At 38.7% G+C, this 54,541-nt stretch carries 71 protein-coding genes and 2 tRNA genes (1 of these 73 running past the window's edge); 36 read left to right on the top strand and 37 right to left on the bottom strand.

What is annotated here, in order from left to right:
• The first annotated feature begins 84 nt into the window (after window positions 1-84).
• From NSIN_RS04225 to NSIN_RS04210, 4 genes are all read left to right on the top strand, one after another.
• On the top strand, window positions 85-2,160 hold the full coding sequence (locus NSIN_RS04225; protein WP_101009533.1) for an AAA family ATPase: 2,076 nt from the start codon (window positions 85-87) through the stop codon (window positions 2,158-2,160).
• A gap of 112 nt (window positions 2,161-2,272) precedes the next feature.
• On the top strand, window positions 2,273-4,483 hold the full coding sequence (locus tag NSIN_RS04220; RefSeq protein WP_133124051.1) for an MG2 domain-containing protein: 2,211 nt from the start codon (window positions 2,273-2,275) through the stop codon (window positions 4,481-4,483).
• A 41-nt stretch (window positions 4,484-4,524) separates the two neighbouring features.
• Entirely contained in the window at window positions 4,525-5,037 is a 513-nt protein-coding gene (locus tag NSIN_RS04215) for an adenine phosphoribosyltransferase (protein WP_101009530.1), read from the top strand.
• Entirely contained in the window at window positions 5,034-5,828 is a 795-nt protein-coding gene (locus NSIN_RS04210; RefSeq protein ID WP_101009529.1) for an S-methyl-5'-thioadenosine phosphorylase, read from the top strand. Before NSIN_RS04215 ends, NSIN_RS04210 begins: the two co-directional genes overlap by 4 nt.
• Here NSIN_RS04210 and NSIN_RS04205 read toward each other — a convergent pair.
• The 3 genes from NSIN_RS04205 to NSIN_RS04195 are packed head-to-tail and all read right to left on the bottom strand — an operon-like array spanning window position 5,825 to window position 6,900.
• Window positions 5,825-6,109, bottom strand: coding sequence for a hypothetical protein (locus tag NSIN_RS04205; RefSeq protein WP_101009528.1), 285 nt, complete (start codon window positions 6,107-6,109; stop codon window positions 5,825-5,827). The two genes, NSIN_RS04210 and NSIN_RS04205, sit on opposite strands and share 4 nt — an antisense overlap.
• A gap of 7 nt (window positions 6,110-6,116) precedes the next feature.
• Window positions 6,117-6,518, bottom strand: coding sequence for a hypothetical protein (locus NSIN_RS04200; protein ID WP_101010052.1), 402 nt, complete (start codon window positions 6,516-6,518; stop codon window positions 6,117-6,119).
• Window positions 6,519-6,531: 13 nt separating this feature from the next.
• Window positions 6,532-6,900 carry a helix-turn-helix domain-containing protein gene (locus tag NSIN_RS04195; protein ID WP_245871899.1) on the bottom strand — a complete coding sequence of 123 codons (369 nt, stop codon included), beginning with the start codon at window positions 6,898-6,900 and terminating at the stop codon, window positions 6,532-6,534.
• 83 nt (window positions 6,901-6,983) lie between these two features.
• Between NSIN_RS04195 and NSIN_RS04190 the strand changes: the two genes are divergently transcribed.
• Both NSIN_RS04190 and NSIN_RS04185 read left to right on the top strand, forming a co-directional pair.
• A complete protein-coding gene (locus NSIN_RS04190; protein ID WP_101009527.1) occupies window positions 6,984-7,541 on the top strand; it encodes a UbiX family flavin prenyltransferase in 558 nt (185 codons plus the stop codon).
• Between the two features lie 92 nt (window positions 7,542-7,633).
• Window positions 7,634-8,107 carry an Hsp20/alpha crystallin family protein gene (locus NSIN_RS04185; RefSeq protein ID WP_101009526.1) on the top strand — a complete coding sequence of 158 codons (474 nt, stop codon included), beginning with the start codon at window positions 7,634-7,636 and terminating at the stop codon, window positions 8,105-8,107.
• Here the strand turns inward: NSIN_RS04185 and NSIN_RS04180 are convergent.
• The 8 genes from NSIN_RS04180 to NSIN_RS04145 form a co-directional block, all read right to left on the bottom strand.
• Window positions 8,093-9,142 carry a DNA topoisomerase IV subunit A gene (locus tag NSIN_RS04180; RefSeq protein ID WP_394340810.1) on the bottom strand — a complete coding sequence of 350 codons (1,050 nt, stop codon included), beginning with the start codon at window positions 9,140-9,142 and terminating at the stop codon, window positions 8,093-8,095. The two genes, NSIN_RS04185 and NSIN_RS04180, sit on opposite strands and share 15 nt — an antisense overlap.
• A 31-nt stretch (window positions 9,143-9,173) precedes the next feature.
• Window positions 9,174-11,006 (bottom strand): DNA topoisomerase VI subunit B, encoded by a 1,833-nt coding sequence (locus tag NSIN_RS04175; protein ID WP_101009524.1) that lies wholly within the window; start codon window positions 11,004-11,006, stop codon window positions 9,174-9,176.
• The gene (locus NSIN_RS04170) at window positions 10,999-11,571 is read right to left on the bottom strand and encodes a KH domain-containing protein (RefSeq protein ID WP_101009523.1); all 573 of its coding nucleotides are present in this window, start codon (window positions 11,569-11,571) and stop codon (window positions 10,999-11,001) included. The genes NSIN_RS04175 and NSIN_RS04170 overlap by 8 nt, the downstream gene beginning before the upstream one ends.
• Complete coding sequence (locus NSIN_RS04165; RefSeq protein WP_245871898.1) at window positions 11,568-12,446, bottom strand: serine protein kinase RIO; 879 nt, start codon at window positions 12,444-12,446, stop codon at window positions 11,568-11,570. Before NSIN_RS04165 ends, NSIN_RS04170 begins: the two co-directional genes overlap by 4 nt.
• Before the next feature lie 59 nt (window positions 12,447-12,505).
• On the bottom strand, window positions 12,506-12,817 hold the full coding sequence (gene eif1A, locus NSIN_RS04160) for a translation initiation factor eIF-1A (RefSeq protein ID WP_101009522.1): 312 nt from the start codon (window positions 12,815-12,817) through the stop codon (window positions 12,506-12,508).
• Between the two features lie 48 nt (window positions 12,818-12,865).
• Complete coding sequence (locus NSIN_RS04155) at window positions 12,866-13,162, bottom strand: DUF424 domain-containing protein (RefSeq protein ID WP_101009521.1); 297 nt, start codon at window positions 13,160-13,162, stop codon at window positions 12,866-12,868.
• Entirely contained in the window at window positions 13,163-13,585 is a 423-nt protein-coding gene (locus tag NSIN_RS04150; RefSeq protein WP_101009520.1) for a translation initiation factor IF-2 subunit beta, read from the bottom strand.
• A 120-nt stretch (window positions 13,586-13,705) separates the two neighbouring features.
• A complete protein-coding gene (locus tag NSIN_RS04145; protein ID WP_133124050.1) occupies window positions 13,706-14,014 on the bottom strand; it encodes a hypothetical protein in 309 nt (102 codons plus the stop codon).
• Window positions 14,015-14,143: 129 nt separating this feature from the next.
• Here NSIN_RS04145 and NSIN_RS09430 point away from each other — a divergent pair, with 129 nt between their 5' ends.
• Both NSIN_RS09430 and NSIN_RS04140 read left to right on the top strand, forming a co-directional pair.
• The gene (locus NSIN_RS09430; protein WP_165775237.1) at window positions 14,144-14,308 is read left to right on the top strand and encodes a hypothetical protein; all 165 of its coding nucleotides are present in this window, start codon (window positions 14,144-14,146) and stop codon (window positions 14,306-14,308) included.
• 48 nt (window positions 14,309-14,356) lie between these two features.
• Window positions 14,357-14,587, top strand: a complete 231-nt coding sequence (locus tag NSIN_RS04140) for a hypothetical protein (protein ID WP_101009518.1) — start codon at window positions 14,357-14,359, stop codon at window positions 14,585-14,587.
• Between the two features lie 232 nt (window positions 14,588-14,819).
• Here the strand turns inward: NSIN_RS04140 and NSIN_RS09610 are convergent, their stop codons facing one another.
• Window positions 14,820-14,963 carry a DUF5679 domain-containing protein gene (locus tag NSIN_RS09610; protein WP_245871897.1) on the bottom strand — a complete coding sequence of 48 codons (144 nt, stop codon included), beginning with the start codon at window positions 14,961-14,963 and terminating at the stop codon, window positions 14,820-14,822.
• 252 nt (window positions 14,964-15,215) lie between these two features.
• Between NSIN_RS09610 and NSIN_RS04135 the strand changes: the two genes are divergently transcribed.
• From NSIN_RS04135 to NSIN_RS04120, 4 genes are all read left to right on the top strand, one after another.
• Window positions 15,216-15,713 carry a hypothetical protein gene (locus NSIN_RS04135; RefSeq protein WP_101009517.1) on the top strand — a complete coding sequence of 166 codons (498 nt, stop codon included), beginning with the start codon at window positions 15,216-15,218 and terminating at the stop codon, window positions 15,711-15,713.
• A gap of 91 nt (window positions 15,714-15,804) precedes the next feature.
• Complete coding sequence (locus tag NSIN_RS04130; protein ID WP_101009516.1) at window positions 15,805-16,950, top strand: DUF373 family protein; 1,146 nt, start codon at window positions 15,805-15,807, stop codon at window positions 16,948-16,950.
• 77 nt (window positions 16,951-17,027) lie between these two features.
• Window positions 17,028-17,729, top strand: coding sequence for a polyprenyl diphosphate synthase (gene uppS / locus NSIN_RS04125; protein ID WP_101009515.1), 702 nt, complete (start codon window positions 17,028-17,030; stop codon window positions 17,727-17,729).
• 38 nt (window positions 17,730-17,767) lie between these two features.
• Window positions 17,768-18,172, top strand: a complete 405-nt coding sequence (locus NSIN_RS04120; protein ID WP_101009514.1) for a bis(5'-nucleosyl)-tetraphosphatase — start codon at window positions 17,768-17,770, stop codon at window positions 18,170-18,172.
• Here NSIN_RS04120 and pyrF read toward each other — a convergent pair.
• From pyrF to NSIN_RS04100, 5 genes are all read right to left on the bottom strand, one after another.
• A complete protein-coding gene (gene pyrF, locus NSIN_RS04115) occupies window positions 18,167-18,913 on the bottom strand; it encodes an orotidine-5'-phosphate decarboxylase (protein ID WP_101009513.1) in 747 nt (248 codons plus the stop codon). The genes NSIN_RS04120 and pyrF overlap by 6 nt on opposite strands.
• The gene (locus NSIN_RS04110; protein ID WP_101009512.1) at window positions 18,910-19,563 is read right to left on the bottom strand and encodes a hypothetical protein; all 654 of its coding nucleotides are present in this window, start codon (window positions 19,561-19,563) and stop codon (window positions 18,910-18,912) included. Before NSIN_RS04110 ends, pyrF begins: the two co-directional genes overlap by 4 nt.
• A 55-nt stretch (window positions 19,564-19,618) precedes the next feature.
• Window positions 19,619-20,620 (bottom strand): adenylosuccinate synthetase, encoded by a 1,002-nt coding sequence (locus tag NSIN_RS04105; protein ID WP_101009511.1) that lies wholly within the window; start codon window positions 20,618-20,620, stop codon window positions 19,619-19,621.
• 103 nt (window positions 20,621-20,723) lie between these two features.
• Window positions 20,724-20,885 (bottom strand): hypothetical protein, encoded by a 162-nt coding sequence (locus NSIN_RS09425; RefSeq protein WP_165775236.1) that lies wholly within the window; start codon window positions 20,883-20,885, stop codon window positions 20,724-20,726.
• 63 nt (window positions 20,886-20,948) lie between these two features.
• On the bottom strand, window positions 20,949-21,473 hold the full coding sequence (locus tag NSIN_RS04100; RefSeq protein ID WP_133124049.1) for a hypothetical protein: 525 nt from the start codon (window positions 21,471-21,473) through the stop codon (window positions 20,949-20,951).
• Window positions 21,474-21,668: 195 nt separating this feature from the next.
• Here NSIN_RS04100 and NSIN_RS04095 point away from each other — a divergent pair, with 195 nt between their 5' ends.
• Entirely contained in the window at window positions 21,669-22,127 is a 459-nt protein-coding gene (locus NSIN_RS04095) for a hypothetical protein (protein ID WP_101009509.1), read from the top strand.
• Here the strand turns inward: NSIN_RS04095 and NSIN_RS04090 are convergent.
• Both NSIN_RS04090 and NSIN_RS04085 read right to left on the bottom strand, forming a co-directional pair.
• Window positions 22,124-22,402, bottom strand: a complete 279-nt coding sequence (locus NSIN_RS04090; RefSeq protein WP_101009508.1) for a Fe(2+)-trafficking protein — start codon at window positions 22,400-22,402, stop codon at window positions 22,124-22,126. The genes NSIN_RS04095 and NSIN_RS04090 overlap by 4 nt on opposite strands.
• 71 nt (window positions 22,403-22,473) lie before the next feature.
• A complete protein-coding gene (locus tag NSIN_RS04085) occupies window positions 22,474-23,958 on the bottom strand; it encodes a porin PorA family protein (protein ID WP_101009507.1) in 1,485 nt (494 codons plus the stop codon).
• A gap of 91 nt (window positions 23,959-24,049) precedes the next feature.
• Between NSIN_RS04085 and NSIN_RS04080 the strand changes: the two genes are divergently transcribed.
• From NSIN_RS04080 to NSIN_RS04055, 5 genes are all read left to right on the top strand, one after another.
• The gene (locus NSIN_RS04080; protein WP_245871896.1) at window positions 24,050-24,274 is read left to right on the top strand and encodes a hypothetical protein; all 225 of its coding nucleotides are present in this window, start codon (window positions 24,050-24,052) and stop codon (window positions 24,272-24,274) included.
• 51 nt (window positions 24,275-24,325) lie between these two features.
• Window positions 24,326-24,964: a hypothetical protein gene (locus NSIN_RS04075; RefSeq protein ID WP_101009506.1), complete on the top strand. Its 639-nt coding sequence runs from the start codon at window positions 24,326-24,328 to the stop codon at window positions 24,962-24,964.
• Window positions 24,948-25,238, top strand: a complete 291-nt coding sequence (locus NSIN_RS04070) for a winged helix-turn-helix domain-containing protein (RefSeq protein WP_449289575.1) — start codon at window positions 24,948-24,950, stop codon at window positions 25,236-25,238. The genes NSIN_RS04075 and NSIN_RS04070 overlap by 17 nt, the downstream gene beginning before the upstream one ends.
• A 359-nt stretch (window positions 25,239-25,597) precedes the next feature.
• Window positions 25,598-26,188, top strand: a complete 591-nt coding sequence (locus NSIN_RS04060) for an L-threonylcarbamoyladenylate synthase (protein ID WP_101009504.1) — start codon at window positions 25,598-25,600, stop codon at window positions 26,186-26,188.
• The gene (locus NSIN_RS04055) at window positions 26,185-26,706 is read left to right on the top strand and encodes a THUMP domain-containing protein (RefSeq protein ID WP_101009503.1); all 522 of its coding nucleotides are present in this window, start codon (window positions 26,185-26,187) and stop codon (window positions 26,704-26,706) included. The genes NSIN_RS04060 and NSIN_RS04055 overlap by 4 nt, the downstream gene beginning before the upstream one ends.
• Here the strand turns inward: NSIN_RS04055 and cgi121 are convergent.
• The 3 genes from cgi121 to NSIN_RS04040 are packed head-to-tail and all read right to left on the bottom strand — an operon-like array spanning window position 26,695 to window position 28,543.
• A complete protein-coding gene (gene cgi121 / locus NSIN_RS04050; protein WP_101009502.1) occupies window positions 26,695-27,471 on the bottom strand; it encodes a KEOPS complex subunit Cgi121 in 777 nt (258 codons plus the stop codon). The genes NSIN_RS04055 and cgi121 overlap by 12 nt on opposite strands.
• 27 nt (window positions 27,472-27,498) lie before the next feature.
• Entirely contained in the window at window positions 27,499-27,756 is a 258-nt protein-coding gene (locus NSIN_RS04045) for a 30S ribosomal protein S17e (protein ID WP_101009501.1), read from the bottom strand.
• 31 nt (window positions 27,757-27,787) lie between these two features.
• A complete protein-coding gene (locus tag NSIN_RS04040; RefSeq protein ID WP_101010044.1) occupies window positions 27,788-28,543 on the bottom strand; it encodes a TatD family hydrolase in 756 nt (251 codons plus the stop codon).
• Between the two features lie 99 nt (window positions 28,544-28,642).
• Here NSIN_RS04040 and NSIN_RS04035 point away from each other — a divergent pair, with 99 nt between their 5' ends.
• A complete protein-coding gene (locus NSIN_RS04035; protein WP_101009500.1) occupies window positions 28,643-28,864 on the top strand; it encodes a histone family protein in 222 nt (73 codons plus the stop codon).
• Window positions 28,865-28,907: 43 nt separating this feature from the next.
• Window positions 28,908-28,979 (top strand) — tRNA-Cys (locus NSIN_RS04030).
• Window positions 28,980-28,991: 12 nt separating this feature from the next.
• Here NSIN_RS04030 and NSIN_RS04025 read toward each other — a convergent pair.
• Entirely contained in the window at window positions 28,992-29,348 is a 357-nt protein-coding gene (locus NSIN_RS04025) for a hypothetical protein (RefSeq protein WP_101009499.1), read from the bottom strand.
• Between the two features lie 72 nt (window positions 29,349-29,420).
• Here NSIN_RS04025 and NSIN_RS04020 point away from each other — a divergent pair, with 72 nt between their 5' ends.
• Both NSIN_RS04020 and NSIN_RS09420 read left to right on the top strand, forming a co-directional pair.
• Window positions 29,421-31,175: an AIPR family protein gene (locus NSIN_RS04020; protein ID WP_101009498.1), complete on the top strand. Its 1,755-nt coding sequence runs from the start codon at window positions 29,421-29,423 to the stop codon at window positions 31,173-31,175.
• Between the two features lie 169 nt (window positions 31,176-31,344).
• On the top strand, window positions 31,345-31,509 hold the full coding sequence (locus tag NSIN_RS09420; RefSeq protein WP_165775235.1) for a hypothetical protein: 165 nt from the start codon (window positions 31,345-31,347) through the stop codon (window positions 31,507-31,509).
• On the opposite strand, the gene NSIN_RS04015 is transcribed toward NSIN_RS09420, so the two are convergent.
• Window positions 31,501-32,058 carry a YkgJ family cysteine cluster protein gene (locus NSIN_RS04015; protein ID WP_101009497.1) on the bottom strand — a complete coding sequence of 186 codons (558 nt, stop codon included), beginning with the start codon at window positions 32,056-32,058 and terminating at the stop codon, window positions 31,501-31,503. The genes NSIN_RS09420 and NSIN_RS04015 overlap by 9 nt on opposite strands.
• Window positions 32,059-32,206: 148 nt before the next feature.
• Between NSIN_RS04015 and NSIN_RS04010 the strand changes: the two genes are divergently transcribed.
• Complete coding sequence (locus NSIN_RS04010; protein ID WP_101010042.1) at window positions 32,207-32,467, top strand: winged helix-turn-helix domain-containing protein; 261 nt, start codon at window positions 32,207-32,209, stop codon at window positions 32,465-32,467.
• Between the two features lie 383 nt (window positions 32,468-32,850).
• Here NSIN_RS04010 and NSIN_RS04005 read toward each other — a convergent pair whose 3' ends face one another.
• Window positions 32,851-33,282: a universal stress protein gene (locus tag NSIN_RS04005; protein ID WP_101009496.1), complete on the bottom strand. Its 432-nt coding sequence runs from the start codon at window positions 33,280-33,282 to the stop codon at window positions 32,851-32,853.
• Between the two features lie 120 nt (window positions 33,283-33,402).
• Between NSIN_RS04005 and NSIN_RS09710 the strand changes: the two genes are divergently transcribed.
• The 3 genes from NSIN_RS09710 to NSIN_RS03995 are packed head-to-tail and all read left to right on the top strand — an operon-like array spanning window position 33,403 to window position 35,121.
• Complete coding sequence (locus NSIN_RS09710; RefSeq protein WP_320410669.1) at window positions 33,403-33,960, top strand: ATP-binding cassette domain-containing protein; 558 nt, start codon at window positions 33,403-33,405, stop codon at window positions 33,958-33,960.
• Complete coding sequence (locus tag NSIN_RS09705) at window positions 33,951-34,361, top strand: ATP-binding protein DrrA1-3 family domain-containing protein (RefSeq protein WP_320410668.1); 411 nt, start codon at window positions 33,951-33,953, stop codon at window positions 34,359-34,361. The genes NSIN_RS09710 and NSIN_RS09705 overlap by 10 nt, the downstream gene beginning before the upstream one ends.
• Window positions 34,339-35,121 (top strand): ABC transporter permease, encoded by a 783-nt coding sequence (locus NSIN_RS03995; protein WP_101009495.1) that lies wholly within the window; start codon window positions 34,339-34,341, stop codon window positions 35,119-35,121. The genes NSIN_RS09705 and NSIN_RS03995 overlap by 23 nt, the downstream gene beginning before the upstream one ends.
• Before the next feature lie 38 nt (window positions 35,122-35,159).
• Here the strand turns inward: NSIN_RS03995 and NSIN_RS03990 are convergent, their stop codons facing one another.
• On the bottom strand, window positions 35,160-35,462 hold the full coding sequence (locus NSIN_RS03990) for a hypothetical protein (RefSeq protein ID WP_101009494.1): 303 nt from the start codon (window positions 35,460-35,462) through the stop codon (window positions 35,160-35,162).
• Window positions 35,463-35,530: 68 nt separating this feature from the next.
• Window positions 35,531-36,061 (bottom strand): hypothetical protein, encoded by a 531-nt coding sequence (locus tag NSIN_RS03985; RefSeq protein ID WP_101009493.1) that lies wholly within the window; start codon window positions 36,059-36,061, stop codon window positions 35,531-35,533.
• Window positions 36,062-36,165: 104 nt separating this feature from the next.
• Here NSIN_RS03985 and NSIN_RS03980 point away from each other — a divergent pair, with 104 nt between their 5' ends.
• Window positions 36,166-36,636 (top strand): SRPBCC family protein, encoded by a 471-nt coding sequence (locus NSIN_RS03980; protein WP_101009492.1) that lies wholly within the window; start codon window positions 36,166-36,168, stop codon window positions 36,634-36,636.
• 104 nt (window positions 36,637-36,740) lie between these two features.
• Here the strand turns inward: NSIN_RS03980 and NSIN_RS03975 are convergent.
• A tRNA-Thr gene (locus NSIN_RS03975) sits at window positions 36,741-36,814 on the bottom strand.
• 53 nt (window positions 36,815-36,867) lie between these two features.
• Between NSIN_RS03975 and NSIN_RS03970 the strand changes: the two genes are divergently transcribed.
• Together NSIN_RS03970 and thiL are read left to right on the top strand one after the other, a co-directional pair.
• Window positions 36,868-38,163 carry a phosphomannomutase gene (locus tag NSIN_RS03970; protein WP_101009491.1) on the top strand — a complete coding sequence of 432 codons (1,296 nt, stop codon included), beginning with the start codon at window positions 36,868-36,870 and terminating at the stop codon, window positions 38,161-38,163.
• Entirely contained in the window at window positions 38,147-39,106 is a 960-nt protein-coding gene (gene thiL / locus NSIN_RS03965; protein ID WP_101009490.1) for a thiamine-phosphate kinase, read from the top strand. The genes NSIN_RS03970 and thiL overlap by 17 nt, the downstream gene beginning before the upstream one ends.
• Window positions 39,107-39,155: 49 nt before the next feature.
• Here the strand turns inward: thiL and NSIN_RS03960 are convergent, their stop codons facing one another.
• Complete coding sequence (locus tag NSIN_RS03960) at window positions 39,156-40,109, bottom strand: hypothetical protein (RefSeq protein WP_101009489.1); 954 nt, start codon at window positions 40,107-40,109, stop codon at window positions 39,156-39,158.
• Between the two features lie 486 nt (window positions 40,110-40,595).
• Between NSIN_RS03960 and NSIN_RS03955 the strand changes: the two genes are divergently transcribed.
• Window positions 40,596-41,000, top strand: coding sequence for a 30S ribosomal protein S11 (locus NSIN_RS03955; RefSeq protein ID WP_101009487.1), 405 nt, complete (start codon window positions 40,596-40,598; stop codon window positions 40,998-41,000).
• Here NSIN_RS03955 and NSIN_RS03950 read toward each other — a convergent pair.
• From NSIN_RS03950 to NSIN_RS03940, 3 genes are read right to left on the bottom strand one after another with little or no spacing between them, the layout of a single operon-like run.
• Window positions 40,997-41,320: a hypothetical protein gene (locus NSIN_RS03950; protein ID WP_101009486.1), complete on the bottom strand. Its 324-nt coding sequence runs from the start codon at window positions 41,318-41,320 to the stop codon at window positions 40,997-40,999. The genes NSIN_RS03955 and NSIN_RS03950 overlap by 4 nt on opposite strands.
• A gap of 60 nt (window positions 41,321-41,380) precedes the next feature.
• Entirely contained in the window at window positions 41,381-41,818 is a 438-nt protein-coding gene (locus NSIN_RS03945) for a DNA-binding protein (protein WP_101009485.1), read from the bottom strand.
• Entirely contained in the window at window positions 41,815-43,266 is a 1,452-nt protein-coding gene (locus NSIN_RS03940) for an RtcB family protein (protein WP_101009484.1), read from the bottom strand. Before NSIN_RS03940 ends, NSIN_RS03945 begins: the two co-directional genes overlap by 4 nt.
• 271 nt (window positions 43,267-43,537) lie before the next feature.
• Here NSIN_RS03940 and purB point away from each other — a divergent pair, with 271 nt between their 5' ends.
• Complete coding sequence (gene purB, locus NSIN_RS03935; RefSeq protein ID WP_101009483.1) at window positions 43,538-44,899, top strand: adenylosuccinate lyase; 1,362 nt, start codon at window positions 43,538-43,540, stop codon at window positions 44,897-44,899.
• On the opposite strand, the gene NSIN_RS03930 is transcribed toward purB, so the two are convergent.
• On the bottom strand, window positions 44,871-45,656 hold the full coding sequence (locus NSIN_RS03930) for an asparagine synthase C-terminal domain-containing protein (RefSeq protein WP_320410667.1): 786 nt from the start codon (window positions 45,654-45,656) through the stop codon (window positions 44,871-44,873). The genes purB and NSIN_RS03930 overlap by 29 nt on opposite strands.
• A gap of 54 nt (window positions 45,657-45,710) precedes the next feature.
• Between NSIN_RS03930 and NSIN_RS03925 the strand changes: the two genes are divergently transcribed.
• The 4 genes from NSIN_RS03925 to NSIN_RS03910 are packed head-to-tail and all read left to right on the top strand — an operon-like array spanning window position 45,711 to window position 49,593.
• On the top strand, window positions 45,711-45,992 hold the full coding sequence (locus NSIN_RS03925) for a 4a-hydroxytetrahydrobiopterin dehydratase (protein ID WP_101010038.1): 282 nt from the start codon (window positions 45,711-45,713) through the stop codon (window positions 45,990-45,992).
• A gap of 58 nt (window positions 45,993-46,050) precedes the next feature.
• On the top strand, window positions 46,051-46,872 hold the full coding sequence (locus tag NSIN_RS03920) for a 6-pyruvoyl trahydropterin synthase family protein (protein WP_101009482.1): 822 nt from the start codon (window positions 46,051-46,053) through the stop codon (window positions 46,870-46,872).
• A 2-nt stretch (window positions 46,873-46,874) separates the two neighbouring features.
• Window positions 46,875-49,190: a valine--tRNA ligase gene (locus tag NSIN_RS03915; protein ID WP_101009481.1), complete on the top strand. Its 2,316-nt coding sequence runs from the start codon at window positions 46,875-46,877 to the stop codon at window positions 49,188-49,190.
• A gap of 34 nt (window positions 49,191-49,224) precedes the next feature.
• A complete protein-coding gene (locus NSIN_RS03910) occupies window positions 49,225-49,593 on the top strand; it encodes a VOC family protein (protein ID WP_101009480.1) in 369 nt (122 codons plus the stop codon).
• A gap of 4 nt (window positions 49,594-49,597) precedes the next feature.
• Here NSIN_RS03910 and NSIN_RS03905 read toward each other — a convergent pair whose 3' ends face one another.
• A complete protein-coding gene (locus tag NSIN_RS03905; protein ID WP_101009479.1) occupies window positions 49,598-50,176 on the bottom strand; it encodes an NADPH-dependent FMN reductase in 579 nt (192 codons plus the stop codon).
• A gap of 89 nt (window positions 50,177-50,265) precedes the next feature.
• Between NSIN_RS03905 and NSIN_RS03900 the strand changes: the two genes are divergently transcribed.
• Window positions 50,266-51,264 (top strand): zinc-binding dehydrogenase, encoded by a 999-nt coding sequence (locus NSIN_RS03900; protein ID WP_101009478.1) that lies wholly within the window; start codon window positions 50,266-50,268, stop codon window positions 51,262-51,264.
• A gap of 262 nt (window positions 51,265-51,526) precedes the next feature.
• Here NSIN_RS03900 and NSIN_RS03890 read toward each other — a convergent pair whose 3' ends face one another.
• The 3 genes from NSIN_RS03890 to pdxS all read right to left on the bottom strand — a co-directional run.
• Window positions 51,527-53,809 (bottom strand): aconitate hydratase, encoded by a 2,283-nt coding sequence (locus tag NSIN_RS03890; RefSeq protein ID WP_101009477.1) that lies wholly within the window; start codon window positions 53,807-53,809, stop codon window positions 51,527-51,529.
• A 71-nt stretch (window positions 53,810-53,880) separates the two neighbouring features.
• Window positions 53,881-54,498, bottom strand: coding sequence for a pyridoxal 5'-phosphate synthase glutaminase subunit PdxT (gene pdxT / locus NSIN_RS03885; RefSeq protein ID WP_101009476.1), 618 nt, complete (start codon window positions 54,496-54,498; stop codon window positions 53,881-53,883).
• Window positions 54,495-54,541, bottom strand: partial view of a pyridoxal 5'-phosphate synthase lyase subunit PdxS gene (pdxS, locus tag NSIN_RS03880; protein ID WP_101009475.1) — the end only. 922 nt of this gene lie beyond the right edge of the window; 47 of the gene's 969 nt are visible here — the last part of the coding sequence; its start codon lies beyond the right edge, outside the window — the gene reads right to left on this strand; it ends in the stop codon at window positions 54,495-54,497. Before pdxS ends, pdxT begins: the two co-directional genes overlap by 4 nt.

Below are 54,541 nucleotides of genomic sequence, written 5' to 3'. Positions count from 1 at the left end.
TCCCATATATCTATTTGGTCGAAAAAGATCTAATTAACAAATTTGACGAATAAGTTAAATCATAGCCAAGGCAATAGCCGCTAGATGCGACTTAGAAAGTTTAGAGTTCAAGGTTATCGTTGCATTCATGATTCAGGAGAGATCAAGGTTGGTGATCTTGCAGCATTTGTTGGACGAAATGAGAGTGGTAAGACAACAATCCTAGAGGCGCTCACATTACTTAACAAGGATGCAAAACTTTCCGAATTGGACCTCTGTGATGAAATGACAGAGGAGTTAAAGTCAGAAGTAAGACTTGCGGAGGGAGAGTTTGTACTAAACGAGAAAGAGACTACACTCATTCGAGAAAAGTTTCCAAATCTACAAGACATACGAAAAATGACAATCTACAGGACAAACAAGAATCCCCGAGTCCAGTATGATTTTGGTGAAGTCAAGATAAGTGGAGATGCAAGTAAAAGGCTCAACTCCTGGGAAAATTTTGTTGATAGAATCAGATCTTTTGTCTTGGCCATGCCAAACCCAATAAGAATTAGAATTGATACCAAGTTCCTAGATGCCCCAGCACCAAGAACAAGAGAAGTCTTCATGGACATGATGGCAGAATTTAACAACAATGTATACCTGATTGCTTCTCAAGAGCCCCAAGTAATTGCAGAATGGAGAGAGATTTACAGAGACTTGGAGAGCATATTTGACAACATGTTGATTGGAACAAACGAGCGCTCCGCACTTGACAATTTCATAGAGGACAAGCTTCATCCAAGGTTTGTCTATTTTTCAGATTACAAGAAGATACTTGGTAATATCGACCTTGAAGAATTCCTCAGAGAAATCAAAGGAATCAGAGCAAAGGGATTAGAGTATGTTGAAGAGTTTGACAAGGCTGAGACTGTAAACAACTTGTTTTATCTTGCAGAACTTGATGCACAGAAACTCGAAGAGGTGCAAAACAGCCCATCTCGATTGATAAAATTATTGAACACATCAAGCAGAAGACTCAGTGAGAGACTAAACCCTGCATGGAAGGGAGACCCAATACATGTAGAGCTGCGATGGAACCCAGGAAATGTCTTGAGTGTAGTAATATCAGATGTTCACAGGGATGGAACAGTAACAAACACAGGACTGTTAAACAGAAGAGCAGAAGGATTCAAGTGGACTTTCTCATTTATTGTAAACTTTGCAGCTGAGACTCAAAAGGCAGAACTAAAAGAGGCAATACTATTACTTGACGAGCCTGCAAGAAACTTGCATCCTGCACAACAGAGAGGAATATCAGATCTTCTAAAGGGCCTTGCAGGATCAAACCAGATACTTTATGCAACACACTCACCGTTTATGATATTTGATTACACTCAAGGAAATCTCCTTGTAGTAGAACTGGACAAGAGAAGACATCTCAGCAAGATCTATTATGATTACTGGAATGCAGATGACCAGACACTTATTCCAATATTATATGGCTTATCACGCGGTCTTGTAGAGTCCGTAGTTGACAAGCAAATTGGTTTCAACTCTAGACCAGTCATAATAGTTGAAACAATGGCAGACTGTATGTACCTTAATGCATTTGACAGATTCCTAAAAGATCCAAATCTTTCCATGAATCCACTAAACATAGTTCCAGCATACAACAAAAATTCCGTCATGCCACTTTCAATATTTTACAGAAACCATGGGTATGACACATTTATTCTGCTTGACAACACTGAAGACTCGAGAAAGATTGCATCAGATTTGCAGTCAAATGAATTCAAATCAGTACAGATGGTCTTCTTTGAGCTTGCAGGACAGCCAAAACTCTACATCGAAGATCTTCTAATAGATGAAGATTACCTGTATGCAGTAAACCAGACCTACGAAGTCAAGCTAAGAAAAGAAGGATATACGACACTTACCAAGGATCAAGTAGCAAGCAAGGGCAAAAAGAGCATAATTGACAACCTAAATGAAATCTGGAAAGAGAATCAACACTTGGGATGGGATACATTTGACAGAGAAGACATTTGCAGATACATTTGTGAGAAGATAGTATTGGATGAGACAGACTTTTTGTCAGACAAGACAAAGGACCAATTCAGGTCATTATACAGATTGATTGCTGAGAGGATACGACAGAATCAAAACTTGGGCAATACAAACATCTTCAAACACTAGGACCGACAAAAAATATTCAGCATTAGAACTTTACTCATGAATCATATCAAGGCGTAAGAAAAAAAGTATGATTTCTTATTAAGATTTAATTGAGAGAAAGGTTTTCAGGTTGATGAGTAACGTGTTATTAAAATCGGCAATTATTTTCACATTAATTGTTGCTAGCATATTTGCAGCATCAAGCATTCATCAATCATATGCAGCACCATCATTTGTCACAGTTACCGCAAACACAGATAATGGAAAAACTGTTTTGTCAATAACCAACAGTCCAAGCAATACAGCAGACATTGTTTCATTTAGTTTACAGATAAACGGAGATGGAGTATTCAAGTCATACAAGGTAGACGGATGGAATGGCAACAAAATGTCACCAAACACATTGGCATTTAGTGCAACAAATCCACTCAAGCCAGGAGATACACTATCAATTGAAATCAAAACAGATCAGCAGTCACCAGTACTGACTTGGAAGTCATCAGATGCAAACGGCCAAGACAGAGAGACAGGACAGATTGGAGCACAACAGTCTGAAAATAACCAAGGAAGTACACAAACACAACAGCAAACTGGCAATCAAGGAGAAAACAATCAGGGAAGTACACAAACACAACAGCAAACCCAGACTACAACCCAACCTCCGCCTCCACCAAATGGCATCCTAGATTCATCAGTGTTTAGAATAATTCCCGCAACCCCAGCACCAGGATCACACATTCGCGTACTTGGTTATGGTTTTTCATCATCAGCAAGTCTTGACCTATATGCAGGCAGCGACAAGATTGACTCATTTTCATCAAATGACAAAGGAAACTTTGTTACAACTGTAGTTCTTCCAGGATCAGAACAGCAAGGCGCCATCAATTTTGTTCTAAAAGATCAGCAAGGCAACCAGAAATCATTTTCTACAAACATCAGAGCACCAGCAAAGGGCAATCATGGAAGCGTTGTAGAAATTCCACTCACATTGAACATAGATCCAATATATCACAGAGGTGATACCAAGACAATCTCCGGTACTGCAACAGCTGGCACTACGGTAACTCTAACACTATATGATTCCAAAGGAAATCCAATAACAACGTCAGCAGTACAAGCCGACAAGAGCGGTCAATATTCTATGCAAGACAGTGTTCCAATTGACAGAGAGTTTGGCAAGTATTCAGTTACTGCATCAGATGGAAAAAACCAAGTTACTAAACAATACAGCATTGTCTCAACTCATAGTGTTGTAGTGTCTACAACTGCACAAAGATACGAAACAGGACAGACACTTGTCATAAATGGCACATCAATATCAAATCAACCAGTAGATTTCACCATATCTGATCCTACAGGTCAGCAGGTGTACTCAAAGGATGCAAATGTTACATCAAGTGGCACAGTCTCTGCAACATACAAGATACCAGACTCTGCAATAAAGGGAACCTACACAATCAATGTATCACAAGGAAGTGATACCGTGGTCTTGTTTGTTGGAATAGGCGAAGACCCATCATATCCAATCACTGCAACACTTGACAAGCTTAGTTACCAAAACACAGACAAGCCAGTAATCAGAGTGACAGGCCCACAGTCATCAACACTAAACCTTGTCATAGTAGATCCATCTGACAAACAAAAGTTTGCAGACATTATCAACTTAGGAACAGATGGTCAGGCAACATATTCATTTAACTTGACATCATACACTCCTGGAATTTATTCAGCCGTAGTTTCACATGCAGAAGAAAAGATAGAAAAAGAATTTGCAGTAGGTCTAGCAGTAGGACCAGGAAAGATCACACTTAGTACAGTAAAAGATTCATACATGCCAGGCGATAACATCATAATCATAGGAACTGCCAACGCAAACAGCCTTCTCCAGTTATCTTTGACTGATCCCAACGGACTGATAATCAAGTCAATACAGACATTCTCTGACAAGACAGGACACTTTTCATCATTTGATTTCAAGATACCATCAGTGTCAACACCAGGAACATGGAAGCTTGATGCATCCAGCGGTGTAAGCCATACAGCTATGCAACTTGTTGTAAAATCAAGCACTCAAGGAATTACAGTTCATCTTGACAGACTCTCTGGAATATACTCTAGGGGAGACCTGATAACAATCTCAGGAACTGATGCCGGCATTACAACACCAGTAACAGTCACAATAGGTAGTAACAGCACCAACGTAGACAGCTTGCCCACATCATCAACAAACAGAGGGGATTACACTACAATTTGGCAAGTCCCACGCAATGTAAACCCAGGTCAATACACCATTACTGCCACGTCAATTACAGGCAAGGCAACAATTGGAGTAACAATCCAGTAAATTTAGTAATATTTTTTACAGCCACCACTTGAGAACGTTTTGTGAATCTAAAAGACATCATTGCCGAGATACCTGACTTTCCAAAGAAAGGAATTCTTTTCAGAGACATCAGTCCTGTTCTAAGAGATCCAGCAGCACTATCACTTGTAGTTGATGAGCTTGCAAAGGTAATACATCCAAGTGAAGTAGATGTCTTTGCAGGAATTGAATCAAGAGGATTCCCGCTTGCATGTGCACTTGCGCTCAGGTACAACAAGGGAATGATAATGATTAGAAAGCAAGGAAAACTCCCCGGTGTTACTCACAAGGTATCATACAATATAGAATACGGAACAGCAGTAATGGAGATACAGGCCAATGCACTAAAGAAAGGCCAAAAGGTGTACATTTGTGACGATTTGCTTGCAACTGGAGGAACTGCAAAGGCAGCAGCAAAACTAGTTGAAAAAGTAGGAGGTCAAGTATCAGGTTTTGTGTTTATCATAGAATTAACTGATCTGAAAGGATCTAAAGCAATCAAGGATTACAAGTATAACGCGCTGGTGAAATATTGACAGAACAAGCAGAGATTGGAATTTTTGGCGGAACTGGAATATACGATTCAGGACTTCTCACAGAGAGTAAAGAAATTACAATAGACACCCCATTTGGAAAGACATCAGATTCCATAACAGTTGGAATCTACAAGGGAAGAAAGGTTGCATTCATGCCAAGACATGGAAAAAAACACACCATCCCTCCACACCTCATAAACTTTAGAGCAAACATTTGGGCATTCAAGGAGATGGGCATCAAGAGAATAATTGCACCATCTGCAGTAGGAAGTCTAAAAGAGGAGCTCAAGCCAGGAGATGTAGTAATACCATCACAATTTATTGATTTTACAAAATCAAGAAAGTACACACTATACGAAGACAACAAAGTAATTCACATATCAGTAGCAGACCCATTCTGCCCTGAGCTTCAAGGCGTCATATCAAAAGTTACAAAGAAAATGAATCTCCCAATACACAAAGATGCCACATACATCTGCATTGAAGGTCCCAGATTTTCCACAAGAGCCGAGTCAAAGTTTTACAAAAATGTAATAGGAGCAGACATTATAGGAATGACCCTGGTTCCAGAATGCCAGCTTGCAAGAGAAGCACAGATGTGCTATGTATCAATTTCCACAGTAACAGACTATGACGTATGGGCAGACAAACCAGTTACAGCAAGAGAGGTACTTGAGACCCTATCTAAAAATGTCGGAACCACCAAGAACATACTATCAATGCTCTTTGATGAGATACCACAACAACGTGGTTGCTCATGCCACAAGGCATTTGAAGAAGCCCAGTTCTAGTCGTCTGCAAAAGTTTCCTTTTCTAGTCCTTCTGGCAGTGTTATATCTCCACGAACCAGTTTTTGTTGCAACTCGTCAATGACCTTATCAACATCGTATCCAAGCTTTACGAGATCCTTTTCCACAGTCTTTGATATCTTGGCACCAATGTTGTGTCCACCTATTCTTCCAAAAGCAATTGCGTTGAACTTGAACTGGTAATCATCTACAGTAAATGTTCCAGTTATCTTGGCTGCTATCTGGCTTCCCCTTACATTATTGATATGAACTTGGATGTCCATGTGAGACTTAGATCTCTACTGCTTTGTTAATTGAGTTTTCGATAAGAAAGTTCCAATGTTTATCGTCGTCTACCTTAAAGTCCTTTATTTTTAGTTTAATCACTTTTTCATCAACACATTCATGTTGTATTTCATCATCTTTTTTTATTCTGACCAGTTTCCACTTGTCCTTGTGTTTTTTGAGATTGCATAACAGTACAGCCCATTTTTGATCTGCAGATATTTTTGGCATTCCAATGTAATCCACAATGCTATCTATTCCAAGTTGTTTTTCTTCACAGAAAATTTTCTTGCACTTGGCACATCTCCATGTGTCAACAGATCCAATAGTCCTTCTTTCATAATTTATGTTGGTTACCCCAAAGTATACTATTTCATGTTTACAAGAAGACTCTTCGTCTACAGACATGTTTCCTCCTCCATTATCGGTTATATTTAGTCCTTGCATCATCATACGGTTTTTCCAAAACAATCGACATGTTGTCAACCAAAAGATTCTTCTTAAATGGAATATTTTCTCGCTGACACATTCTTCGATACATGTTAACAACTGCAAACCTTGGATGCATTGACTCAAACTCTGTTTCGGTTATATCGATAAACCCACCATTTTGGACAAGACTTGTTGCCACCTGTTGAGCTTCTGTTTCTGACACACCAATCTCTTTTGCCATGGCAGACGCAGACATTTTGCCTTTTTTTACAACCAAGACATAGATCTTGGACTGGAGAGGCGAGAGTCGAAGTTCTGAGACAAGATTCTCCTCAATTGTATCAATATTTACACTCATCAGGTATCAATCTTGAAAATGCCATAAATAAACATGCCAAAATACCAAGGAGAAATTAAATATGGAACTTGAGCAATTTTATCATGAGATTAATCATAGGATTGACAGGAAGTTCCGGAATCCTATATGGCGTAAGAATGTTAGAAGTTCTCAAAAAATGCAATGTTGATGTTCACCTCATCATGACCGAGTGGGCAAAAAAATGTCTGGTACTTGAGACTGATTATGATCTAAAATACGTAAAATCACTTGCAAGTCATTATTCAGATGATTCCAACATGGCTGCAAGTGTTTCAAGTGGAACCCACAAGACAGACGGAATGATTGTAATTCCTTGCACTATGAAGACACTTTCCAGTATTGCAAACGGATATGAAGAGACACTTGTTGCACGTGCAGCAGGTGTTACAATGAAAGAGTCCCGCAAGCTTGTCCTTGTTCCAAGAGAGACTCCACTTACAAGCATCCATCTTGAAAACATGCTAAAACTATCCAAGATAGGTGTCACAATATTGCCCGCAATGCCAGGCTTTTACAACAAACCAAAAAGCATTGATGATATCGTAAATCATGTAGTAGGCAAGTGTCTGGATCAATTCGGAATAGAGCATGAGCTCTTCAAAAGATGGGAAACAACCTAATCCCAAGTAATCATTGAAGATACAACAAATTATTTGATGAAAATTCTACGAGTGTTTATATTTGGAGCATCGTTAAAAGATACAGAATATCTTTGGCAAGCTACAAAAGCAGATACTCTAATGACAAGTCTCTTGATTTTATCATTCCATTAATGGTTCTGCTTTTCCTTGGAGTAGTATACATGCTCTCACTTAGATCATCTCAAGGATATGTCAGCTTTATCTTAATTGGTGTGGCTGCTGCAACCATGATTTACTGGGTCAGAGTGCTCAAGAAGATGACTATAGAAAATAGCGTCCCACAGTATACGCCAAAGGAAGTAGATACCAAGAACTGGGTTTACGACCTCATCAAGGGAGAAAGAGAGATAATCTTTGTAGCAGAGGTACCAGGTCCTGAAGACCAGGTAACAGTCAGATTGATTGAGGGAATCCTATACATACGAGGCTCTGGTCACTTTTCAAAAGAAGTACCAATAGAATCAACTCCAGATATGGGAATTTACGATTTCAAATACAGAAACGGCGTACTAACACTAAAGATTAGAAAGCTAGAGACTCTTTGATTCTTCAAGTTTTGCAGGAAGATACTTGTCAGTAATGTTTGTCAATCCATATTTTGAGAAGGCCTCAAGCTCTGCCTTTCTTTTTAGTTTCAAGAATACATCCAGCTGTTTCTTCCAGTTTCCTTCCTGATATCTTGGATCTTTTTGCAAATCATAGATTCTCTTAATGTCAGATTCAGTCATCGGTATTGTTGGAAGTTTGTATTTTTCAATGTCAGTTGCCCAGACACCAAGCCACTTGGCATCAGGTACAGTAAGTTCTCTGAGGTGCGCAGCATTTGCAGAACCTGACTTGATTACCATTGCAATGTGTTCACCATACACATCTCCGTCTGCAAGTATGACAACTGGCAATCCCATTTCAGAGTTGAGTCTTCGTAACAAGTTTCTTGTTGACCTTGGAGCTTGTCCTGCAGTATCTACAATGATTGCCTTGAATTTTTGATGAACTTTTTCTTCAACAAATCTTGTAAAAAGACCACCCTTCTCTATTGCAATGACAAGCTCTGCACTGGTATCTACCAGTTCAGCACTGCTCAAACTCGGTCCTATCAAATATCCATCAGGATGATCAGAAAGATTCATCCTCTTTCCTTCATATCCTGGAACGGTATACTCTATTGTAAGATCTCCAAACACACTGCTTCTTTCTTCTGGAAAGATATGGAACTCCTCACGAGGACTGGTCAAGACTGCCTCCAAATCCACTATAATATTATCAGACTCTGGCTGGTCCTCAAAGTCTATGCTAAAAGCCTGTGATGAATAATAGATATCTCTCAATGTAGATGATTTTCCCTCTCGCACAAGCCTATTTACAAAAAATGCAAGCCATGCAAGTTGTGTGTACGAACGCAACTGAGACATGTTTCTTGAGCTGCGTACGGCGCTTGCACTTCCAAGTATGTATTGTCGTATTTTTTTATCATATACAATGTTGCTTACAGACCTACTTGGAATGACAAATTGCGGGAACTGGCCCTTGTCAAGATGATCATAAATGCTCATTCCCTGCTGCTCAAGCAATGATAGCAAGCGTTTCTTTCTTGCCTCTGCTGTTTTTGTGCTAGACTTGTTCTTCAATCTCACTACCCATCCTTATCAGTTGTTTATAATTTGGTTCTTTTTTCTTGCCAGCAAGTTCTGTTGCAAACTGGGCAATAAGTGGTACATATTTTGAGTAAAGATTTGCCCTCTTCTTTGCCATGTCAGCTGCTCCTTGTCTTGACATGTGTACTGCCAACTTTCTTGCAAGATATTGTAATGCATTTTTCAATTCCCTTTCAAGTTCTGGTCTGTCTGCCACATTTTCTTTTCCCACAGTCTTGTACGGGATTCTTGTTGAACAAATATGTGATACAATTACAAGCGGAGGATCTCCTTTTATCTTGTATCTGGCCCACTCTGTTTCATTTACTATCTTGAGCACCACATCACTTCCCTCATCATACAATAGCGGTATACGGTTTGCAAATCTGTAAACCTTAAGGCCATTTGGAGGAATATCTCCACCATATGCAATTCCCATCTCAACAATAAACGGAAACCCAGAATATGCAGATGCGTTTCTCTGCCACACTGCAGCAAATTCAGGATTGAAGAACTTCATTATTCCTTTTGAGAGCGGCTCTTCTCCAAGTGGTGCAAGGCAACTTGGGTCTGGCGCGAGAAACTCTTCAAATTTCTGTAGTGCATCTGCAAGTTTTACCAGTTCCTCGTTTGTCATGCTTCCAATTCTTCGCTCTGGCTTGAATTTTGCAAACTCGCAGAATTTTTCTGCGGTGGTAGGCCCTACCCTTTGGAACCTCTTTGTAAGAAATGTAAGAAGTGTATCACCTTGAACAGTATTTGCAAGTTGCTTGTAGTATGGGCTCTCGGGGTCAAGTTCTACCGCATGAGACTGTGATTGCCCAAAGTCCCAGTATGTCAGTGTTTTATTTGCAATATCAAGGTCGTCTATTCGTATTTTTTGTAGTCCCTCAAAGTCAACATTTAGGAACGACATGGCAGCCATTATTGTCCTTACAGGCCTTGACAGGTCAGACCATCTCTTTTGTGCCTTTTCCATGATTTCTTTGTTTGAGAGATTTTTCTTCAATCCAAGTTCTTTTTTGACTTTGTCTATCATCTTGTTGTCAAGTGCAGGAATTTCATAATGCGTCTCAGATATCATTCTGCGAATTGTTTCAACATCAATGCCATGCGGATGAGGTTTGATTACAGTTGGGGGACGCGGCATGTCCTTGACAATTCTTGCATAATGGAACTTTTCTCCTCCAGGATCTTCAAAAGTTATAGAAGCATAAGGTGTGATAAGTGAAGTTTGGTACACATAGTCCCGGATTTTTGATCCTGCCTTGGAATAGTCTCCTTCAAGTACAATGCTTACACTCAGTCCTGTTTTTGTAGCTTCTTTTGTGGTATGTTTTTGTATGACAGGTTTATTTTTTTGAATGTCAAGCAACATTACAAACTCATCAAGTGTCTTGTTATCAGAGCAGCTCTTCACAGTGACCGGTTTGTTTGTAGTGATTTGACCGTACAATATTGCCATCGTAGCACCAAGACCAAACATTCCTCTTGCCTGTTTTAATCCAAACTTGGAACCATAGAGTACGGTTCCAAATGCAAGTGGGATGTGTTCTGGGTCTATTCCAGGTCCATTATCTTTTACTGTAAGGATGTAATGTTTTGGATCTGCTTTTTCAGGATCAACTGCCTTTATGGATAAATGAATATCAGGAAGTATCTTTTTTTGATCACATGCATCAAGTGCATTTTCCACAAATTCTCTAACAGATGTGTAAAGTGATCTTGTAGGATTGCTAAACCCTGCAAGGTCTCTGTTTCTGTAAAAGAATTCACTTGGTGATATTTGGCTGAAGGTCTCTTTACTCAAGTATGTTTCCACCCTCCCAAAGTTGAAGTCTGTCTAGTTTTTGCCTTCGGCGTGATTCTTGGAGATCATTGTAGACTTTGCCATGAGTGCTGCCACTTGAGATAGAAGTTATTGCATTTACAGCAGACTTGAGCTGAGTGCCATCCCCTATGATTGCTACAGTTCTGCCATAGACAGAGATTTTTGCCCCACTTAGGTCCTCGATATTTTTTCGAACCCGGCCACCCTCTCCTATTATTCTGCTTTTAATCCTCTCAACCTGTGCTGAGGATCTTCCAGCAAATTGTCTCAAATCTACAATATGTAATGAAGTCTCTTCTTGTACGAGGCTCATTGCATTTTCTGCTGAAAATCCCCTACCTATTGCCATCACTATCTCTTCGGCCTTGAACGGCATTATATTTTCAACGTCTCCAACTCCCCTTATGACTGTCTCGCCGGTCTGGCCATCAATGGACAAAGATACAGAACAAATTTTTTCTATCTTGGCTTTTACTTTACCTGCTTTGCCAATCAATACACCTACACGATCAAGTGGAATAAGTATAGTTTTTTCAAAGATCATCTTGTAACCCTCTCAAATACATCAATTGGATTGTCCACAGTAAGTCCTCTCTTAACAAAGAATCTTGTAACATTACTAATATCTCTTTCAAGAAACTCCCTTGTTTTTGGATGTCTAATGTCCACAGCAGAACCAAAATCAAAAACTATTGGTCCATCTTCTGTCTTGAAAATATTATACTCGGAAAGATCTGCATGGACAAGTTCTGCTTTTTTGTAAAGATCAGAAATTATCAATAGGGTCTTTTCATAATCAGAATAATCCACCTCTGATTCAACAAGCGTTGGGGCTGGAACCCCATTGATGCCCACAAATTTCATTACAAGAATGTTTTTAGTTACAGTTATCGGCTCGGGACATGGAATCCCACACTGAAATGTCTTGGACAAATTACGAAATTCTTTTTGGGCCCAAAGTTCTACAAGATTTCTTGTTCCACTTTTTATTCTTGTAAATCGTGGGTCTCCCATAAGATATGGAAATCTCTTTTTAAAATTAGAGGTAGTAACAAGATAGATTTTCACTGCCAAGTCCTGGCCTGAAGGTGCAACAGCCCAATATGTCTGAGATTCTTTTCCTGCACCTACTGCTCCGTTCACATATGAGATTGTCCCGTCATTAATCATTCTTGAGAGTGTCATTACAGTAGTCTTGTCAAAGACTGCCTCAAGCACCTTGTCTTTGTCAAACACGTCCTTCTCAGTTTTTCGCGCTCTTTCCTTTTCTGCCAATCTTAGATTCATCTTTTTTGCCATCTTGTTTTGCAAGCCCATCTCATTTTCCCCAGCATCAGAATCATCAAGTTCCTCTATTGGCTCTTCTGCCATATCAGAGGATAATTCATCTTCAAAATCATCTACAGCATCTTCATCCATCCAAACTTGCACCTAACAACATTACAACTTGTAATTAGACCTTGTAAAATTTATTGTTGTTAGAAATCTTGCGGCAATAGTCCTTTTTGTTTTAGCATATCTACCTGGGCCAATGTATATCTCCAAGTGATATCACCACGGTCATCGGATTTAAAGTCCCAAGGGGCAATAGTTACAACGTCATTATCACGAATCCAGATTTTTCTTTTTAATTTACCTCTGATTCTTCCCATTCTTGTCTTGTCATCAGTACACCTTACAAGAATGTGATCACTTCCCAAAAGTTTTACAACTCTACCTAATAGCTCTCCTTCTCCTGGAAGTTGCATCTCTTTGAGCTCACTTTCGTTTAGTACTTTTCGCTTACCCAAAATTCTCAGACAACAATGTTCTTCGTACGTATATAATCGTTGTATTTGTTAGAATTTGAAAACAATAAGAAAAGGAACTCCTTCAATTTCTTTGACACCTTTTGCAGATCCTATTCCAAGTTTTAATGAAAGATCAATTGTTTGTTTTCCCACCATGTTAATGATGGAAGAATTTTGAAGCAGAGTCTTGGCCTCAGTTTCATCAACAACGCGGTCTGCATAGTAACTCTTGCTGATGTTCATCTCAAGATCATCTTTTCTCACAGTTCTTCCAACAAGCTCGACATCGCAAATGTTGAGCATCCTATTTTCTTTATGAATGACTACTCTGACTGCAAAAGCCATTTACGCATATTGACCTTTTAGAGGAGAACGTGCTCCACATGCTTCACATTTTAGCAATGTTACTCTATTTTCTTTTTCAACTCTAGTATCAGGGCTTTTACATGTTGGACATTCAACGTACTCTTTTAGATATCTAGCCAAAAGAGCAGTAAACTCTGGAGGTTCCTTTTTTCCCACAAATACTGCTTTGTCTCCTGCAAATTGTGCAGGAGTTGCAAATTCCTTTGATAGGTATTGTAAGAGTTTTTCAGGATCTCTTCTTAGTACCTTTGGAAACTCTGAAAAGTTTCTAAAAAATGTCCTATTTCCCTGCCACATGATATCCACTTTGGGAAGCTCAAATCTTGATGTGGAACCTGTCTTGTTTTGAGATACTTTATCCTGAATCTTTTTTAGTAATTTTTCATATTCTGCTTTTGTCAACTAATCATCTTTGAGAATTGCCACCTATATGGATTTACATGGTACCAAAACAAGAACTATTTCTGCCGCATTTTAGGTACTTGTGTCAAAGATCGGACGAAAAATACCAGGCGAACAATACTAGTTCAACGTAGATAGTGGAGTCAGCCTGCCAAAGAGATTGGATACAACATTAAACCCCTCTTGTCTTTCACGTACATCCTGAGCTCCTTTGAACAGTTCAATTAACAATTGAGCACTCTGTTCCATGTTTTTGTCCTGGAGAAATCTTGCCCCACCACGTATGACATCTGCAGCATTGACCATTTTTTCTATAGTGTCAGCATCAGATGGGTCCTTTTCAAGAGCGCTTAGGCACTCACATACCAACACAGTAAGTCGTGAGCATTCATCTATGAACAATTGGCGGTGGGACTCGCTCAATGCCATACCATATCCAGTACACTTTCACCATTTAAGGTAATCGATCTGCCTAAAATCCCCTAAAATGGTAATAACAGCAGATCGCTGTCTAAAAAGGTCTACCTAGAGTTTATCCATACATCCCGGACATAGAAAATGATGCCTAGGAAAGAGTACAAGACCATCACTGTAAAAACAGCTGCCTTTCAGATGTTTACAAGAGCCATAAAAAAGGCACAGAAGGACGATCCTTCACTTGACAATAGCACGTTTCTAAAGATGATCATATCAAAGAACCAGAAGAAGAGGAGAACCAGATGAAGAACATCATCCCCCAAGCAGGAAAATCCCAATAAAAGTCGATAAAATATGTCAAGTTTACAAAATAACACACCAACACTTGCTCAAATGTGGCAGTACATAGATAAGATTCTAGATCCAATAGACATGGCACCGGACAAGGCAAGCCTAGACAACGGTCAAGTCTTTAGATTGTACCTGAAACTTGGCAAGATAGATAATTCATTTAGAGACTCTATTCAGGTACACATACTACGAAACCAACTTGCGTGTGCACGCCTAGAGAGCCTAGTAAACTAGCACCGTACGAATTAATTTTCCAGTGATTTTAGGCACAAAATTCCAAAAAATAGGTTCAAAATCCACACGTTTTAGACATTTTCATTTGCACCAAACTAGACAGCCAAAATCCAAATGATACTAGAAAAGTGACACCCGTAAAACAAAATTACATACTACCAGGCATACAGTTTCTCAAAAGAACATGAAATGTGACAGTATACCAGGTATCTTGAAAAAGAAGAAAATTGTACTAAGCCTTACCTATTCGGAAGACGTTAGTACCACATTTTGGACATGTGCCCTTAACCGCAGGTCGTCCGTTCTTTAGCTTAACTTCCTTTGGATTTGCGATGTCGACTTTTTTTCTGCATTTTACGCAGTACGCTTGAGTCATTTCAACTTCTTACGAATGAAGTGGTATATAGCAAGACGCTGTAAAAATTATTTCACTATACACTAGAGGGTGTTAAATTTTTACATGGCCTAATTCAGATCATAGATCTAGTTTTTACATAAAAATACATGATTTTATCATATTTCTTACGAGGAAAGGATCCAAGACCGTGAAATTAACAAATTGGGTACAAGAATAATCAAATTGTTTACTGTAGTTATGCTTTTAAAAGCGATAAAAAGATTCACTTGAATGGCCAGCAGAAAAGGCATCATAGTCACAGGCATAATATTGGCAGCCATAGGGGGAGCAAGTTTTATGATATGGTTCCTCCCGCAAAACCACGGTTCTACGTTTGTTGTTTCAGACTATAAAGCCGAGCTGGACAGTGTCAAAGAGAAACAGTCGTTAATCATAGCAGATACAGATGCAAGCATGAAAGGATTATCAGACAAGACCGTCTCACCTGACAACTATACAAGCCAGGCCCAGGTTGCATCGTCTCAAGTTTCATCACTTGTAACAGAGTTGGTTGAAAGCAATCCACCTGCAGAGTGGAAGCAGAGCTATGGTGCATATTATGAATCCCTCAAAAAGTACAACGACTATCTAGCAGAGACCATGTCTCTTGCAAACAAGATAAAGTCAGGGGCACCTCAATCTGAGATAAGCGATGAGATGTCAAAGATTACATCACTCAAACAAGAGTCAGATACTTTGGCAGCCAAATCAGACCAAGCTCGTCCATGAGATAATACCACAAAACCAAGACATCTCATGTAGTTGTAAAAATTAATTGAAATTACATTAATTAATAGGAAATGCCATTTTCGTCTATACCATGTCTGCAAAAGAGACCAGCCTGCAAAGAGGTGTAACTGAGACAAAGACCAGCAGATTATTGGTGATTTGTGTTGACAGGGATGATGACATAGGAATCAAGGCAGGAGTTGTAACTCCGGTTGTTGGTCGTAATGCATGCATAGAGGCAGCACAGCGACTTGCACTAGAAGACCCAGAGGATGCAGATTCTAATTCAATTTTTGCAGCTGTTAAAACTTTTGAAGATCTTACAAGCAAGGGATACCAAGCAGAGGTCGCACTTGTTTCAGGAGTAGAACACAAAGGAGTTCAGGGAGACGAAAAAATTGTGGCGCAGGTAAAATCAATTGCAATGCAATTTTCCGCTAATGGTGCAGTCATTGTATCAGATGGTGAAGATGATGAAAGTGTCATACCTATAATTCAAAATGTTTTGCCCATAATCTCTGTAAAAAGAGTAGTAATGCGAGCAAGCAGATCTGTAGAATATTCTTATGCAGTTCTTGGAAGATATCTCAAGGCAATTGCTTTTGATTCAAAATATTCCAAATTCTTTCTTGGCGTACCAGGAATGCTTTTGCTAATAGGAGGAATAGGTTCTGTCCTTGGACTGTCAAGAGAAATATTTGCAGTTCTTGTAAGCATTTTGGGCGGAGCATTTCTTATCAGAGCTTTTGACATAGACAGGGCCTGGTCCAACTGGAACAAACCAACGCCGGGAGGATTCATACGAACATTTACACTTGTTGCAGGAATTGTAATGATACTTGCATCACTTACTGCAGGAATTGGTGCTGCGGTACCCGGAGTAACCACCAAGCCGGACAACATACTAAAACTGGTGTTGAATCAGCAGACAATAGGACTCTTTGTATCAGGAATGTTGCCTTTCTTGTGGATTGGAATAGGATGCATCTTCGGCGGTTCACTTTTGAGCAGCTGGTTCAAGGGAAGCTTGAGATCTATTACAGACATACTGAGAATAATTGTACTTGTAACATTGTATCCAGTTGTATCCCAGTTCACTACAATCATGGTAAAAGGAGACAGCCCATACACGTTGATTCCTCCACTACTGATAGGTCTTGCAGTAATACTGATATCAGCATCCTTGCTCTTTCATAGATACAGAAAGAAAAAGGGTGGTGAGGTATTATCAGAATAAAAGACAAGGTTCTCAACTTTGGCGGTTTATACAGCCTGTATTCTAGAAGATTAGAAAATGATATCCAGAGTGGCGAGATGCCAAAGCATATTGCCATAATTCTAGACGGAAATAGAAGATGGGCAAAGCGCAATCTGATAATGAAGATTGATGGCCACTTTAGAGGAGCAGATGCGGTAGAAAAATTGCTTGATTGGTGTGAAGAGCTAAACATCAAGATAATTACATTGTATGTCTTGTCTGCAGAAAATCTCAATCGCAAAGACGATGAATTGGGCTACCTGTATGAATTGATTAATGAAAGACTGCACAAGCTGTACAACGATCCAAGAATTCACAAGAATCGCATGAAGGTCAAAGCAATAGGCAGCATAGAGCTATTACCTGACTTTTTAAAAGACATACTTGGCAAGCTGGAAGAAACCACAAAAGATTATGATGGTCATTACCTTAACATTGCAATAGCATATGGTGGACAAAACGAGCTTGTTGACGCCATAAAAAAAATAGGTGCAAAGATAAAAGACGGATCTCTTAATGTAAACCAGATAGACAAGGACGTAATAGAATCAAGTCTTTACACTTCACACCTTCCCCAGTCATCACCTGACATGATATTAAGAACATCAGGCGAAAAACGATTGAGTGGTTTTCTTCTCTGGCAAAGTGCATACAGCGAACTTGTATTCATGGATGTATACTGGCCGGAATTTAGAAAGATAGATCTGATGCGTGCAATTAGAACATTTCAGAAAAGAGGCCGAAGACTGGGCAAATAAAAAAGAGAAATACTGGACACCCTCAAGTTACCTTTGTAATGTTAGAAGAAAGATCGGCAGGTGCCATAATTTATCGCCAGTCACCACAGGGAAAGATGTATCTTCTTTTGAATTACCCTTCAGGTCACTGGGATTTTGTCAAGGGAAACATAGAGAAGGGCGAGGCACTAAGGGAGACAGTACTAAGAGAAGCAAGAGAAGAGACAGGCATAACAGACATTACATTTGTGGACGGATTTGAGGACAAGGTAGAGTATCATTATCAAAGAGATGGACAAGTGATACACAAGGAAGTTGCCTTTTTCTTGGCAACCACAAACACAGACAAGATTACCCTATCTTTTGAACATCAGGATTACACATGGCTTGGCTTTGATGAGGCTCTTGCAAAACTGACATACAAGACGGCCCAAAATGTATTCAAAAAAGTCAAGGACCTATGACAGGGTTATTTCTCGTAATCTTTGTGCCTCAAGTTTAGGGTTTTTTGAATTAAGAATTGTTCTTCCAACTATGAGATAGTTTGCACCGGCATCAAGTGCATCAGTTGGGTCACCCCCCTGTGTGCCAACCCCTGGAGAGTAGATCTCAAATTTTCCTTTTGCTTTTTTGCTTGATTGACGTATCAAATCAGGAATTGTAGCTCCAACTACAATTCCATCCACATTCATAGAGTATGACCATTTCAGAAATAGCTCATGTACACTTGTCATCTTGCCAGTGTTTGGATCCTGTACACGTAAACCATATCCAAGTTTTGCACCAGGATGACTCATGTGTACAAGTGTTATCACACCACGATTATTCCCATGTGCATTTTTGACAAGTTGTGACAGATTTTCAGGTCCCATTATTGGATTTGCAATCACTGCATCAAATCCACTGCTCCACAATCTTTGCAGTGTAACCATGTTTGTATTGCCAATATCATTTAGTTTGATGTCTGCTATTGTTTGTAGCCCCATATCGTGTGCTGTCTTGTTTATTTTCTTGATACTTTTTTCTCCAAGAGGCAGCAGTACATGAAAATTAAATTTCACAGCACATAGATAGTTACCGAGATTTTGTATGTTTTGTAAAGTATGCTTTTCTAGAGTTGCAAGATTTGTAGTGTCAAGATCATTTGCAAGTATTACCAGACTTTTAGAAGAAGAATCATGCATTCTTTTTCTAAACTTGCTCATGGCTTGACTAGAGGATGCTTGTCTTTGAGTTTTATCACTTTGAGATACGAGTAACCATGATCATTTACAGTACTTACAAAGATTGGCTCTGCCCCATCCTTGCTTGAATATCTCAGAAACGGCTTGGTAGGCTCTACATCAAGTTTGACATGGCAAAAGTATGATGTCTCATCAGATTCATTAAAGTTCATGAATACTCCAACATTCCATTTGCTACCATCAGGAAATGCAAATAGAGGAAACGGAGATTCTTCAAAACCATAACTTAGTTTTATCAGGCTTGTCATATCTTCAAGCTCAATTGATTGGTATGTTATTTCAGTAGGAGCAGTCTCTGGTTTTAGAGTATCAGGAAGCGCCTTTACTCGCACTACTGGCGAATAGATGTACATGGGGTTTGATACTGTATTTACAACATCAAAGTCTTCTTTTCCATTCTTGAATCCATATGATAAATAGTGACCATTTTTGTCGGCCTTGACGTAATAATTAACAGACCTTTCCTTGAGAAGGTCCATTTGTACAGATATTATGTTTTTTCCATCAAGCTCAAAAGCAAACGTAGTGCGTGGAACCCGTTCCAAGGCACAGACCATTCTTGAAAATTCAGCCATGTCGCTTACTTCAATATAAAACGGAAGTTTTGCCATGATGTTTGTGAAAAACTATCCACATTAAAAGTAGTCGTTTGTGATTATTGTTTCACTATTGTCTTCTATCAATGACATCATTTACATCAGGTCCAGTACCAATCAACGTGACTGGCACCTTTAGTTGATCTTCAATGTTTTTGATGAAATACTTGGCAGGTGAGCTCAGGTCTGCATACGATTGCATGTGAGCACACTCTGGAAAGACAACATCTAGTTTCGTTATGCCAAGCTGTGTTGCACTGTTTAGCATGATAGATCTTCTGGCAAGCTCAAAATCAAATTCTGCTGCTCTCCTCTGTCTTCCTGTAACTGTACCTACTTCTTGCCAACCCTTTGCTGTTGCCTGATCTGTTGAGATCTCATTTTTGAGAGGTCCTTCACCAACTCTAGTTACAAACGATTTAAACACAACAAGAACTTCATCAACACTTTTTGGTCCAATTCCTACATCTGCACAGATTGCAGACGCTGTGACATCTTTTGATGTAACATATGGATAGGTTCCATGCCATAATGAAAGAAATGTTCCTTGTGTTCCCTCTACTATGACATTTTCTTTTCTATCTAGTGCAAAGTTTACTTGGTTTGGTATATCATCAAGATACAGAGTAAGCGATTCGACATCTTTTGCAAGCTTTAATGTACGCATTGCTCTGTCAGCGTTGGCAGGCCCAGTACCAGTTCCTGTACTGCCTATTGATTGTTTTAGCCTACCACCTGAATCTATTGTTCTGTGTGATTCTTCAATTACACCACATTGAAAGTCTACAAATGATCTATCATCAGTTCCAAATTCTTTAATTTCTTTTAGGAGTACTTCGGGACTTATTACAACTCCAGGTCCTATTAGCAAACGTGTACCAGGATTTAGAAATGCACTTGGCAGCATTCGAACCTTGTATTTTTTGTTATCAAGTTCAATTGTGTGTCCTGCATTTGGTCCCACTCCACCTCTGACTGCTACTGTGGGATTATCCTTCATTGCAAGATATGAGACAATCTTTCCTTTACCTTCATCACCGTAAAAACCTCCAACAATTACTGTACAAGGCATACACAAGGTGAGCATAATCGGAGATATTTAAGCCAAATCTAACCATCTAAATAAAAAAATAGACAACATGTGCCTATATTACAAAATAAAAGAAGATGCCGATCTAAACGTGGATGATACCACTGCTTATCAGATACTGAACACTTTGAAGAAAGTCATTATCAGATATCTGGTTTGAGCTCCATAGATCAGCACTGCTGTGTACCCATTTTGGTATCTGCTGCGATCCTGTCGAGTTGACAGTTGTCTTTGCTACTTTTATCATACCGTGTTGGATAAGATATTGCAATCCATTTACAAAATCAGAATCTCCCAGTTGTCCTTGAGATCAGAATTTTGCATTGGTCTTGACCCACGATGGAATTGGAGCACTCGATGGTTGAGATGTATCAGATGAGTTTTGTGGGTTTGGAGGATTTACAGATGTAAAGTTTCCATAGTGTTTGTATCCCATGTTTTGTGTATAGTTTCCAAAGTGCTGGAATTGACCCATGCGGGTAAAGTTTCCATTAGGTGGAAATTGTCCCATATGTGGAAATTGTCCCATATGTGGAAAGTTACCATTTGGAGGAAAATGCCCCATTCGAGTAAAGTTACCAGAGTGCTGGAATCTCATATTTTGTGTAAAATTTCCAGAGTGTAATATTCCATGGTGTTGAAAGTTTCCACCGTTTTGTCCATTGAACCCAGGATATCCAGACTGTCCGTTTGGTCCAGAATATCCTGGTTGCCCGTTTGGTCCAGGATTGTATTTAGGATCTGCATATACTGAAGACAGGCCAGAGATGGCAAGCATGGAAATTGCAGTAAGCACAACAAATAGTCCATAGTTTCTATGGTTTTGCAGATTCATTGGAGATAACAACTGTAGATTTCTAATAAAGAATTGTGATACTTTGTTAGTTAACTTTGTTACCATATGATATCAGGCATGTCATACTAATCAAAGAGAAGAAAGATTGAAAAAGCCATGTAGTATATCATTTGAAAAAAATTACATGGCATACATTGGCAAACGGTTTTAGAGCAGATCAAGTTCTAGTATTTCATGTCAAAAAATCATGCAGGAAACATCATAGCAAACCTTGCAAGCCTTCCAGAATTTCTAAGAAAACCCATACTGAAAAAGAGACTGTCAGAGTTTTTTACAATGAATTCAGAAGACAAGAAGGAGATAATCAATAATGCTTTACAGGCAGGTCCAACCATACCATTTGACACATTTTCCACCTTGTTCAAGACATGGCTTGAAACTCTATGTAGTTTATCAGAAGAACAAAGAACAATCATGTTTTCAAGTTACATAAGTGAGATACTCAACCATCCAGAAAAACTAATTTCGTTTAACCTGGATGGAATTTTTGGAATTTACATGTCACTTTCTGTAGAACAGAGAGCAACAATTTCTTCAACAATCCAGAAAATCATCAGTACATTTGATGAAAAGGAAAGAAAGAAGATTTACTTGATAATCCCTGAAATGGCAAAAAATGAGATTGGTATCTAGTTAGGTGGCTTTTCTGGATTTCTTTTACTCTCGTCAGCAAAATTAACAACATCGCCTTCAGGAGTCATTACACCTACAAACACTTTTTCATATTTTTTGACTACTTTTCTGTGATCCGGTAGAGACATGTCAAGTTTCATTTCATTCATGACCATTATTCGATATTGCTTCCATTCTGCCCAACACTCATTGCAACATGGATATACAGAGGCCATCGGATCAAGTTCGACACCATCAGGTATCTCTTTTTTACATTTTGTGCAGGCTCTTGCCATGAAAGAAAGGGACAGAAGTAGCAATTTAATTCTTTAAGAGATTAACACGCAGGCCAGACACACTAGGAAAATCATTTACTGTCTTTTGGGAGCCAGATGGTAAATGTAGTAGGATTGTTCGTGACAGAAATCTTTCCACCATGACTCTTGATGATAGCATCACAGCTTGCAAGTCCAAGTCCTGTTCCCAGAGGCTTTGTCGTAAACAAAGGCTCGAATATTTTAGAGAGATGTTTTTCAGGTATCCCTGGTCCAGTGTCTGTTATGCTCATCACTATACCATCAGGCTTGTCTTCAACAGATATCATTACCTGACCTATTTTTCCAATTGCCTGGATTGCATTAATGACAACATTAGATAGGACAGTTTCTAATTTTAGATAATCTCCTCGCATCTTTACATCTTGTACAGGAGTTGTTATTTTTACTCCCTCAGGCACATACATTCCCTCAAGTGCACGATTAATCAGCTTGGTTGATGAGATATCTTCAATTTTTAGTGGTTTTTCCCTTACAAAGTCTAGCACTTCACCAATTTGATTGTCCATTTTATCAATGGCCCTGTTAAGGCGTTGTAGTCTTTCATTTGTCTTGGCGTCCTTGTTCTCATCCATCGACATTATTGATACCTCACCTTTGATAACAGTCAAGGTATTTCTCAAGTCATGAGATATTCTTGCAGACAAGTTTCCAATTGCAGTAAGCTTGGCATTTTTCACAAGTGTTTCAGTAGATCTTCTAAGCTTGCTTCGAAGAATCAAGATGACATTTACTCCCACTGTAAGTGAGCCAAGAAGTATCGGCATTATTCTTGTGTTATAATAATAATCAGAGATCTTTGATTTGGTGGCTTCTGATAATATGAATGAGGAATATGTTGTTGTCTTTTTCCATCCTTTTTCATTGATTGCAATGGTCTTGTTGTTTTGTACTTGATAGTCTATCCAACTTTTCTCAAATTTAACCAAGTCTCCAGTAGTAGGCTCTATCCAGAATGTAGAGTTACTATTTGACAGAATTTGAACTCCCGGATAAAGAGGAGACGTTCCAGTGATATCCAAATTGTGTGTTTGTGCATTGAATACATAGACCTCAAGGCCATTTACTGTGTCAGTGTTTTGATAAACAAGTGGGACGTCTGCAAAGACCATCGGATGAATAAAATCATAGTTTTGTTTTTGCACACCAGGCTTGAAACCAAATTGTTTTTTTGGCACATCCTTGTATGTCAAACTGTAGGCATCAACATGGTATGTCTGCTCAGAATGGAATATCTCTTTTCCAGTATCTTGGTTGACTCCACTAACTATGGACGATATTGTTACATAGTTTCCATCAGTGCCAGTTACTTTTTGAATCAGGGATTCGGTAAGGTAAAATGGTGACGATAAATCTCCACCTATTCTATTTGCAACTTGATCTTCTCCGTTTTGTTCAAGATATAGTTGATAATCACCGTTTAGCTTTTCAGATTCTTGGACATAGGCAGTAAACCATATACCAATAACGGCTGCTGTAGACGCTATCAAAAATGCAAATTCCTTGAGTGATGACATGTATTTGAAAAAAATTTATTTGATTATTAAGGTATGCTACAAAAATCATGAATGATTTCTATCAGAGTACATCAAGAAGAGATAATAGGTCTTGGAGAGAAATACAGACATGAAGATCAAGTGCCCCAAGTGTGAAAAAATAGCAGAACTTGGAGACGATTTTTCATATGTCAAGTGTTCACATTGCTCCCTTGACATATCATATGGGGATTATGTCAAAATGATTGCATACAAGGATGCTAGATACTCTGATGTATTGGGAGACTATGCAACTGACACAAGCGGCACTACATCCGGAACTCTTGATGATTGGTAGAAAAAAGTCCACCTGCAAGATTTATGTAATTTCAGAATAGACTAGAACTAGTTGGAAGTTGTATTTGAGTCAGCGCTAAATCTTTTAGGTTTTGTAGTCGGGCTTGTTTTGGGAATTTTTTCATACATTGGGTTTAGAAATACAGGCAGTCCCACTCTCTTTAGGCTAAACATTGCCTTTTTTTCAATAGGAATAGGATTTGGAGTTGTAGGATTTGGAGATTTGATGGAATTATGGGTCTTCAAGTATACTACAATAGATACATGGATACAGACACTAGGAATAGGAATTCAGACAGTAGGATACTTTTTCATAGCATTCTCTCATGGAATCAAGTCATTTTTCCCAAAATCAAGATACTTCAAGTCAATTGCCGCACCACTTTTCATTCTTCCAGGAAATTCAATTGAGCATATTATAAGGTCAATTTCTTTTATCCTACTGGTATATGGGACAATTGAAACAATAATGTCCTATATGGAGAGTAGAAAGAGGAGCGCTCTTTTCGTAGCTACAGGATTAGGATTACTTGCATTAGGAGAGTTTTTGGGCTGGTACTCGATTGTATTTCCAAAATCAATCTTGTATTTTGTCTCAGTATCAACAAAGATAGTTGGACTGGGTGCACTCTTTGTTCCAATATCGCAAGTACCAATGAGAGGAGGTATGAAAATTGGCGGTAACATATAGGACTCACATGAGCATAATTGGAGACATACTCACTACTACAAGAGACGAGTCTCCAGACGAAACAGGTGCAAGTGTAACATATCTAATACGAAAGGCAAACGTGTCATATGGAAGATTATCAAAAATTTTAGAGACACTTGTATCACAAGGATTGTTGGAACAATCAAGTTCAGACAGGGCTTGTAAATACAGAATCAGTGACAGAGGTAGAGAGTTTCTCCAAGCATACCGTGGATTTAGAGAATTTGCAGACTCGTTTGGATTGAGAATCTAGGTCTCACTTTCAGGTATATCTTCAGAATCATCATCAATATCATCGTCTGGGTCGTCAAAGTCTTCATCAAAATCATCTTCAAAGTCGTTTTCAAAATCATCTGACATAATAATCACACAAAATATTTTCCTATAAAAGACTTACACAGTCCAAATGTCATACGATTGCCAAGCCTAGTTTGGATTTACCCATCCGCCACATGAAATGCAGATCTGCATTCCATCTTCATCCTCATATGTTTCCCCGCCTGGAGGACATTGGCATTGTAGTATTTCATCCATAGTACCATATTACGTCATCCAATCTTATATTATTTTCAACAAAAAGAGATAATTTACAAGCAAAGACCCACAAAGATTGTGATTTTGCCCTGCAATGACCAATCAATAGAAGAGGTTGTAAAAAAAATACAAAATGGCGGAGTCATTGTATTTCCTACAGATACAGTATACGGCATAGGATGTGATCCACGCAATGAAGATGCTGTAAAAAAAATATACCAAATAAAAGGACGAGACAAGGTAAAGCAACTCCCCATTCTAGCATATTCCAAGGAAGATATCAAAGAGATTGCAGTCTTGGATAAAAGATCAGAAGAGATGGCAGACAAGTTCTGGCCAGGACCACTTACCTTGATACTCCAGATAAAAGACAAAAAGATTGCAAAAGCACTTGATCTTCAAGACAAGGTTGCAGTACGAGTTCCAGGCCATCTATGCATGCGCAAGTTATTGCAAAAGTGCAGACTTGTAACAGGAACTAGTGCAAACTTTTCAGGACAACCATCATTTGGCGATTCAAAGGAACTGGCAGCCAAGTTTACTGGATACGATGTTCTACTAGATGGAGGAAAGATAGAAGACTCTTGTGAATCCACAATAGTTGAAGTTATAGGTAATGAATTAAAAATAGTAAGGCAGGGCAAGATAAAATCAGAGTCGTTGGTATGAATCTAATTGCAACATGTAGCAGGCATCTTGAAGAAGAAGCATGTGATGAAATCTCAGAAATAATATCAGAACTTGGAGACCAGTCCCCAAGAATAGGTAAATCAAGTTTTTCAGGAATAATTTGGATAGATACCAAGATAGACCCTTTTACAGTCATACAGGAGATCAAGAAGATTATTCTTGACGAGCCATGGAGAATGAGATATTGTCACAGATTCATCCCACTTGCACAAACCACATCATCTACCATAGAAGAGATTGTAAATGCAGTAAAGAACCAAACTAAGATAATCAAGGATACCGAGACATACAGAATAACAATTGAAAAGCGAGGCTCAGACATCTCCTCAAAGGATCTCATTACCGCAATTGCAAACACAATCCCAAACAAGGTTTCCTTGGAATTCTATGACTGGAATGTTATGATTCAGATAATGGGCGGAATTGTAGGTGTGTCCATACTAAAAGAAGAAGACATAGTAAGTACGCTAAAGCTCAAACGAGATTCAATGGAATAGAGTAGCTGCTGCCTTTTCTGCAAGAAGATCTTCAAGAGGTGTCTTTGAGATAACACAATCAATTGCCTTTTGCGTTATACCAAATTCTTTTTGTACTAGTTTCGCATTATTTTTTTCAAATATTCCAGACTCTAGATTGTCCTCAATTTCATGGAATAATTTTGTAACAAGCGATTTTCTTCCAAGGATTAGCAAGATAAAATCATGTCCAGGTTTTACCCCGACCTTTGAGATTGCATCGCTAATCTGCCTTGTGCATGCAAACCTCATTAGTATATCAGTCTCAACTTTATTGGAAAGTAATGTTCTTGCCTTTTTTGCAGCAAGCGAAATGGCAAGAATTTTTTTTACATGTCCTATACCCAAGATGTATCCGGCATCAATTCCCTGCACCAGTATGCTGGGATATTTTTTCCTCATCAAATCAAGAAATTCCACAGGGTCTTGCATCTCGCCAATTCGTACAAGTTCTACACCAGTTCCAGATACATCAAGATGAATTCTTTTTGATGCGCCCCCATGTACAAGCGGTATTATAGTTATGACATCTCCATCTTGGAGCACGGTATCTTTTCCCTGCAATGCTGATGAATCTACACCATTTACTGCCACCAAGATATTGTCAGGGTCAAGTTTTGGCAAATTCTGAGGAATTAGGTTTTGAATGTCATCAACAAGTCCAGATATGGTACCAGGATTTGAAATTTCCAACTTATCAGCAGAGAAGGATTTTCTTGCTCCTCCCAATAGCTTGACTGTTATCATTGTATCAAAATGTATACAGTGCCAGGTCTAGTTGAGTATCTGTTCTTCAATCTCTTCAGTATCATCTACTGTTTCATCTTGAGCAACAATTTCCTCTTTTGCTTCTTTTTCCTCAAGCTCTCTTCTGAGATAAGAAGTGATGTATCCTGCAATCTCATTCTTTAGACCTTTAGATCGTACAACTGCAACCTCGTTTAGGATTTTTTTATTGTGTTCAAAATCAGTATCAAATTTTCCTTTATAAGTAGACATAAGTTCTGTCGAAATTCGTCTGATTCTATTCACAGACCTGATTGGCAAAAGGGGTTTTTTATACCTATACACCAAGATATGAGTTCATATTCTTCTCAATTGCATGCAACATTTCGTCATATGACTTGCCAAGAAGATTAGCCGCACAAAAAAGAACACTTGGAAGAAATGTTATCTGGGCACTCTTGAACCCAAAACATCTTGAAAACCTTACAGGCCCGTCTGTCTCCAACAAAATTTTGTCAGGACTTGTTTGCAAAAGAAGCACTTGCTTGTCTTGCGAATACACCATTGCAGGACCGTATGACACAAAGCATCCAAGATCCATTGCTTGTTGCAATTGTTTCTTGCTACCAGAAAACCAATGAAGCAACACTCCAGGTATTGAATAAGACGATAGTATTGAAAATATTTCATCAAGTGTTTTTCTTGAGTGTATAGATACAGGTTTGCCAAGCTTTTCTGCAAGCAAAAGAAGCTCTTGGAATACTTTGACCTGTCTTGCAAACCCTTGCTCGTCTGAGACATAGGTCTTGTCAAGTCCAATCTCTCCAATTCCTGATATCTTGTCAGAGTTTTTAGTTACAAGAGATATCATTGCATCAAGATCATCATCTGCCTTTTCCGGATGTATTCCAATAAATGGCAAAACTAGGGGGCTGCGTTTACCAAGCTCAAGAGTAGACAGGGAGCTAGAATTATCCATGGAGACACAACATGCTCGCATTTTCATCTTGTCCATTGCAGTAATAATGTACTCCATATCTCCGGAATATTCAGGATCAGACAAGTGAATGTGAGCATCAGTAAGCCAGGCCATCTGGTACATATCTGACCGTCAAATAGTGTGTATAAATCGATCCTTGCATAGTTTTTTTCCACTCAAAGTCTTTTATCAAGGGTTTTTGGAATTTACTCCATGACAACATCGGAGTTTGGTCTGTCTGTAATGTACAGAATATTGAAAAAAGCAGGAGCTGAAAGAGTAAGTGACGAGTCTGCCAACGAACTTAGAAGAATACTTGAAGAGATAGGCATTGCAATTGCAAAAAATGCAGTAGAAATGTCTACCCATGCTGGCAGAAAAACAATCAAGTCAGAAGACATCAGATTGGCTGCAAAACAGTTTTCAAAATTCTAATCTAAAAGATTTAATTGTTCAGATAAAGACCATTTTTGATTGCGGTGAGGTGGCAGAGCGGCTATGCGTTCGCCTGCAAAGCGAATCTATAGGGGTTCAAATCCCTTCCTCACCTCTGATATTTTATTTAATTAGACAAGGCATCACGAATAGTCTTTGCTATAGACTCCTTGTCATCTACCTCAAAGATTATTTTCTTGTACTTTTCGTTTTTCAATGATACTGTTATGCACTTGTCAGGATTATGCATTTCAAAAAACAATAGGCCATCACTTGAAAGAAACATGCCATCCTTGATTACTCCAGGAAGTGAGGTTCCTGCAACTTTTATCTGCTCAAAAGGCTTCCATGAGATGCGATCAGTGGATACTGAGAGTACATGTTCTAGAGGAATTGTGATGCTTTTTCTTATTGCCAGTATAATGTCAATTCCATGCATTTCAAAAACAAGATTTTTGTTTTCTATTCTAATAGTTCCAGACAATCTAAATCCAGTCCGAGATTATATCATAATAACCTACTTTTCTAAATAGAGTGGTTTCTAGACAGTTTGAATTTGGCTGAAAGAAGCAGTGGTTTACTAGAATACATTCCAGGTGCAAAACCTGTTTCATATAATTACAATTCCACCCAACCGCTTGATGGATTTGCACAGAATGTAAAAGACAGCATCAAAGAGTATGCAGAGAGTGCACAAAACGAAGTTGAGAAAGGACACAACTTTTTGCAATGGGTGCTTACGCGTGTCTTTGAAGCAACAGAGGACGATGCAACTGACGCGATAATAGATGGTGCAAACGATCTGGGTATTGACGCATATCTTCCGGTGGATTTTTCAGAGAACAAGATATACCTATTCCAGTCAAAATATGGAACTTCACATTCCATTGAAGCAATAGCAAAATTCAAGGAAGATGTCAGGAGATTGCAGGAAAAAGACATCGCAAAGATGCGCCCTGAGCTTGCACAACTTGTAACAAAGATTCAAGAGAAAAACCTCAAGATAGAATGCATCTATGTTACCGACCAGAACGTAGAAGAGGAATTTTTTGATTCCATTGAGATTTATGATATCGATGTCATAGTGCAAAAGCTTTGGGACAGGATAAAAAAACCTGCAGCAGGAAAAAGAGCATCAATAAAACTTGAAACAAAATTGCGATATCAAGATACGCTACTTGGAATTTTAAAACTACGAGAGCTGACAAACTTTGTGACAAAGAACAAAGAATACGTCTTTGAGTCAAACATAAGACAATGGATGCAATTCAAGACCACAGTAAACAAGGGATTACGAGAGACGCTTCAAGAGGTTCCACACAAGTTCTTTTACTATAACAACGGAATAACCATCGTAGTAAGTGATTTTGAAGAGCAGGAAGACAATTCCATAGTTTTGCATTCTCCGCAAATAGTCAACGGTGCACAGACATCAAATTCCGTACTTGACCACGCAAGGCGTACTCACAATCTAGAAGGAAGCATCACAGTTACAATCATCAAGGCTGCAGACGAGCTTGATCAGAACAACATTACAAAGTATAGAAACTCGCAGAACGCAGTAAGAGGAAAAGATCTCGTATCTTTGATGGACTTTCACAAATCCATAAAATCACAAATGGAGAACATTCATTATTTTTACGAAATCCAAGCAGGCTCATTTGACACAAAAGAAAAGTCGCACCAAAGTGAGTTTGTCGGAGACCCAATTTACAACAAGTATCTCCCAGATAATCACAAAAAAATTGTTGTTGCAAAAGATGCAATACAGGCATTTATTGCAGGAATAGAACAAAGACCTACTGAGGCGTACAGCTCTCCTGCCCAATTTCTTCCAAGAGGAAGCAAGTATGATGAGGTCTTTGATGAAAAGCTAAGAGATGATTTTAGGCTTTTACTGTATCCATATCTAATCAAAGAATATGCAAAAAAAGGAATCAACTATGGAAAGAAGGGAGGACACAAAACAAAAAGATACGCCACATTGTTCTTTGTTGCAGTATACTTTAAGATCCTCCATGAAAAAATACTTCATACAAAAGACGACTTTAAAGAAGATATTGCAAAATTAGAGCCAATATTCAAGAGTGTCAAGCTTAACCAACGTATCCTCAAATTGACAGACACGATTGTAACCAAATTCCTTGAGGATACGGTTGTAGATGATGAGATGACTGCTGCAAACACATACCACAATTTCTTTTCTCATCATGTGTGGCAGGATTCAATGGTTCGTGTAATTGAGAAGAAGATAAAGCAAGAGGAAGAAGAGATAACCAGTATCCAAAAACTAGTGCACGATCTTTTTTAGAAATTATTTGCGGCAGAAGATGACTATAGGTTCTCTTGCAGGAGGTCCACATTAGCCATCTACCTACCGCTGTTTTTATCCTATATTCTACCAGTATTTAACATACGTTTTATTGGAATGGTTTTAACGAATATGATTTTTATAACGAAGTTGATCGAGTTTTACATACATGGTAGAAGCACAACAATGTACTCTTTGCAAAGGCCCTCTTGATCATGTCTATGTACCAATGGAGTCATGGAACATGAGCGGTTTGTTGTGCAGCAAATGTTACTCAAAAAAGATTGCAGAACATTATCCAGGCACCCATGAAAGGGTAAACAAGTCAAACTAGATACCAACCAGTTTTAATCAGATCTTTGTCTTTAGACTCGCCAATTCCTGTTGCATACCTCCAGATGCATTTAGCACCTGTTTCCATCTTTTTCTGTATCTTGACTAGCGATTCAAGCTCAGAATCAACATTTCCAGATGGAGTCCCGCAATCCTGACAAAACTTGCATTTTGGATCCAGTGTGATTGGAGATGACTGGATTACAGGATATGCCCTACAGGCAAGGGGTCTAGTGTCGTATATCTTGCAAGTGTATCCACCATGTGGAGATCTCTTCTCAGATGTCACATCAAGAAATGGACATGTATTTCCATCAGCATCTGTGCCCATGAGTTGGTATGCAAGTACTGTCTTTGGTCCTGAAATATCATCTGAAACCCCGATTCTTGGCAGAATGGTAACCTTGATGTCATTTTCTTCCGCAATAGACTCTATCTGTTTTTTCTCCTCAGGTAAGAGTAGCACCCCTATCTTGCCAAACTCTACAGACGGATAGTACTCCCGCTCAATGCAACACTTGGAGCATTCTTTTACACAAGCAAAATCCAATGTTTCCTACACGTGAAAAAGGGATAAATCTCCTCTCATACCAAAGAAAAGATCGCTTGACGTATTTTCCAAGCAAGATAAAGGAGTAATACCCTTATATCACCAGTTGATATACTTTGTGACAACAATGGTAGCATATAGAACAAGCATGCAAATAGTAAGAGATTTGCTTACTGTGACAGAAGAAAGCGGAATGAACGGCATTAACGTAACATCACTTCTAACCAAGGCAAACTTATCACATTCAAGACTATCCAAGTTCATAGACAACCTAACTGGTGCTGGCCTAATGAACAGAATAGAATTTGACGGCAAGAACACATTTGTCATAACTACAAAAGGTAAGCAATATCTGGAAACATATGAGAGATTCCAGAGTCTTGCAGACTCTTTTGGCCTAGATCTCTAAGCCAACTCTCTTTTTTCATTATTTTAGAATTTTATTTTCTAAATGATATTTTTCTTGATCACATCAAAATAACAAAACACGATCAGGTTTGAAAAATTAGTCAATGATCAGAGAACCGACAGATCTATAAAGGCGTAGTTTAATGTATCAAAAGGGGAGTAGCATTGGAAGAGAGATTAACATGGTGGAAAGGACTTGCCAAAGAACTTGAATTTGATATTGAATCTCCTGATGAAAGAAAAGACTAGACCGACCAACAATTAGAACATTTTACGTAAATTTAATTTTCAAACATTTTGCATATCATATCATCATCCTGGACTAGCAACGCAACACACAGTAACCAGATCAACAACTAAAACAGATACAAATCAAATCTAATCCTAGGCAACCAACAGTACAGGAACCTTGGACTTGTGTATGATAAAGTTGGTAGTACTTCCAGGAATTACTTCTTTTGGATAGCCAAGACCCCTATGCCCAATTACTACCACATCTATAGAGTTACTCTTGCTGTTTGCAAAAGTAACTATATCATATCCAGCAGATTTGCCGCCAATCACTATCTCATGATAACCTACCTTGCTCTTGCTTGCAATCTTTTGCGCATCTTTTACTAGATCCCTTACATATGCAGGCCATTTGTTTTCAGCAATCACAATTGGGTGAACCGCTGTAAACAGACTCATGTCTGTGACTACGTGTAAACTAACAACTTCTGCGCCTAGCTGAGATGCCAAATCAAGCGCGTATTTCAATGATTTTAGTGAATTTTCAGAGCCGTCAAGTGGAACAAGAATTGTTTTTACTTTCATCAATGGTAAATTGCATCCTATTTATTTAAAATTAGATCTTAATTTCACATCTGAAAATTATGACATCAAATAGGCATAATCTAAGCATAATATGGCAGTCATAACAAGGACAAGGTACACTTGATCAAGATTAACAAATTATCCAAGATTTACGAAAAATTAACTGCCGTTGATAATCTAACTTTGGAGATACAGGACAACGAGATCTTTGGCCTGCTAGGGCCAAATGGTGCCGGTAAGACCACTTTGATTCACATGCTTGCCACACTTCTCAAGCCAACTTCAGGAAATGCAATAGTAAACGGCTTCGACATAACAAAAGAGTCATCCAAAGTCAGAGCAAGCATAGGAATAGTATTTCAAGTTCCAAGCAGTGACGACTTGTTAACAGGTTATGAGAACCTAAAGATACATGCGTATCTTTACGGCATTTCTCCAGATATTAGAGAAAAAAGAATCAGTGATGCCTTGGAGCTGGTAGGCCTTACTGAAAGAAAAAATGATCAGGTCAAGAAATATTCCGGAGGTATGCGCAGGAGACTGGAAATTGCAAGAGGACTCATTCACAATCCCAAAGTTCTTTTCCTTGACGAGCCAACGTTGGGCCTTGACCCATCAAGCAGAGAAACAATGGGGAATACATCCAAAAACTCGTTAAAGAAAAAGAAATGTCAATAATCTTGACTACACATTACATGGAAGAGGCAGATCTTTTATGCAACAGAATTGGCATAATAGACAAGGGAAAAATAATTGCACTAGGTACTCCGTCTGAGCTTAAATCACAACTAAGTGGCGATATCATCAAACTGCAAACAAAAAAACATGTCGATACATCAAGATTGCAAAATCTTGAATTTGTTCGCAAGATAGAATCTAAAGATAATCAAATAATATTGCAAGTAGACGATGCCAAGAAGAATATACCTGAAATTTTAAAGATAGTAGAAGCAGAATACGTGGAATATTCCAGTCCCACATTAAATGATGTTTTTCTCAAATTAACTGGAAGATCAATCAAAGAACAACAAGCAGAAGGAGGTTTCATGGAAAGATATGCCCAATACAATAGAAATTAGAACATACTGTGGAAGACTCTATGCCTTATGGCTAAGAGAATTCAAGGTCTTTTTGCGTGAAAAAAGCAGACTTGTTGCATCTACCTTTACACCACTTCTTTGGCTATTTGTAATTGGGAACGGTTTTGGCTCTTCTGTCTCCTTGACTGCCACCTCATCTATTGAATACCAGCAATTCCTATTCCCAGGAATACTCTGCATGTCAGTAATATTTTCTGCAGTATTTTTTGGCTCTTACATAATATGGGACAGAAAATTTGATTTTCTAAAAAGCGTCATGGTAGCACCAGTTTCAAGGGGAAGCATCTTTACAGGAAAAGTACTTGGAGGCATGACAACCTCACTGATTCAAACCGGAATTCTTTTGGCAGTAGGATTAGCAATTGGAGTGCACTTTACCCCACTTGGATTTATTGAAACCATTGCAGTGATTTTGCTTTTAGCATTTGCATTGACATCGCTTGGACTTGCAATAGGAAGCTACATGTCAAGTCTTGAAGGATTTCAAATGATTGTAAGTTTCGTAGTATTCCCGCTCTTTTTCCTTAGTGGGGCCTTGTTTCCGCTTGACAAGATTCCTCCCTGGCTGTCCATCCTTACTACAATCGATCCTGCAACATACAGTGTTGATGCTATGAGAAATATCATCTTAGGAATTGGCAATAGGCCTCTTGGCCTTGACATGTCAATATTGATTGCATATACAATTGTCCTTGGCATGCTTGGAACTTGGTCATTTAAGAGAATGAAGGCAATCTAAAAAATCAAGGTATTTGGAAACACAAGTTTTCCAAATATTTATGGAAGAAATGTATGCATTCGTTGCTTTACCTTTACATCATAGGTTCCCATGATGTGCTGGCCTGGCTGTCCACTACAAGAGTTTACAAGCTTTACCAGATAGTTGTCTTGCGTATCTGCCCAACAGCCACTTGAATCCACTGAGACAAGTTTTACATTCTCAGTTACATATTGTGGGAACAAATTCCATACGGGCCATACCATAGTCATCATTAGAACTACGATTGCAAGCATCACTCCAACTGCAAAGACTGGTTGCAGATTCTTTGTTTGGTTCGAGTTTACACTTGATTTGTTCATGATTTAATGTAGTCGCTCAAAGATATAATGACTGGGTACTCAATGTAAGACAAGGTAAGACATAGGTGTCATTTAGAGAACCGTAATGCAAACATGTTCTTGTCATACTTGACATCAATTTTTTGCTTGAATATATCCTGGAATATTTGCTCCAAGATTGTTTTATTGTATAATGACCAGTTCTTTCCAAGATCATGCTTCATGACAAAAGTGTGCGTTCCATCATCAGACATGTGACTTACCTGAACAGAGGAGTTTACCATCTGCATCTCAAACCACGACATAAACGAGAGAATATCAGTTTCACCTTTCATGAACATGGCAATGTCACGCATTTCGTCTTTTCCAATTAGTGCAATCTCAATTACTTTTTTTTCGCTTAGGTTATCAAAGATCTTTGTAAACACAGACTTGTTAAGACTGACAAGTCCTATTCGAGGCTGGAAGATATCCCATTCTAGAAATCTACGTAGTGCTTGGGTAGCAAGAGTATTGGTATTTACCTGATGATTCTTGGCTTCTCTTTGTAGTTTGTTTATCAAGTCTACATCAAATCTAAACGTAATAGTAGCAGTTTTTTTCCTGGCTTCAGATTCCACAAAAGATATGTGATTATTAAATATTTAAGAAAATCAGCAAGAAACCTTCTCCGTCTTACATTGTATACTCAGATAATTTATCACAGATTCACTAAAGAAAAGACATGGTAGAAATCAAAATATGGGTGCAAATTGGCGCACCATTGGAAAAAGTCTACGGAATTATTTCAAAGACTGACGATGATCCCAAGTTTTGGACCCTAACCAAGAGAATTAGAAATATCTCAAAGAAAGAAAATGAGATAGTTCGCGAATCTGTGATAGGCAAGGTAGACAAGTGTCTTCAAAAGATAACCCTTGTACCAAATGACAGAGTTCACGTACTTTGGACTCATGGCATGATAAAGGGAACAAGAGACATTATTTTGAATGCCATGGGAAATACCACCCTGCTTGAAATCAGCATGGACTATAAAATCAGTGGACCTGCAGGCCTGTTTTCAGGGAGAATCAAAGAAGAACTCCAGATGGAAGCAGAATATGCAGCAGACTTGATAAAAGAAACCGCAGAGGGAAGACCGCACAGCATCCCAATGGTAGAAAGAAAATCTTGGGCCGACCTCATACGTGGCTAGGCCCAACTTTTTATTTTGTTTGTGATAAAAATTGAAAAAACATGGTTATCTTGAAGATATGATTTATTCCCGTACCAGATTTTACAAATATTAAATTCAAATCAAGCCTCGAGCGGGATTCGATCCCGCGGCCTAACGCTTACGAGGCGTTCGCTCTACCAGGCTGAGCTATCGAGGCAGTGGTTCGCAATGTAATCAGAGTTTATAAAAAGCCTTTGTGCTTTGCGATCATTGAAAGTATCAATCTCCGGAGTTCGAGGAATTTTTGGAACTGACCTCAATCTGGAAGATGTAATGTTTTATTGTAAAAATTTTTCACGTCTTGTCAAGTCAAAAAAGTGCATCGTTGGAAGAGATACAAGGCCATCAAGCCAGATAGTTACAAATGTTGCAGTTGCCTCGCTTTTGGAAAGAGGAATTGATGTTTACGATATTGGCGTATCTCCAACTCCCGTAATATTCAGAGAAGCAAGAAAGTATGGGAGCGGTCTTATCATCACATCTTCCCACAACCCCTTGGAATGGAATGGTCTCAAGTTCATCATAGATGGAAGAGGCATAAACGAATCAGAACTTGAATACCTTACAAGGCAGGATAAATTTGAGAACAACGGCATAGGAAAAGAGACGGTCGTAGATTCTAGGTATATTGAGGAGGCATCAAAGGTAATTGGAAATGTAAAGGGGTCTCCCAAGATAACAATCGATGTAGGCGGAGGTGCAGCATTTGATGTCGCACCCAAGCTTTTGAAGAAATTAGGATGTAGAACAAGTATAATCAACGGCACGCCAGGCAAATCTACAAGAGGCCCAGACCCAACAAGTGACAGATTAACATCACTAGTACATGCATCAAAGACAGGACTAGGGTTTGCATTTGATCTTGATGGAGATAGACTAGTTGTGGTAAAAGACGGCAAGAAACAGTCTCCAGATGTTACACTTGGCTTGGGTGTTGCAGGTGCACTTGAGAAGGGTTACAAAAAATTTGTTCTAAGCATAGACACAAGTGTTGCAATTGAGAAATTTATCAAAAATGAAGGCGGCAATGTCAGCAGATCAAAAGTCGGAGAGGCAAATGTGGTAGACATGATGTTAAAGACAAGATCTCAGGCAGGAGGAGAAGGAAGCAGTGCAGGATTTATTCTGCCAGAATTTAACATGTGTCGAGACGGAATTCTTACAAGCGGCCTTATTGCATCAATGGCCGGTACAAGACAATTCAATGAAATTAACAACTTTATGGAAGGATATCATCAGGTGAGGACCAAGGTGAATGTCGATTCTAAATTACACAAAAAGACATTGGAGACATTTTTGAAAAAAATGAAAAAACAATCAAGCCAAATAATAACAATTGACGGAATAAAATCCATAATAGATGATGACAGTTGGGTCTTGGTCAGACAGTCAAACACAGAGCATATAATCAGAGTTTCAGCAGAATCAAACAACCTAGACAAGGCAAGACAGATAGAAAAACAAACATCCAAGATGGTCAGGCAGAGTTATGAAGAATCCAGATGAGACAGAAATAATCAAGATATTCCAGGGTTCATTTGGGAAAAAAAGACACTTTCAAGCAGACGACATTGAGATAGTAAAAATTGGACAGGGCAGATTTGTTGTAAAATCAGACATGCTTGTGCAGAGTACCGATGTTCCTCAAGGGATGAAACTTGATCAAATTGCAAGAAAAAGCATTGTTTCATGTGTAAGTGACTTGGCCTGCAAGGGAATAAGACCTAGGTTTGCAACAATCGCACTTGGAATACCACATGGGTTTACAAAAAAAGAGACATCCCAATTGGCAAAAGGATTTCAAAAAGCAGCAAAAGAATTTGGTTTTAAGATAATCGGAGGAGACACAAATCAAGCAAGAGAGATCATAATAGAGGTCTCCATGTTTGGCGCAGCCAACAAAAAGATACCATCAAGGTCAGGTGCAAAGACAAGAGACATCATAATTACATCAGGCCCATTTGGATATGCATCATCAGGACTCAAAATTGTCCTCCAAGGTTACAAGTCTGATTCTAGCAGTATCAAAAAATTCAAGGATGCAGTGTTTAGACCAAGACCCAGATTAGATTTTGGGCTTGAGGCTGCAAAATATTTTTCATCATCCATGGACTCTAGCGATGGATTATCAATAACACTTGATGACATGAGTAGACAAAGCAAAAAGAGATTTGTCATCACAAATTTGCCAACAACTAGTCAAGTAACCAAGTTTGCACTACAAAACAAGTCTAGTCTTCACAGACTGGTATTTTGTGGAGGAGAAGAATATGAAATTGTATCAACTGTTCATCCAGAAGACCTATCAAAAGTGAGAAAGATTGCAAAAAAAACTGGCACACCCATATATGAGATAGGCCATGTAAAACCTGGGAACGGAACGATATTTTCAGAGAACGGTAAAACTAGCAAGATCAAGAGATGCGGCTGGACACATCTTAGATCCTAATGTTTTTTAGTCAACTGCAATCCAGTGGTCTAAACTTGTTTAGTCGAACTTATTGTCCCTTTACAATCACTTCTGTGAAATTCATACCAGATACGATGGTATTTGAAGTAACATGAAAAATAACGTTGAAACAAGGCCTTGTCAAAAGCACTTCTAAAGGAAAATCAGATTTTTTCAATTTAGATACATCATAGTCTACGGCTAAAGGATATTGTTCACAAGTATCCCAAGGAATAGAATAATCATAGATTCCCTTTGAATCGGTAGCAGAAGAAATTTTGTACATGACCGAAAAGGTATCGCCTTTTGATGCGTTGGTTATATTGAGCAAACTTGGGATTGCAGTGACATTAAATTTTGGTCCAAGACTAAATCCAAAATGCGCCATTCCTCCCTTATAGATTGCTTTGTTCTGATACGAACCCCAGCTAGAATCAAACTGATAAGTAGTGCATATAGTTGCAGTAGAATTTGGATTCATTAAGAGTACCACTAATGAGCCATCTTGATTTTTCGAGACACCCTTTCCATGACAATCGAGATTACTAGAAGAGATGACAGAAAATTCTCTTTCTATTGTCTTTCCAAAAAATGATATTATCATTTTATATGTTCCAGTCTGATTTACTCGTAAAACTCCAAGATCTCCATTATCTAATCTCCAATGCCATGAAGCAGGCCATGAACTGGAGATAATATCACAAAACATCACATCTGGTCTGTTAGTCCATATAGTACTACCATTTTCACTAGTCAATATTACATGCGGTCTTGAGCACTCTGTTGATGTAGTGTTTATGTTAAAATTGATTCTCTGTCCGACAAGGTATGTATCATTCAAGCCGTAGACCGTGAGTGTGATAACTGATGGGTTAATCTGTGATGGCGGGATTAAATTTTGTCGAGTAGTTACATTCGATGGGGAAAAGAATATCAAAACTGTTGCAACTATAATTACGCTGATTCCTATTCCCGTGATTATTGTAAGATGCGGAGTTTTCATTTTCTAATAGCTGTTTTCTGTTTTAGATATACAACATACAGCAGTACCACTGCGACTATAACAGGAATTATGCTTATTCCGATACTAGTAAAGTAAACTTCTCCATTATCATCCGCATTAAAGCCACGTATCGTACACAAATCATGGAAAGATGCATAATTATGATTTTCATAGGCTTTTTTGCACATTAACCCAGTATTTAGGGAAGACGAACAAAGGGTGTGTCCATTACAACTCCAATGACTCGTGTCATGATTCATCCAATATAAATAACTCATATAATCTCGTGTGATGAAAAATAATGGAATAAAAGAAATCGCAGATGGAATTAAAATGGCAAGAATCAGTTTTTTGTTCACAATTTGAAACTAATCATGAAACTTTAAAAAACTGGCGTAGATTCCCGACTTAACATTCTTCTACCATTTCCAAACCCGAACCTAGCCTTTTAACAAATGTTTTTTAAACCCGTTATAGAGTCTTCAAATGTTGTCTACACAAGAAGCTAAGGAGAAATGGGGTATTGCCCACATCTTCAGTAGTTTTAACAATACCATAGTACACATCACCGATGTTTCAGGTGCAGAGACTGTGGCAATTAGTTCCGGTGGACGACATGTTAACGCAGACAGATACGAGTCATCTCCATATGCTGCAATGAAATCAACTGCAGCAGTTGTAGAGGCAGCACATGACAAGGGCTTTACTGGTCTTCACATACGAGTAAGAGCAGTAGGCGGTGTAGGCTCACGTGTACCAGGTCCTGGCGCACAAGCAGCAATTAGAGCACTAGCAAGAGGCGGATTCAAGATTGGAAGAATTGATGATGTAACACCAATCCCTCATGATACCACTAGAAAGAAGGGTGGTAAAAGAGGAAGAAGAGTCTAGGCGTCTACAAGTTTTACTTTAACTCTAGCATCTTTACTTTCAAAGAAATTTATCATAAATTTTATAAATTTTTCTTCAATTTTCTTTCCCTTGGTTTTTGCAATTTGATCACCAAACTTTAGTTCCATGCCGGAGAGCAATTCCATTTTTATCAAGACCTTGAAAAAGGCCCAACCAAATCTTTCCATCGGGTTGCTTATCAGAAAACCTTCATTGATTCCACATGCTGTCTGTATCTCTTCCATGACAGCCTGGACAATAGGTCTATCAACATCGTATTTTGTAGTTGCAATTTCAAGTATGGTCGGTCTTCCGTGCATAAACAAAAAACAGAATCATATCACAAATAATAAGAGTTTGGTAAGATACTTTTAGTAATATTATGACACATCAGGTATCTCTTCACTTGAAGACTCGGACAAGGATTTACTATCACCTTTTAGCTTGTCAGACCAAGAGACCATCTTTCCATCCTGCTCTACACTGATTGTAGTATTCATTCTCACTCTTATGCCAACAGAGCGAAACAGTGCAAGTAATTTTCCCCCATCAATAATTTCTGCAATATCTCCACCTTTGATAAGCTCTGCAAGTTTTTCAACTACAACGCGAGTCTCATTTGGAAACTGAGCCTCGGCATTTTGCAATACTTCTTCTCCCCTGTATCCAAGTTGCTTTAACACAACATCTCTTGCTGATACTTGTGGTGCAGATACAGGTTTGACATCCTCAATTCGTTGTCTTTGTGAGATGTTTTTTTGCATCTCAAGCATCCTTTTTGCCTTGAGTAGTTCTAGTTCCTTGTCCTCTTCTGTCAACCCTTGATTACCCCAATTGGAACAAGTTTAGCCACCTTGGTAGCTATTCCTAGTTCGTGAGATACATTTGCCACAGCATCAACATCCTTGTAAGCTTCAGGAGTCTCCTCAACTACACCTTCACGCGTGAGTGCTTTAATGAATATGCCCCTATCGCTTAGTGTCTTTTGTACTTGATTTTCAGTAAATCCGCGTCTTGCAGCAGAACGTGACATCATTCTTCCTGCACCATGTGCAGTAGATCCAAAGCTAAGGTCCATCGAGTTTGGTTTTCCCAAAAGAATCCAGCTTCCAGTTCCCATTGAACCAGGTATAAAGACAGGCTGACCAATGTCACGGTATTTTCTTGGAATTTCATCACGTCCCTGTGGGAATGCCCTTGTTGCACCTTTTCGATGTACTACAACAGAGCGTAGCTCACCGTCAATTTTGTGCTTCTCAACTTTGGCAATATTGTGTGCAACATCATAGATTAGTTTCATGTCAAGATCAGACTCGGTCTGCTTGAAGACTCTCTCAAATGCCTTTCTTGTCCAGTGTGTAATCATCTGTCTATTGCTCCATGCATAATTAAGAGCTGCAAACATTGCTTTTCTGTATGACTCGCCCTCATCAGAAGAATTTGGAACACATGCAAGTTCTCTATCTACAAGATTGATGTTATACTTTGGCAATGCCTGTTCAGACACTCTAAGATAATCACTACATACTTGATGACCAAATCCCCTTGAACCGCAATGAATCAATACTGTAATTTGTCCTTCATGCAATATTCCCATCTTTTTTGCTGCTTCCTTGTCATGGATTTGATCAACTCTTTGTATCTCAAGAAAGTGATTTCCAGACCCAAGGCTTCCTAGCTGTGGTGCACCTCTTTTTCGCGCAGTAGGAGATATCTTTGATGGGTCTGCATTTTTTATCTGTCCGTTTTCTTCACATACATCTGCATCATCTTGTGATCCATATCCATGGCTAACTGCCCACTGTACTCCTTTAACGAGAACCTCATCAAGATCAGATGAGCTAAGCTTTACCGCTCCCTTTGAGCCAACACCTGAAGGGATAGAAGTAAATAATTCTGTTACAAGGTCCTTCAATTTTGGCCTTACATCTTTTTCCAAGAGATTTGTCTTGATTAGCCTCACACCACAGTTGATATCATAACCTACTCCACCAGGACTTATCATTCCCTTTTCTGCATCCATTGCTGCAACTCCACCTACAGGAAAGCCATATCCCTCATGTCCGTCCGGTAATACTACCACGTGCTTTAGAACGCCAGGTATGGTGGATACATTTACTGCCTGCTGGATTGTCCTGTCAGTCAACATCTTTTGTAATAATTTTTCATCAGCGTAAATTGTTACAGGAACTTTCATTCCCTTTGATGGATCTGCCTCAATCCTATACTCCATCTCACGTATTTTCTTTGGAATTAGCGATGACATTTTGTTCTGCGAAAAAAGTCATTTTTACACAATTTAAATCATGAGTATACGAAATTCAAGTCATTTAATCAATTTTGTAGTATGGCGATACAGATCGTGTAATGCTTTGCCATCAAGCAATTCTTTTTGCTCATCATCTTCAGAGTTCTTTTTCTCTTGTTTTTTCTCAGATGACATGATTTTGGGTTGTGATACATCATAGAAAAAAGTGTCGATTTCAATTAAGATGTGCACAAGTAGATTTATTTTCCTTAATCATGTGATTCCAGATATGGCAATTCTTCCAATCGATGGAGGTCGTTATGGCACTGACAAGATGAAAGAGATTTTCGATGATCAAAAAAAGATAACATACCAATTAGAGATAGAGGCTGCAGTTGCTCTCTCCCAAGCAGAAATAGGAATGGTTCCACGAGACGCTGCAGCAAACATATCAAAGATGGCAAGGTCCGGCAAGATTACAGTCAAGAGAGTAAAGCAACTAGAATCAAAAAGCGACCATGATACAGCAGCTTTGGTGGAGGCACTAAGTGAATTATGCAAGCCTTCTGCCAAGCCATGGATACATTATGGTCTTACAAGTAATGATTTGGTTGACACCAGCAACTCACTGCAGATAAGGGACACATTACGAATCATAGAACCAAAAGTAGCAAGACTTGCACTCATTCTCTCAGAGCAGGCAGTAAAATACAAGGCACTTCCAGCAGTAGGTAGAACTCACGGTCAGCATGCAAGCATAATATCATTTGGATTAAAGTTTGCAAATTGGGCACTTGAAATGTCAACTCATGTGCAAAGAATTGAAGAGCTCAAAAAAAGAGTCTTGATCTGCAAGACATTAGGAGTAGTTGGAACAGGCTCTCTGATGGGAGCCAAGGCACTTGAGGTACAAAAAAGAGTTGCAAAAAAGCTTGAATTGTATCCAGCAGATGTCACAACCCAGGTGGTTGCACGTGAAAGATATGCAGAACTTGTTTTTTACATGGCCCTAATTGGATCAACACTTGAAAAGATTGCAGTAGAAATTCGCAACCTACAGAGAACTGAGATAGGCGAAGTAGCCGAGTCTTTCAAAAAGGGACAGATGGGAAGTAGCGCAGTACCCGTAAAGAGAAATCCTGTAAAAAGTGAGAGAGTTACATCGCTTTCAAAATTATTGCGAAGCCAGATATCAGTAGCATTTGAGAACATCCCATTGTGGCATGAAAGAGACTTGACAAATTCAGCAAATGAGAGATTCATCATCCCAACTGGCGCAATATTGCTTGACGAGATGCTTGAAACCATGACAAGAATTGTAGGCTCACTTTTTGTCAACCAAGACAGAATAAGACAAAATCTAGAGATAACAAGAGGACAGATATTTGCAGAGTTTGTCCTAGATGCAATGATCCAAAAAGGAGTACCGAGATTTGAAGCATATAGAGACATACAGAGAGTGGCATTTGCATCATCAGAGGACGGTACAGATTTTAGAGACGCAGTAAGAAATGACAAGGCATTCTCTTCTCACCTTACAGACCAAGAGATTGATGAGATTTTCGTTCCTGAAAATCACCTTGGAGCCTCATTTGACATAATAAAGAATGTCTCAACCAAGATCAGAGGTCTTTGTTCCAAGTTTTCTTGACTTTTAGGAGATTTTTATGAATAAGAGAGCCATACTGCATGGCTTTTTTTTGCTTTAGTGCAGACACTTCTGGAACCCCAATGGAGATGGCAAGTTTTCTAACAATGTGTTTTCTCATGAGATCATCTTTGTTTGTTATCTTGTGCTGAATCGGAATTGTTTTTGCAAATTCAATGAATTTATCAGATAGAAAAGGCTGAACTATTCTAACACCAAATTCAGACGTTATCTTGTTCACTGCTTTCATCATCTTTGTTTCATTGTCAAGCTTGTCACCCATCATCTCAAGTACCGCATCTTCCCCCTTTGACACAGCATCTCGATATGCATTATATCCACAAAAGAGCTCATCAATACCATTGGCAGTTACAACAGTATCAATTTCGTATTTTTTTGCAAGTTTTGCCACATAATAAAATGCAATACAGTTTTCATTCCATGACAGATTATCTACATTGATTTCATTCCAGATCTTTTTTGCAATATTTGGAAACGACTTGACAGAAATTATCTCTATTTTGTGTTCCATACCAAGAATCCTTGCAATTTGTTTTGAAAATTCAACATCGTGTGAACCCTCAAATCCCATTGTAAGAAGCACCGCATCACATCCAAGATCATGGCATATTTTTGCCAAAAGCGAACTATCAACTCCACCTGAAAATGATATCCCCATCTTACCAGAGCCCCTTACAGATTCTACAGATTGAACCATCTGTTCATACAATTTTTTGTCAAACCCTGATCTAGTCTTCATTTTTACAATCAATTCACTCTGAGAGTTAAATATAGGATTATGCAAAAAACAACAATGCAAAGACTTTCCGAAGAGCAGATAAAGTCAGAGTTGTCAAGATTGCAAGGATGGAGTGTCGTAAACGGAAAACTTCACAAAGACTACATCTTTGATGATTTTATTGATGCCTTTGGTTTCATGTCCAAGGCTGCAATACACATAGAAAAGATGAATCATCATCCAGAGTGGTTTAATGTGTACAACAAGATATCAATTGACTTGGTGACCCATGATGCTGGCGGCATAACTCAAAATGATATTTCCCTTGCAAAGACTTTGGATTTGCTAAAAAACTAGACAGAAACAATACAAGACCTGTACAGAATTTATATACGGACTGGGCACATTTTTTCAAATGCCAGCAGGCTCTACAATTTTGGATTCTGATTTTAAGTACATAGACGGGAAAGGGAATTTGCTAAGAAGCAGAACCGAACTTTCAATAGCTCAGATGCTAGAGTTTCTACAGATAGAATATCAATATGATTATGATATAACATTAAAAAATGGAAAAAAAACTAGGGTCGATTTTAAGACAGACAAGGGAATAATCGAAGTAATAGACGTTGAGTCAGACATAACAAAATACAAGGAACTCAAACAAGAACTATCTGATACAAAGGTGATTGCACTTGGGCATCCAAAATTTTCAGCAAGACTGTCAGAGCTCCAAGACATTATCTTATACAAGACTCAGGAGGTTCAGACAGGTTCCATATTTATGGAAGACCAGTCATTTGCATTTGACTATGCCCACATACTTCCTCTGGTGGAAAAATGTTCTATCTTACATGGACATACATCTTCAGTAACAGTAGAACTAGTAGGTGAGATGAAAAATAATCTATTGATGGATTTTGGCGACGCTAAAAAAATAATTAAAGAAGTAATTTCAATTTTAGATCACAAGTTTTTCATAAATGAGAAATATCTAATCAAAGAAGAAGATGATCAGTACAGAATTGCATTTGATGGACCAAAGGGAAAGTTTGATCTTCAAGTTCCAAAACATACAACATATCTTTTGAAAGGAGAAGCAACTGTTGAAAATTTGTCTACTGAATTAATAAAACTACTAGTTCCAAAGATGCCAAAAAATATCGAGGCAGTAGGCGTCTACATCTACGAGGGCTACAACAAGGGAGCCCACATCATATCACAAATATCAAAGATCTAGACATGGAGCCAACTATCAAGGAGACCGCATGGAATCCAGAGATTGAAAAACAGATACTAAAACAATGGGACGAGTCTCACATTTACGATTTCAAGGCAGAAGGAGATGTCTTTGTGATTGATACTCCTCCTCCATATCCATCGGGAAGGCCGTGGCACATTGGTGCAGCATCACATTATGCACAAATAGACATGATTGCAAGAACTGCAAGAATGTTTGGCAAAAATGTCTTGTTCCCCATAGGAATAGACCGAAATGGTTTGCCTGTGGAGATGTACACAGAAAAAAAACACAACATAAGAATGCATGAGACAGAAAGAGGAGAATTTTTGAAACTTTGTGCAACTGCATTAGATGATCTTGAGGCAGAAATGATACAAATAATGAAGAGTCTAGGCCTTAGCGGTAATTTTGCAGAATATTACAGAACAGATTCGGAAAAATATCGTACACTCACCCAGTCTACATTCATAGAAATGTGGAAAAAGGGCCAGATTTATCTTGCAAACAGGCCCAATAACTATGACTGGGTCACTGGTACTACCATTGCTGATGCAGAGATAACCTATGAAGAAATTCCAACAAAACTCGTGCATATGAAATTTAAGATAAAAGAATCTGACAGAACTATAATCATTGCAAGTACAAGACCTGAGCTACTATGTGCATGTCAGACAGTAATTGTAAATCCTGATGATGAAAGATATGCAGATGTTATCAGAAACAAAGTGACAATTCCGCTTGTAAACAGAGAAGTTGAGATAAGAACACATCCATCTGCTGAAAAAGAATTCGGTTCCGGTGCAGTAATGGTATGTAGCTATGGTGATCAAAATGATGTTGCACTGTTTCGAGATTTGAAACTAGAAGAGATTGCCGCAGTAGGAATGAATGGTAGAATGAAAGAAGTGGCAGGATCATATGCAGGACTAAAGGTAAAACAAGCAAGAGAGAAAATAATTGAAGATCTTCAAAACCAAGGTTTTGTAGAAAAGATAGAGAACATCAATCATCGCACCCCAATATCTGAGAGAAGCAAGACTGCAATAGAAATCATCTCAATGGAGGAGTATTATTTGAAACAAAAAGATTCTGTTGAAAAGATAAAGGAATTAGGATCAAAGATTGATTTTCACCCATCAATGCACAAACAAATTCTCATGAACTGGCTAGAATCAATCTCAATTGACTGGCCCATATCAAGAAGGAGATTTTACGGAACGGAGATACCCATATGGTATTGCAAAAAATGTAACGAACCACATGTTCCAGAACCTGGAAGATATTACAGGCCATGGAAGGACCCAAGCCCCATATCAAAGTGTACCAAGTGCGATTCCACGGAATTTGTGGGAGAGCATCGCACCTTTGACACCTGGATGGACTCTAGTGTGTCTCCCCTATACATAACAAAATACAAACAAGATGAGGAATTTTTCAAAAAAACCTATCCTACTACAATCAGACCCCAATCAAAGGACATTGTACGTACATGGCTTTATTACACAATACTACGATGTGAGCAACTCACAGGAAAGACCCCATGGACTGATGCGTGGATAATGGGCTATGGAGTAGATGAGCATGGTGCCAAGATGAGTAAGAGTAAGGGAAATGTCATCGATCCTCTCCCAGTCATCCAGAAATTTGGAGCTGATACTTTTAGGTTTTGGAGTGCAAGCGAGATAAATTTAGGTTATGACTTTAGGTGTTCTGAACAAAAGATAGAGACTACAAAAAAATTCCTCAGCAAACTTTGGAATGTCTCCAGATTTCTTTCAGGATTTCCAATCATAAATTCCGGAACTCTAAGTGCTTCTGACAAGTGGATACTCTCTGAGCTTGACAAGGTCATAGAGGAATGTAAGAAGGGATATAGCGAATACAACTTTTTTGTACCAGCCACCGCACTTAGAGAGTTCACATGGAATTTGTTTGCTGCACACTATATTGAGATGGTAAAGGGAAGAGCATACAGCTCAGGATTCACAGAACAAGAAAGAGATGGTGCAATATTTACACTACACAAAGTTTTATCATCTGTTTTGATACTACTTGCACCAATTACACCATTTATCACAGATTATCTTTGGCAGAATCTTTATTCAAAAGATACCGTACATCACCAAAAATTTGTCAAGTCAGAAGGCCATGAAGACTGGACAAGATTTACAAAAGAAATAACAGAATTCAATTCAGAAGTATGGAATAAGAAGAAAAGCATGAACTTGTCTCTGAAAGATACCATAGAAATGACAATACCAGAGAATTTGGAACCATTTTCAAAGGATCTCAAAGCTATGCATAACATAATCTAAGAAGTTTAATAGCACGAAGATCATTCAATGAATCATGTCACGTATCGTACATTTTGACATACCGTCAGACAATCCAGAGAGAGCACAAAAATTTTACCAAGAGGTGTTCGGATGGGAATTTACCAAGTGGGATGGTCCAATGGAATATTGGATGATAAAAACAGGAGATGACAAACAGCCTGGAATCAATGGAGGAATGGCAAGAAGAATGCCAGGTCAGATAGGCATGACAAATACTATAGAAGTGTCATCAATTGAAGAATACATTTCCAAAATTACATCAGGTGGAGGCCAAGTACATACACCCAAGTTCCCCATTCCAGGAGTAGGGCATTTTGCATTATGTTCAGACACAGACGGAAACATTTTCGGAATAATTCAGATGGATAGCAATGCAAAATAAGATTTCAAGATACTAGTTTTGCTAACAAGTGGGCAACATCAATACCAACTTTTTTTACCTGATCCTCTTGTTTTTTGTCTTTTAGTGCACCGTCAGCATCAAATGCTTCATGTGCTTTAGAAATAGCAACTTGATGAGGAGTTACAAGTACACCAATATTTCCAAGAATAGAACGAACATGTACCAATCCACGAAGGCCTCCAAGTGCTCCAGGAGATGCACTCATCAATCCTGCAACTTTTCCTTGAAAACATGCAAGCGGTGGTTCACCCTCAGTCGGTCTTGATGTCCAGTCAATTGTATTTTTTAGCACACCAGATATAGAACTGTTGTATTCAGGCGACGAAATTAGAAAACCATGGTGTGATATCATCAAGTCTTTTAGTTTGCGTGCATTAGATGGAAGACCTTCCTTTTGTTCAAGATCACCATCATAGAGCGGCATTGTAAAATCACGAAGATCAATTACAGTTACATCAGCACCTGCATCTTTTGCGCCAGATGCTGCAATCTTTACTAGTTTTTTATTAAATGAATCACTACGAGTACTTCCTGCAAATGCAAGAATTTTGGGTTTTACCAATCTACAGTTCTTTGAACATTATTGCTTAACAAGTTTTCTGAGAGTGTTAGTGGTGTTCTTTAAATAACAATTTTTCTTGTCAAACATAGTTGAAAGCAATAGTCATACGAAAACATGGAGGCCCGGGTGTTTTATCATATGAAGATGTTCCAGATCCAATACCTGAAAAAAATCATGTCTTGATCAAGGTAAATTATTGTGCAGTAAACCATCTGGATATATGGGTTAGAAATGGAATTGTAGGTAAAACAGTCACATTTCCACACATTCTTGGATGTGATATTTGTGGAACTCTCATGGAAGGATTTGGGAAATTCAAAAAAGGCGACAAGATTGTTGTTTACCCAGCATTTGAGAGCAACGTACCACGTGTATCTTTTGGAATAATTGGAGGCTTTGGTAAATATCAAGGCGGATATGCAGAAATCATCCAAGTTCCAAAAAGGAACATAATAAAAAAACCAGCAGAACTTTCCGATAAGGAGGCTGCTGCAATAAACATATCATACTTGACGGCATGGAATATGCTTGAAAAATCAAGATGTAAAAAAGGCGACATTATTCTCATATGGGGTGCAAATAGCGGAGTAGGTTCTGCAGCAATACTGCTTGCAAAAGCAAAGGGCCTCAAAGTCATAACAATTGCATCCGATTCAGACAAGGTAAAGTTTGCAAAAAAACTTGGAGCAGATTTTGTAATAAACAGAAATACAAGCGATGTCACATCAGAGGTCCTCAGGATTACAGATAACAACGGGGTTGATGCAGTGATTGATCATGTTGGTGCAAAGACATGGCCTACAAGTCTTGAAGTCTTGAAGGTAAGAGGCAATATGATTGCATGTGGAACCACAACTGGCAGTGATGCAACAGTAAACATCAGATCATTTTACAGCAAAGAGGCTCAAATAATTGGAGGATATCTTGGGACAAGAGCACAACTTGTTTCACTACATAAATTCATGAAACAAAAAAAGATCAGACCCGTAATTGACAGTACATATGACCTGAAAGACGCCAAGAAGGCTCATCAAAGAATGGAAGACAGCAGCCAAACCGGAAAGATATTACTACAAGTATCTAGCTGACAAATTTTCTACACTCACAATCAACCACAAGACAAGTCTCACTGTGCCGAATATGATCATCAAGTCCATGACCGCATTTGACATTTTTGCACGTATGCCTATTTTTTTCTCTCTCGACAACCTTCCTAGCTATGGAATTTGCTTGTTCTTTGGAGTACCCTTTTTTATCAATGTAATAATGAACTACCCTATTGTAAAGCTCATTTGGATCAAATGTATGACTCAACCCTGACAACAAAATGTCATCCAAACTATTAGTTCTTTAGTTTGTTTGTGCTTCCTTCTCTCTCAAGATATTAAGCGCAGAGCCTGCCTTGAACCACTTTATTTGAGAATCATTATACGAGTGTTTGAGTGCAATCTCGTCCTTTGTCCCATCCTTGTGATGAAGTATACATTTGATGTTTTGTCCAGGCTGCATGTTTGATAGACCTAGCACACTTATCTTGTCAGACTCTTGTACTTTATCATAATCAGATGAGTTGGCAAATGTCAGTGCAAGCACTCCCTGTTTTTTCAAGTTAGTTTCATGAATACGTGCAAAACTTCTTGCAATTACTGCTGCACACCCTAGATATCTCGGAGACATGGCGGCATGTTCTCTACTGCTTCCTTCACCATAATTATTGTCACCAATTACAATCCATTTTAGTGAATTCTGTTTGTATTGTCTTGCAATAACTGGAAACGATTCAGTATTTCCATTTAGTTGGTTTTTACCCTTGCCAATATCATTTGTAAAAGCATTTACCGCTCCAAGAAATACATTATCACTTATCTTGTCTATATGCCCGCGCAATGACAGCCAAGCACCTGCAGGAGAGATATGATCAGTTGTACACTTGCCTTTTGCCTTGAGTAAAAGCGGCAACTCGACAAAATCTTTGCCATCCCATTTTTGGAATGGTTCAAGTTTTTGCAATCTTCCACTTGTGGGATTTATGATGACTTCAACTTCATCAGGATTTGCAGCAGGTGGAACATAGATGGAACCAATGTTTGAGAAACCTTTGGACGGAACCTCAGGTGCTTTTTTGGGCGGTTCCAGTTTGAATTCCTTTCCATCAGAACCTATTAATGTGTCTTTTAGCGGATTAAATGAAAGCCTGCCACCAAGTGCTAGTGCTACAATCAATTCAGGACTGCCCATAAAGGCCATTGTCTCTCTTCTTCCATCATTTCGCCCCGGAAAGTTTCTGTTAAATGAAGTAACTATAGTGCTTGGTTCACCAGGTTTTATCTCAGGTCTATTCCATTGACCAATACATGGGCCACATGCGTTGGCAAGAACGGTTGCACCTATATCGTTTAGAGTGTGCATCTGTCCGTCTCGTTCAATTGTTGCTCGTATTTGTTCTGAACCCGGTGTTACAAGTAGAGGAATTTTGATATGAATTCCATGTAATTTTGCTTGTTCTGCAACAGATGCAGCTCTTGTCATATCCTCATATGAGGAATTAGTACAGCTTCCAATCAATGCAACAGATATTGTATCAAGATATTTGCTATTTTTGACATCTTCAGCAAGATGAGATATAGGCCTTGCAAGATCTGGCGTATGCGGACCTGCAATGTATGGTTCCAGTGTGGACAAGTCAATCTCAATTACTTTATCAAAGTATTTTTCAGGGTTTTTCTCAACTTCAGGATCTGCAACCAGTAGATCTCTATGCTTGTTTGCAAGATCAGCAATAGGTCCTCGGTTAGTAGACCTCAAGTAAACATCCATTTTATCATCATATGGAAATACAGAACAAGTGGCACCAATTTCTGCTCCCATATTTGTTATGGTTGCTTTTCCGGTACAACTAATTGATTTTGTGCCAGGACCAAAATATTCTACAATTGCATTTGTTCCTCCAGATACAGTAAGTTTCCATGCTACATACAATATGACATCCTTTGGTGCAACCCATCCGTTTAGCTCTCCTTTAAGGTGAATTCCAATTCTTTTAGGATACAAAAGTTCCCACGGGAATCCTGCCATAACTTCAGTTGCATCCAATCCCCCAACTCCAACAGCAAGCATGCCCAGACCGCCAGCATTTGGCGTATGAGAATCAGTTCCAATCATCAATCCTCCAGGAAATGCATAATTTTCAAGCACAACTTGATGTATTATTCCTGCACCGGGTTTCCAAAACCCTAATCCATACTTTCTTGAGGATGATTCAAGAAATTTGTATACTTCACTATTCTCATCTAATGCCACTTTGATATCTACATCTCCACTGACCTTGGCTCGAATCAAGTGATCACAGTGAACAGTTGTAGGAAGCATGGTTCGTTTGAGCCCTGACTGCATGAATTGCAATATAACCATCTGTCCTGTTACATCTTGTAGTGCAACTCTGTCAGGTCTTAGAAAAGAGTAACTTTTTCCAGGTTCAAGATCTTTTGCACTTGCAATATCATCAAGATGTCCAACAAGAATTTTTTCAGTTAGTGTGAGAGGCCTGTTTACTATTTTTCTATATTTAGCAATATTTTCTTCCAGCTTTGCATAAACCTTGGACACCATCTCAGGAGTAGTTTCTATCTGCATCACTGTAACATAATATGACAGATTTGGATTTAATATAAACGGTATTTCCCAGATATGTATACAATAGCGCGCTAGTGTTTTGCTTTAACCAATCCTACAAAGTATTTGTGGAGTGATATATCACCAGTCAATTCAGGATGAAATGATGTTCCTAAAATGTTTCCTTGTTTTACCGCAATTATTTTTTCATTGAATTTTGATATTATTTCGACATCTTTTCCAGTCTCTATTATGGATGGCGCACGTATGAAAACTCCCTGGAATTTAGAAATTCCAATTTTTTCCATAGATATCTCAGATTCAAAAGAATCTTTTTGTCTTCCAAAAGTATTTCTTTCTATTCGAACATCAAGGTAATCTAATAACGGTTGATCCATTTCACCAACTACTCGGTCTTTTGCTTTTTTTGAGAGCATTATCATGCCTGCACAGATTCCAAATACGGGCATGCCACTTGCAATTTTTTCTTTTATCTTTTTCAAAGAGCCATTAACAAGAGATAATGTGCCTATAACCGTGCTCTCACCGCCTGGTATTACAAGTCCATCAAGATCTTCAATCTGTTCTGGGGTTTTCACTTCAGTTACTATTCCATCCATGCCGAGGTCTTCTATTGCCATCTTTGTTGCCATTACATTTTCTGCAACATCTCCCTGAACTGCAAGTACCCCAATGTTAATACCGCTCATGCTGTACTACCTCGTTCTTGCATTCTAAGTTCCAAATTCTTGG

Origin of the sequence: Candidatus Nitrosotalea sinensis (assembly GCF_900143675.1) — an archaeon.
GTDB classification, from domain to species: domain Archaea; phylum Thermoproteota; class Nitrososphaeria; order Nitrososphaerales; family Nitrosopumilaceae; genus Nitrosotalea; species Nitrosotalea sinensis.
Note: the sequence above shows the minus strand (reverse complement) of the source record. Positions and strands in the feature narration are given on the sequence as shown.

Bases quoted from the DNA above. Each gene is read 5' to 3' on its own strand.
- NSIN_RS04225 (WP_101009533.1), top strand. From the start codon at position 85: ATGCGACTTAGAAAGTTTAGAGTTCAAGGTTATCGTTGCATTCATGAT.
- NSIN_RS04220 (WP_133124051.1), top strand. From the start codon at position 2,273: ATGAGTAACGTGTTATTAAAATCGGCAATTATTTTCACATTAATTGTT.
- NSIN_RS04205 (WP_101009528.1), bottom strand. From the start codon at position 6,109: ATGGACATCCAAGTTCATATCAATAATGTAAGGGGAAGCCAGATAGCA.
- NSIN_RS04200 (WP_101010052.1), bottom strand. From the start codon at position 6,518: ATGTCTGTAGACGAAGAGTCTTCTTGTAAACATGAAATAGTATACTTT.
- NSIN_RS04195 (WP_245871899.1), bottom strand. From the start codon at position 6,900: ATGAGTGTAAATATTGATACAATTGAGGAGAATCTTGTCTCAGAACTT.
- NSIN_RS04190 (WP_101009527.1), top strand. From the start codon at position 6,984: ATGAGATTAATCATAGGATTGACAGGAAGTTCCGGAATCCTATATGGC.
- NSIN_RS04170 (WP_101009523.1), bottom strand. From the start codon at position 11,571: ATGATCTTTGAAAAAACTATACTTATTCCACTTGATCGTGTAGGTGTA.
- NSIN_RS04165 (WP_245871898.1), bottom strand. From the start codon at position 12,446: ATGGATGAAGATGCTGTAGATGATTTTGAAGATGAATTATCCTCTGAT.
- NSIN_RS04155 (WP_101009521.1), bottom strand. From the start codon at position 13,162: ATGGCTTTTGCAGTCAGAGTAGTCATTCATAAAGAAAATAGGATGCTC.
- NSIN_RS04145 (WP_133124050.1), bottom strand. From the start codon at position 14,014: ATGGCATTGAGCGAGTCCCACCGCCAATTGTTCATAGATGAATGCTCA.
- NSIN_RS09430 (WP_165775237.1), top strand. From the start codon at position 14,144: ATGATGCCTAGGAAAGAGTACAAGACCATCACTGTAAAAACAGCTGCC.
- NSIN_RS04140 (WP_101009518.1), top strand. From the start codon at position 14,357: ATGTCAAGTTTACAAAATAACACACCAACACTTGCTCAAATGTGGCAG.
- NSIN_RS09610 (WP_245871897.1), bottom strand. From the start codon at position 14,963: ATGACTCAAGCGTACTGCGTAAAATGCAGAAAAAAAGTCGACATCGCA.
- NSIN_RS04135 (WP_101009517.1), top strand. From the start codon at position 15,216: ATGGCCAGCAGAAAAGGCATCATAGTCACAGGCATAATATTGGCAGCC.
- NSIN_RS04130 (WP_101009516.1), top strand. From the start codon at position 15,805: ATGTCTGCAAAAGAGACCAGCCTGCAAAGAGGTGTAACTGAGACAAAG.
- uppS (WP_101009515.1), top strand. From the start codon at position 17,028: ATGCCAAAGCATATTGCCATAATTCTAGACGGAAATAGAAGATGGGCA.
- NSIN_RS04120 (WP_101009514.1), top strand. From the start codon at position 17,768: ATGTTAGAAGAAAGATCGGCAGGTGCCATAATTTATCGCCAGTCACCA.
- pyrF (WP_101009513.1), bottom strand. From the start codon at position 18,913: ATGAGCAAGTTTAGAAAAAGAATGCATGATTCTTCTTCTAAAAGTCTG.
- NSIN_RS04110 (WP_101009512.1), bottom strand. From the start codon at position 19,563: ATGGCAAAACTTCCGTTTTATATTGAAGTAAGCGACATGGCTGAATTT.
- NSIN_RS04105 (WP_101009511.1), bottom strand. From the start codon at position 20,620: ATGCCTTGTACAGTAATTGTTGGAGGTTTTTACGGTGATGAAGGTAAA.
- NSIN_RS09425 (WP_165775236.1), bottom strand. From the start codon at position 20,885: ATGATAAAAGTAGCAAAGACAACTGTCAACTCGACAGGATCGCAGCAG.
- NSIN_RS04100 (WP_133124049.1), bottom strand. From the start codon at position 21,473: ATGAATCTGCAAAACCATAGAAACTATGGACTATTTGTTGTGCTTACT.
- NSIN_RS04095 (WP_101009509.1), top strand. From the start codon at position 21,669: ATGTCAAAAAATCATGCAGGAAACATCATAGCAAACCTTGCAAGCCTT.
- NSIN_RS04090 (WP_101009508.1), bottom strand. From the start codon at position 22,402: ATGGCAAGAGCCTGCACAAAATGTAAAAAAGAGATACCTGATGGTGTC.
- NSIN_RS04085 (WP_101009507.1), bottom strand. From the start codon at position 23,958: ATGTCATCACTCAAGGAATTTGCATTTTTGATAGCGTCTACAGCAGCC.
- NSIN_RS04055 (WP_101009503.1), top strand. From the start codon at position 26,185: ATGAATCTAATTGCAACATGTAGCAGGCATCTTGAAGAAGAAGCATGT.
- cgi121 (WP_101009502.1), bottom strand. From the start codon at position 27,471: ATGATAACAGTCAAGCTATTGGGAGGAGCAAGAAAATCCTTCTCTGCT.
- NSIN_RS04040 (WP_101010044.1), bottom strand. From the start codon at position 28,543: ATGGCCTGGCTTACTGATGCTCACATTCACTTGTCTGATCCTGAATAT.
- NSIN_RS04035 (WP_101009500.1), top strand. From the start codon at position 28,643: ATGACAACATCGGAGTTTGGTCTGTCTGTAATGTACAGAATATTGAAA.
- NSIN_RS09420 (WP_165775235.1), top strand. From the start codon at position 31,345: ATGGTAGAAGCACAACAATGTACTCTTTGCAAAGGCCCTCTTGATCAT.
- NSIN_RS04010 (WP_101010042.1), top strand. From the start codon at position 32,207: ATGCAAATAGTAAGAGATTTGCTTACTGTGACAGAAGAAAGCGGAATG.
- NSIN_RS04005 (WP_101009496.1), bottom strand. From the start codon at position 33,282: ATGAAAGTAAAAACAATTCTTGTTCCACTTGACGGCTCTGAAAATTCA.
- NSIN_RS09705 (WP_320410668.1), top strand. From the start codon at position 33,951: ATGTCAATAATCTTGACTACACATTACATGGAAGAGGCAGATCTTTTA.
- NSIN_RS03995 (WP_101009495.1), top strand. From the start codon at position 34,339: ATGCCCAATACAATAGAAATTAGAACATACTGTGGAAGACTCTATGCC.
- NSIN_RS03990 (WP_101009494.1), bottom strand. From the start codon at position 35,462: ATGAACAAATCAAGTGTAAACTCGAACCAAACAAAGAATCTGCAACCA.
- NSIN_RS03980 (WP_101009492.1), top strand. From the start codon at position 36,166: ATGGTAGAAATCAAAATATGGGTGCAAATTGGCGCACCATTGGAAAAA.
- thiL (WP_101009490.1), top strand. From the start codon at position 38,147: ATGAAGAATCCAGATGAGACAGAAATAATCAAGATATTCCAGGGTTCA.
- NSIN_RS03960 (WP_101009489.1), bottom strand. From the start codon at position 40,109: ATGAAAACTCCGCATCTTACAATAATCACGGGAATAGGAATCAGCGTA.
- NSIN_RS03955 (WP_101009487.1), top strand. From the start codon at position 40,596: ATGTTGTCTACACAAGAAGCTAAGGAGAAATGGGGTATTGCCCACATC.
- NSIN_RS03950 (WP_101009486.1), bottom strand. From the start codon at position 41,320: ATGCACGGAAGACCGACCATACTTGAAATTGCAACTACAAAATACGAT.
- NSIN_RS03940 (WP_101009484.1), bottom strand. From the start codon at position 43,266: ATGTCATCGCTAATTCCAAAGAAAATACGTGAGATGGAGTATAGGATT.
- purB (WP_101009483.1), top strand. From the start codon at position 43,538: ATGGCAATTCTTCCAATCGATGGAGGTCGTTATGGCACTGACAAGATG.
- NSIN_RS03930 (WP_320410667.1), bottom strand. From the start codon at position 45,656: ATGAAGACTAGATCAGGGTTTGACAAAAAATTGTATGAACAGATGGTT.
- NSIN_RS03925 (WP_101010038.1), top strand. From the start codon at position 45,711: ATGCAAAGACTTTCCGAAGAGCAGATAAAGTCAGAGTTGTCAAGATTG.
- NSIN_RS03920 (WP_101009482.1), top strand. From the start codon at position 46,051: ATGCCAGCAGGCTCTACAATTTTGGATTCTGATTTTAAGTACATAGAC.
- NSIN_RS03915 (WP_101009481.1), top strand. From the start codon at position 46,875: ATGGAGCCAACTATCAAGGAGACCGCATGGAATCCAGAGATTGAAAAA.
- NSIN_RS03910 (WP_101009480.1), top strand. From the start codon at position 49,225: ATGTCACGTATCGTACATTTTGACATACCGTCAGACAATCCAGAGAGA.
- NSIN_RS03890 (WP_101009477.1), bottom strand. From the start codon at position 53,809: ATGCAGATAGAAACTACTCCTGAGATGGTGTCCAAGGTTTATGCAAAG.
- pdxT (WP_101009476.1), bottom strand. From the start codon at position 54,498: ATGAGCGGTATTAACATTGGGGTACTTGCAGTTCAGGGAGATGTTGCA.